Source organism: Nonomuraea sp. MG754425 (genome assembly GCF_021699195.1).
In the GTDB taxonomy this organism is placed as follows: Bacteria; Actinomycetota; Actinomycetes; order Streptosporangiales; family Streptosporangiaceae; genus Nonomuraea.
Map to the genome: position 1 here is coordinate 1 of NZ_SSXE01000092.1, position 55,397 is coordinate 55,397.

General features: G+C 70.5%; 51 protein-coding genes and 2 pseudogenes. 23 read left to right on the forward strand and 30 right to left on the reverse strand.

From position 1 onward, the window contains the following. A pseudogene (locus FAF44_RS28675) lies at nt 1-317 on the forward strand (hypothetical protein); the annotation flags it as partial. Between the two features lie 48 nt (nt 318-365). Here FAF44_RS28675 and FAF44_RS28680 read toward each other — a convergent pair. Genes FAF44_RS28680 through FAF44_RS28705 form a run of 6 tightly spaced genes read right to left on the reverse strand, consistent with a single transcriptional unit; the run spans nt 366 to nt 6,552 of the window. Beyond that, nucleotides 366-1,523 carry a lipid-transfer protein gene (locus FAF44_RS28680; RefSeq protein ID WP_237106404.1) on the reverse strand — a complete coding sequence of 386 codons (1,158 nt, stop codon included), beginning with the start codon at nt 1,521-1,523 and terminating at the stop codon, nt 366-368. Next, nucleotides 1,520-1,897 (reverse strand): MaoC family dehydratase, encoded by a 378-nt coding sequence (locus FAF44_RS28685; RefSeq protein WP_237106405.1) that lies wholly within the window; start codon nt 1,895-1,897, stop codon nt 1,520-1,522. The genes FAF44_RS28680 and FAF44_RS28685 overlap by 4 nt, the downstream gene beginning before the upstream one ends. Further along, complete coding sequence (locus FAF44_RS28690; RefSeq protein ID WP_237106406.1) at nt 1,894-2,820, reverse strand: bifunctional MaoC family dehydratase N-terminal/OB-fold nucleic acid binding domain-containing protein; 927 nt, start codon at nt 2,818-2,820, stop codon at nt 1,894-1,896. Before FAF44_RS28690 ends, FAF44_RS28685 begins: the two co-directional genes overlap by 4 nt. Then, nucleotides 2,817-3,971 (reverse strand): acyl-CoA dehydrogenase family protein, encoded by a 1,155-nt coding sequence (locus FAF44_RS28695; protein WP_237106407.1) that lies wholly within the window; start codon nt 3,969-3,971, stop codon nt 2,817-2,819. The genes FAF44_RS28690 and FAF44_RS28695 overlap by 4 nt, the downstream gene beginning before the upstream one ends. After that, nucleotides 3,971-4,951, reverse strand: coding sequence for an acyl-CoA dehydrogenase family protein (locus FAF44_RS28700; RefSeq protein WP_237106408.1), 981 nt, complete (start codon nt 4,949-4,951; stop codon nt 3,971-3,973). The genes FAF44_RS28695 and FAF44_RS28700 overlap by 1 nt, the downstream gene beginning before the upstream one ends. Continuing rightward, nucleotides 4,951-6,552, reverse strand: coding sequence for an AMP-binding protein (locus FAF44_RS28705; RefSeq protein WP_237106409.1), 1,602 nt, complete (start codon nt 6,550-6,552; stop codon nt 4,951-4,953). Before FAF44_RS28705 ends, FAF44_RS28700 begins: the two co-directional genes overlap by 1 nt. Nucleotides 6,553-6,793: 241 nt before the next feature. Here FAF44_RS28705 and FAF44_RS28710 point away from each other — a divergent pair, with 241 nt between their 5' ends. The 6 genes from FAF44_RS28710 (at nt 6,794) to FAF44_RS55970 (ending at nt 12,512) form a co-directional block, all read left to right on the forward strand. Further along, nucleotides 6,794-7,390, forward strand: coding sequence for a TetR family transcriptional regulator (locus tag FAF44_RS28710; protein WP_237106410.1), 597 nt, complete (start codon nt 6,794-6,796; stop codon nt 7,388-7,390). A gap of 123 nt (nt 7,391-7,513) precedes the next feature. Then, entirely contained in the window at nt 7,514-8,503 is a 990-nt protein-coding gene (locus FAF44_RS28715; RefSeq protein WP_237106411.1) for a sigma-70 family RNA polymerase sigma factor, read from the forward strand. Nucleotides 8,504-8,545: 42 nt separating this feature from the next. Beyond that, complete coding sequence (locus tag FAF44_RS28720) at nt 8,546-9,661, forward strand: steroid 3-ketoacyl-CoA thiolase (RefSeq protein ID WP_237106412.1); 1,116 nt, start codon at nt 8,546-8,548, stop codon at nt 9,659-9,661. Between the two features lie 49 nt (nt 9,662-9,710). Continuing rightward, on the forward strand, nt 9,711-10,751 hold the full coding sequence (locus FAF44_RS28725) for an MBL fold metallo-hydrolase (RefSeq protein ID WP_237106413.1): 1,041 nt from the start codon (nt 9,711-9,713) through the stop codon (nt 10,749-10,751). 25 nt (nt 10,752-10,776) lie between these two features. After that, nucleotides 10,777-11,457 (forward strand): FadR/GntR family transcriptional regulator, encoded by a 681-nt coding sequence (locus FAF44_RS28730; protein ID WP_237106414.1) that lies wholly within the window; start codon nt 10,777-10,779, stop codon nt 11,455-11,457. 107 nt (nt 11,458-11,564) lie between these two features. Then, a complete protein-coding gene (locus FAF44_RS55970) occupies nt 11,565-12,512 on the forward strand; it encodes a DNA polymerase ligase N-terminal domain-containing protein (RefSeq protein ID WP_237106415.1) in 948 nt (315 codons plus the stop codon). Nucleotides 12,513-12,736: 224 nt separating this feature from the next. On the opposite strand, the gene FAF44_RS28740 is transcribed toward FAF44_RS55970, so the two are convergent. The 7 genes from FAF44_RS28740 to FAF44_RS28770 all read right to left on the reverse strand — a co-directional run bounded on the left by FAF44_RS28740 (nt 12,737) and on the right by FAF44_RS28770 (nt 20,233). Continuing rightward, nucleotides 12,737-13,672, reverse strand: a complete 936-nt coding sequence (locus FAF44_RS28740; RefSeq protein ID WP_237106416.1) for an aldo/keto reductase — start codon at nt 13,670-13,672, stop codon at nt 12,737-12,739. Beyond that, nucleotides 13,672-14,661 (reverse strand): ABC transporter permease, encoded by a 990-nt coding sequence (locus FAF44_RS28745; protein ID WP_308193398.1) that lies wholly within the window; start codon nt 14,659-14,661, stop codon nt 13,672-13,674. Before FAF44_RS28745 ends, FAF44_RS28740 begins: the two co-directional genes overlap by 1 nt. Then, on the reverse strand, nt 14,658-16,139 hold the full coding sequence (locus tag FAF44_RS28750; protein WP_237106418.1) for a sugar ABC transporter ATP-binding protein: 1,482 nt from the start codon (nt 16,137-16,139) through the stop codon (nt 14,658-14,660). The genes FAF44_RS28745 and FAF44_RS28750 overlap by 4 nt, the downstream gene beginning before the upstream one ends. Further along, nucleotides 16,140-17,162, reverse strand: coding sequence for a sugar ABC transporter substrate-binding protein (locus FAF44_RS28755; RefSeq protein ID WP_237106419.1), 1,023 nt, complete (start codon nt 17,160-17,162; stop codon nt 16,140-16,142). It abuts the gene before it with no gap. A gap of 217 nt (nt 17,163-17,379) precedes the next feature. Then, on the reverse strand, nt 17,380-18,114 hold the full coding sequence (locus tag FAF44_RS28760) for an SDR family NAD(P)-dependent oxidoreductase (RefSeq protein ID WP_237106420.1): 735 nt from the start codon (nt 18,112-18,114) through the stop codon (nt 17,380-17,382). Further along, entirely contained in the window at nt 18,111-19,439 is a 1,329-nt protein-coding gene (locus FAF44_RS28765) for an L-fuconate dehydratase (protein ID WP_237106421.1), read from the reverse strand. Before FAF44_RS28765 ends, FAF44_RS28760 begins: the two co-directional genes overlap by 4 nt. Beyond that, complete coding sequence (locus FAF44_RS28770) at nt 19,436-20,233, reverse strand: fumarylacetoacetate hydrolase family protein (protein ID WP_272895146.1); 798 nt, start codon at nt 20,231-20,233, stop codon at nt 19,436-19,438. The genes FAF44_RS28765 and FAF44_RS28770 overlap by 4 nt, the downstream gene beginning before the upstream one ends. A 655-nt stretch (nt 20,234-20,888) precedes the next feature. On the opposite strand from FAF44_RS28770, the gene FAF44_RS55975 reads away from it, so the two are divergent. Next, on the forward strand, nt 20,889-22,073 hold the full coding sequence (locus tag FAF44_RS55975) for a cytochrome P450 (protein WP_237106423.1): 1,185 nt from the start codon (nt 20,889-20,891) through the stop codon (nt 22,071-22,073). Here the strand turns inward: FAF44_RS55975 and FAF44_RS28780 are convergent. Beyond that, nucleotides 22,045-22,854: a DUF559 domain-containing protein gene (locus FAF44_RS28780; protein ID WP_237106424.1), complete on the reverse strand. Its 810-nt coding sequence runs from the start codon at nt 22,852-22,854 to the stop codon at nt 22,045-22,047. The genes FAF44_RS55975 and FAF44_RS28780 overlap by 29 nt on opposite strands. Nucleotides 22,855-23,861: 1,007 nt before the next feature. Here FAF44_RS28780 and FAF44_RS28785 point away from each other — a divergent pair. Beyond that, complete coding sequence (locus FAF44_RS28785; RefSeq protein WP_237106425.1) at nt 23,862-25,106, forward strand: helix-turn-helix domain-containing protein; 1,245 nt, start codon at nt 23,862-23,864, stop codon at nt 25,104-25,106. A gap of 115 nt (nt 25,107-25,221) precedes the next feature. Then, nucleotides 25,222-25,404, forward strand: a pseudogene (locus FAF44_RS56455) (beta/gamma crystallin domain-containing protein); the annotation flags it as partial. 95 nt (nt 25,405-25,499) lie between these two features. Here the strand turns inward: FAF44_RS56455 and FAF44_RS28790 are convergent. From FAF44_RS28790 to FAF44_RS28800, 3 genes are all read right to left on the reverse strand, one after another. Further along, nucleotides 25,500-26,336: an SRPBCC family protein gene (locus FAF44_RS28790; protein ID WP_237106426.1), complete on the reverse strand. Its 837-nt coding sequence runs from the start codon at nt 26,334-26,336 to the stop codon at nt 25,500-25,502. Further along, the gene (locus tag FAF44_RS28795; RefSeq protein WP_237106427.1) at nt 26,329-26,907 is read right to left on the reverse strand and encodes a transcriptional regulator; all 579 of its coding nucleotides are present in this window, start codon (nt 26,905-26,907) and stop codon (nt 26,329-26,331) included. Before FAF44_RS28795 ends, FAF44_RS28790 begins: the two co-directional genes overlap by 8 nt. 79 nt (nt 26,908-26,986) lie before the next feature. Beyond that, nucleotides 26,987-28,015, reverse strand: a complete 1,029-nt coding sequence (locus FAF44_RS28800; RefSeq protein ID WP_237106428.1) for a GDP-mannose 4,6-dehydratase — start codon at nt 28,013-28,015, stop codon at nt 26,987-26,989. A 251-nt stretch (nt 28,016-28,266) separates the two neighbouring features. Here FAF44_RS28800 and FAF44_RS28805 point away from each other — a divergent pair, with 251 nt between their 5' ends. The 4 genes from FAF44_RS28805 (at nt 28,267) to FAF44_RS28820 (ending at nt 32,404) form a co-directional block, all read left to right on the forward strand. Next, on the forward strand, nt 28,267-29,514 hold the full coding sequence (locus FAF44_RS28805) for a glycosyltransferase family 4 protein (protein WP_237106429.1): 1,248 nt from the start codon (nt 28,267-28,269) through the stop codon (nt 29,512-29,514). Between the two features lie 5 nt (nt 29,515-29,519). Beyond that, a complete protein-coding gene (locus FAF44_RS28810) occupies nt 29,520-30,230 on the forward strand; it encodes a class I SAM-dependent methyltransferase (RefSeq protein WP_237106430.1) in 711 nt (236 codons plus the stop codon). After that, complete coding sequence (locus FAF44_RS28815) at nt 30,227-31,270, forward strand: prenyltransferase (RefSeq protein ID WP_237106431.1); 1,044 nt, start codon at nt 30,227-30,229, stop codon at nt 31,268-31,270. The genes FAF44_RS28810 and FAF44_RS28815 overlap by 4 nt, the downstream gene beginning before the upstream one ends. A 165-nt stretch (nt 31,271-31,435) precedes the next feature. Further along, nucleotides 31,436-32,404 carry a DUF1702 family protein gene (locus FAF44_RS28820; protein ID WP_237106432.1) on the forward strand — a complete coding sequence of 323 codons (969 nt, stop codon included), beginning with the start codon at nt 31,436-31,438 and terminating at the stop codon, nt 32,402-32,404. Between the two features lies 1 nt (nt 32,405). Here FAF44_RS28820 and FAF44_RS28825 read toward each other — a convergent pair whose 3' ends face one another. Next, nucleotides 32,406-33,035 carry a class I SAM-dependent methyltransferase gene (locus FAF44_RS28825; protein ID WP_237106454.1) on the reverse strand — a complete coding sequence of 210 codons (630 nt, stop codon included), beginning with the start codon at nt 33,033-33,035 and terminating at the stop codon, nt 32,406-32,408. 86 nt (nt 33,036-33,121) lie between these two features. On the opposite strand from FAF44_RS28825, the gene FAF44_RS28830 reads away from it, so the two are divergent. The 3 genes from FAF44_RS28830 to FAF44_RS28840 are packed head-to-tail and all read left to right on the forward strand — an operon-like array spanning nt 33,122 to nt 34,875. Beyond that, the gene (locus FAF44_RS28830) at nt 33,122-33,574 is read left to right on the forward strand and encodes a pyridoxamine 5'-phosphate oxidase family protein (protein WP_237106433.1); all 453 of its coding nucleotides are present in this window, start codon (nt 33,122-33,124) and stop codon (nt 33,572-33,574) included. Beyond that, a complete protein-coding gene (locus tag FAF44_RS28835; RefSeq protein WP_237106434.1) occupies nt 33,571-33,762 on the forward strand; it encodes a ferredoxin in 192 nt (63 codons plus the stop codon). Before FAF44_RS28830 ends, FAF44_RS28835 begins: the two co-directional genes overlap by 4 nt. A gap of 27 nt (nt 33,763-33,789) precedes the next feature. Next, complete coding sequence (locus FAF44_RS28840; RefSeq protein ID WP_237106435.1) at nt 33,790-34,875, forward strand: Zn-dependent alcohol dehydrogenase; 1,086 nt, start codon at nt 33,790-33,792, stop codon at nt 34,873-34,875. A gap of 45 nt (nt 34,876-34,920) precedes the next feature. On the opposite strand, the gene FAF44_RS28845 is transcribed toward FAF44_RS28840, so the two are convergent. The 8 genes from FAF44_RS28845 to FAF44_RS28880 form a co-directional block, all read right to left on the reverse strand. Continuing rightward, the gene (locus tag FAF44_RS28845; RefSeq protein ID WP_237106436.1) at nt 34,921-35,928 is read right to left on the reverse strand and encodes a sugar phosphate isomerase/epimerase; all 1,008 of its coding nucleotides are present in this window, start codon (nt 35,926-35,928) and stop codon (nt 34,921-34,923) included. Continuing rightward, nucleotides 35,925-36,887 (reverse strand): Gfo/Idh/MocA family protein, encoded by a 963-nt coding sequence (locus FAF44_RS28850; RefSeq protein WP_237106437.1) that lies wholly within the window; start codon nt 36,885-36,887, stop codon nt 35,925-35,927. Before FAF44_RS28850 ends, FAF44_RS28845 begins: the two co-directional genes overlap by 4 nt. Nucleotides 36,888-36,904: 17 nt before the next feature. After that, entirely contained in the window at nt 36,905-37,960 is a 1,056-nt protein-coding gene (locus FAF44_RS28855; RefSeq protein ID WP_237106438.1) for an ABC transporter substrate-binding protein, read from the reverse strand. Continuing rightward, nucleotides 37,957-38,946 carry an ABC transporter permease gene (locus FAF44_RS28860; RefSeq protein ID WP_237106439.1) on the reverse strand — a complete coding sequence of 330 codons (990 nt, stop codon included), beginning with the start codon at nt 38,944-38,946 and terminating at the stop codon, nt 37,957-37,959. The genes FAF44_RS28855 and FAF44_RS28860 overlap by 4 nt, the downstream gene beginning before the upstream one ends. After that, nucleotides 38,946-40,430, reverse strand: coding sequence for a sugar ABC transporter ATP-binding protein (locus FAF44_RS28865; RefSeq protein ID WP_237106440.1), 1,485 nt, complete (start codon nt 40,428-40,430; stop codon nt 38,946-38,948). Before FAF44_RS28865 ends, FAF44_RS28860 begins: the two co-directional genes overlap by 1 nt. Before the next feature lie 26 nt (nt 40,431-40,456). Beyond that, on the reverse strand, nt 40,457-41,614 hold the full coding sequence (locus FAF44_RS28870) for an ROK family transcriptional regulator (RefSeq protein WP_237106441.1): 1,158 nt from the start codon (nt 41,612-41,614) through the stop codon (nt 40,457-40,459). A 192-nt stretch (nt 41,615-41,806) separates the two neighbouring features. Continuing rightward, nucleotides 41,807-42,679, reverse strand: a complete 873-nt coding sequence (locus FAF44_RS28875; RefSeq protein ID WP_237106442.1) for an SDR family oxidoreductase — start codon at nt 42,677-42,679, stop codon at nt 41,807-41,809. Between the two features lie 104 nt (nt 42,680-42,783). Beyond that, a complete protein-coding gene (locus FAF44_RS28880) occupies nt 42,784-43,842 on the reverse strand; it encodes an MBL fold metallo-hydrolase (RefSeq protein WP_237106443.1) in 1,059 nt (352 codons plus the stop codon). Between the two features lie 45 nt (nt 43,843-43,887). Between FAF44_RS28880 and FAF44_RS28885 the strand changes: the two genes are divergently transcribed. Then, a complete protein-coding gene (locus tag FAF44_RS28885; protein ID WP_237106444.1) occupies nt 43,888-44,733 on the forward strand; it encodes a glutathione S-transferase family protein in 846 nt (281 codons plus the stop codon). On the opposite strand, the gene FAF44_RS28890 is transcribed toward FAF44_RS28885, so the two are convergent. Together FAF44_RS28890 and FAF44_RS28895 are read right to left on the reverse strand one after the other, a co-directional pair. Then, entirely contained in the window at nt 44,681-45,964 is a 1,284-nt protein-coding gene (locus tag FAF44_RS28890) for an MFS transporter (protein ID WP_237106445.1), read from the reverse strand. The two genes, FAF44_RS28885 and FAF44_RS28890, sit on opposite strands and share 53 nt — an antisense overlap. Continuing rightward, nucleotides 45,961-46,527, reverse strand: a complete 567-nt coding sequence (locus FAF44_RS28895; RefSeq protein WP_237106446.1) for a helix-turn-helix domain-containing protein — start codon at nt 46,525-46,527, stop codon at nt 45,961-45,963. Before FAF44_RS28895 ends, FAF44_RS28890 begins: the two co-directional genes overlap by 4 nt. A gap of 73 nt (nt 46,528-46,600) precedes the next feature. Between FAF44_RS28895 and FAF44_RS28900 the strand changes: the two genes are divergently transcribed. The 5 genes from FAF44_RS28900 (at nt 46,601) to FAF44_RS28920 (ending at nt 53,144) form a co-directional block, all read left to right on the forward strand. Beyond that, nucleotides 46,601-47,245 (forward strand): B3/4 domain-containing protein, encoded by a 645-nt coding sequence (locus FAF44_RS28900; protein WP_237106447.1) that lies wholly within the window; start codon nt 46,601-46,603, stop codon nt 47,243-47,245. Between the two features lie 204 nt (nt 47,246-47,449). After that, a complete protein-coding gene (locus FAF44_RS28905; protein WP_237106448.1) occupies nt 47,450-51,100 on the forward strand; it encodes a multifunctional oxoglutarate decarboxylase/oxoglutarate dehydrogenase thiamine pyrophosphate-binding subunit/dihydrolipoyllysine-residue succinyltransferase subunit in 3,651 nt (1,216 codons plus the stop codon). 122 nt (nt 51,101-51,222) lie between these two features. Further along, a complete protein-coding gene (locus FAF44_RS28910; protein WP_237106449.1) occupies nt 51,223-51,402 on the forward strand; it encodes a DUF6104 family protein in 180 nt (59 codons plus the stop codon). A 198-nt stretch (nt 51,403-51,600) separates the two neighbouring features. Continuing rightward, nucleotides 51,601-52,404, forward strand: coding sequence for a DUF4097 family beta strand repeat-containing protein (locus FAF44_RS28915; protein WP_237106450.1), 804 nt, complete (start codon nt 51,601-51,603; stop codon nt 52,402-52,404). Continuing rightward, complete coding sequence (locus FAF44_RS28920; RefSeq protein WP_237106451.1) at nt 52,401-53,144, forward strand: PadR family transcriptional regulator; 744 nt, start codon at nt 52,401-52,403, stop codon at nt 53,142-53,144. The genes FAF44_RS28915 and FAF44_RS28920 overlap by 4 nt, the downstream gene beginning before the upstream one ends. 334 nt (nt 53,145-53,478) lie before the next feature. Here FAF44_RS28920 and FAF44_RS28925 read toward each other — a convergent pair whose 3' ends face one another. After that, nucleotides 53,479-54,336, reverse strand: coding sequence for an oxygenase MpaB family protein (locus FAF44_RS28925; protein ID WP_237106452.1), 858 nt, complete (start codon nt 54,334-54,336; stop codon nt 53,479-53,481). A 76-nt stretch (nt 54,337-54,412) separates the two neighbouring features. After that, nucleotides 54,413-55,369: a zinc-binding dehydrogenase gene (locus tag FAF44_RS28930; protein ID WP_237106453.1), complete on the reverse strand. Its 957-nt coding sequence runs from the start codon at nt 55,367-55,369 to the stop codon at nt 54,413-54,415. Between the last annotated feature and the right edge of the window lie 28 nt (nt 55,370-55,397).

Consider the following 55,397-nt stretch of genomic DNA (forward strand, 5'->3'; position numbering starts at 1 on the left):
CCGACGTGGTGACCGCCCCGGAACCGGCCCCCCAGAAGGCGGAACGGAAGACGGAGCGGAAGGCGGAACCGCGTCCGGACGAGCCGCTCGACCTGGGCGGCGGCCCGGCGGCCCCGTCCGCCTCCTCGCTGCTGGCCCCGCGCCCCGTACGGGCCAGGCCCGCCCCCAAGCGCCGCCCGGACAACGCCCGCCCCCAGAAGGTGCGCCGCCGCAAGGAGCGGCACTACGACTGGGTCTGGGAGGTCGTCGGGTTCCTGCTCTGCGTGGCGATCGCGATGATCGTGTTCTTCTCCATGCCGATCTTCGCGGACCACTGACTCCCCGGCCGGTGAGCGGTGGCTCACCGGCCCTTCGTCGGCCCGGTCTCAGTCCGCCGACAGGATCAGGCCGCTGGTCGGCACGCCGGTCCCGGCCGTCACGAGGACGTTCGTGACGTTCGGAAGCTGGTTGACGGCGGTGCCCCTGACCTGGCGGACGGCCTCGGCGATGCCGTTCATGCCGTGGATGTACGCCTCCCCGAGCTGCCCGCCGTGCGGGTTGACCGGCAGGCGGCCGTCCAGCTCGATGCCGCCGTCCGCGAGGAACCCGGGCGCCTCGCCGCGCCCGCAGAAGCCCAGCTCCTCCAACTGGGTCAGGACGAACGGGGTGAAGTGGTCGTACAGGATGGCCGTCTGGATGTCGGCGGGTGACAGGCCCGAGAGCTCCCAGAGCCGCCGGCCGACGACCGACATCTCCGGCAGGCCGGTCAGGTCGTCGCGGTAGTAACTGGTCATCATCATCTGCCCGGCGCCCGCGCCCTGGGCGGCGGCGGTGATCAGGGCCGGCGACCGGCGCAGGTCGCGGGCGCGTTCGGCGGAGGTCACGACGATCGCCACCGCCCCGTCGCTCTCCTGGCAGCAGTCGAGCAGGTGCAGCGGCTCCGCGATCCACCGGGACGCCTGGTGCTCCTCCAGCGTGATCGGCCGTCCGTGGAACCAGGCGGCCGGGTTCGTGGCCGCGTGCCTGCGCATGGCCACCGCCACCCGGCCGAAGTCCTCGGAGGTGGCGCCGTACACGTGCATGTACCGGCGCGCGAACATGGCCACCCACGCCGCCGGGGTCATCAGCCCGAACGGCACGTGCCAGCTCATCTCCAGCCCCTGCGAGGTGGCCTGGCCGGTCAGGCCCGCGTTCGGCCGGCCGAAGCGGCGGCCCGAGCGCTCGTTGAACGCCCGGTAGCAGACGACCGTGCGGGCCGCGCCGGTGGCCACGGCCATGGCGGCGTGCGCGACGGTGCCGCAGGCCGCGCCGCCTCCGTACTCGACGCGGGAGAAGAAGGTCAGCTCGCCGATGCCGGTCTCCCTGGCGACGGCGATCTCCTGGTTGGTGTCCTGGGTGTAGGTGACCAGGCCGTCCACGTCGGCCGGGGACAGGCCCGCGTCGTCCAGCGCCGCCAGCACGGCCTCGGCGGCCAGGCGCAGCTCCGAGCGTCCGGACCGCTTGCTGAACTCGGTGGCGCCGATGCCGGCGATGGCCGCGCTCACGCGTCCTCCAACGTGACGGTGCCGGTGGCGTGCTCGCCCAGGCTCACCCTGCCGCGCACCTCGACGGTGACCTGGCCGCCCTCCCCCGCCACGACGGCCCCGCTGAAGGTCAGCCGGTCGCCGGCGTACGCGGGCACGCCGAGCCGGACGTCGATGCTCTTGACGACGGCCTGCGGGCCCGCCCAGTCGGTGACGTACCGCTCGACCAGGCCCATGGTGGTCAGGATGTTCAGGAAGATGTCCTTGGAACCCTGCGCGCGGGCGAGCGCCGTGTCGTGGTGCACCGGGGTGTAGTCCATGGTGGCCAGGGCCGTGGAGATGACCATGGTGGGGGTGAGGTCGATCGACAGCTCGGGCAGCGCGTCGCCGATCATGGCTGCTCCGGCGCCCACACGGGCAGCACGAGCCGGTCGTCCATCCGGCGGTACGTCACGCGTAACGGCATGCCGATCCTCACTTCCTCGACGGGGCAGTCCACGACGTTGCCCACCATCCGCACGCCTTCCGGCAGCTCCACCACGCCCACCACGAACGGCGTCCGCCTGCCCGGCACCGGCGGATGGTGGTGCACGACGTAGCTGAAGAGGCTGCCCGTGCCGCTCGCGAGCCGGTAGGCGCGCTCGGCCGAGCGGCAGCGGGGGCACAGCGGGCCGGGCGGGTGGCGCAGCTCGCCGCAGTCGGCGCAGGACTGGATGCGCAGCTCGCCCCGCCCGACGCCGTCCCAGAAGAACTCGGTGTCCTGGTTGACGGCGGGCTGCAGCGGGTACGGCGGGCGCTCGGCGACCTTCGCCGGCGGGCGGAACTTCAGCACCCGGAACATCATCTCCGCGACCGGCTCGTCGTCCTCGCTGTACCAGGTGATGTTCCAGGTGGCGAAGAAGCCGACGCCGAGAGCCGTGCGCTTGGGTCCCGCCAGGCCGGAGAACCTGGTGGCGGGGGTGAGCCGTTCCCCGACCCGGACGTAACGGTGGTAGGTCTGCTCGCAGTTCGTCGCCACGACGCCCGTGTAGCCGTTGCCGTCGAGCGCGATCATCATGTCGTCCACCGGCGAGCGGTCCTTGGGGCCGTGGCGCAGGCCGGGCATGGTCCACACCTGGGCCATCGCGGGCGGGGCCAGGCCCTGTTCGAGGTAGCGCGGGTGCTCGTCGCCCATGGCGGTCAGCCAGTGCCTGATCATGGGGACGTTCACGGGGTCGGCGGCCGGGGCGCCGCGCACCTCGCCCAGGGCGGCCTGCTTGCCCGCGAGCTCGTGCAGCTCCCCGTCCGTCAGCGCCCCGGTCCCGGTCCGTTCGCTCATCGGGGCGGCCTCGGCAGGCTCAGGCCGAGCATGGCGATCAGCTCGCGCTGCACCTCGTTCACCCCGCCGCCGAACGTCAGCACCACCGCGCCCTTCACGCCGTGGTCCATGCGTTCGAGCAGCTCGGCCGTCTCCGGGTCGGCCGGATCGCCGTACCTGGCCAGCACGTCCCCGACGATCCGGCCGATCTCCTGCATGCGCTCGGAGCCGTAGATCTTGGTGGCCGACGCGTCGGGGGCGCCGAGCCAGCCGAGGCCCATGTTCGCCGCCACCTGCCAGTTGAGCAGCTCGTTCGTGCGGAAGGCGGCCCAGATCCCGGCCAGCGCCCGCCGCACGTCGGGGTTGGCGTCCAGGCCGGTGCGGCGGGCCCAGGCGCGGAAGCGGTCGTAGGTCTGGCCGAGGTTGCCGGCCGGGCCGAGCGTGACACGCTCGTGGTTGAGCTGGTTGACGATCAGGTCCCAGCCCCGGTCCACCTCGCCGACCACCATGTCCGCCGGGACGCGCACGTCGGAGTAGTAGGTGGCGTTGGTGTGGTGGCGGCCGTCCATGGTGGTGATCGGCGTCCAGGAGAAGCCGGGGTCGTCGGTGGAGGCGATCATCATCGTGATGCCCTTGTGCTTCTTGACCCCGGGGTTCGTCCGGGCGGCGAGCCAGATGTACTGGGCGTAGTGGGCGCCGCTGGTGAAGACCTTCTGGCCGTTGACGACGTAGTGATCGCCGTCGAGCACCGCCGTCGTGCGCAGTGCGGCCAGGTCGGTGCCCGCCTCCGGTTCGCTGTAGCCGATCGCGAAGTGGCACTCGCCGGCCAGGATGCGCGGCAGGAAGTGCTCCTTCTGCCCCTCGGTCCCGTACTGCATGAGCGTGGGCCCGACGGTCTGCACGGTGATGATGGGGTACGGCACCCCGGCGCGGGCGATCTCGTTGGCGAAGATCTGCTGCTCCAGGGGGCCGTAGCCGCTGCCGCCGTACTCCTTGGGCCAGCCGAGGCCCAGCTTGCCGTCACGGCCGAGACGGCGGCAGTGCTCCATGTACGCCTCGCCGAACGGGTCCTCAGTGATCTTGGCGCGGTCCTCGGCGGTGAGGCAGCCCTGGAAGTACTCGCGCAGTTCGGCGCGCAGCCCGTGCTGCTCGGGGGTGAGGTCGATGAGCATCAGACGAGCGCTCCGATCAGGTCGAGCTGGGCGTCGGCGCCGCCGAGCAGGTGGGACAGGTGCCTGGCCTGGGCGAAGTAGCGGTGCAGCGGGTAGGTGACGTCGAGGCCGAGGCCGCCGTGCAGGTGCTGGCAGGTGTAGAGGGCCTTGAGCGCCTCGCCCACGTGGTACGCGGCCAGCGCCAGGTCCTCGTCGGCCGGCAGCCCCTCGCCCAGCCGCCAGGCCCCGGACCACATGGCCACGTCCAGCGCCCTGGCGGCGATGTAGACGTCGGCGATCTGCATCGTCACGGCCTGGAACTCGGCCAGTGCCCGGCCGAACTGCCGGCGCTGCCTGATGTAGGAGGTGGTCAGCTCCAGCGCCCCGGCCAGCACCCCGCTGGCCTGCGCGGTGACGGCCGCCATGAGGACGCGCCGCGCGTCCGGGACCGCCTCGGGGCCGGCCACCCGTTCCGCCGGGGTGCCGTCCAGCACGATCGTGGCGGCGGGCTCCCCGGTGGAGGTGTGCTCGGGCGCCGCGTCCGGGGAGGTGACCAGGAACAGGCCCGCGTCGGCGGTGACCAGCACCTCGGGCGCGGGGTGGGGCACCGAGACCTTCCGCCCGGTCAGGACCCACCCGTCCCCTCCGTCCGGACGCGTGGCGCTGGTCGTGGGCGGGTCGGCGAGGGCGCGGCCGGGCTCGCGGACGGCCAGGGTGAGACGGCCGGGGCGGCGGCCTCGCCGATCGGGGCCGGCCTGGCGGGCCAGGAGCAGCGTGGCGGCCAGCGTCGGCAGCGCGGGCACCATGGCCGCCCGCGCGCCCACCTCCCGCAGCACCACGGCCAGCTCCACCGGTCCGAGCCCGGCCCCGCCCGCCTCCTCCGGCAGGCACACGTCCATCAGGCCGGTCTGCCGCAGCCGCTCCTCGGCCTCTTCTCCGGCGAGGACCTCGGCGGCCAGTTTCTTCAGTTCCTGCTGGGTTTCGTCCAGGTTGAAATCCACTACGTCTCCAAGAGGTGTTGCCTGCCGTGCCGTACGAACTCCTCCTCGATCACCTTCACGTCCGCCTCCGTCAGCGGCCTGAGCCCGCCGGGAGCGCGCAGCCACACCGGGTCGGCGGTGCGCCAGGCGTCCCGGGCGAGGTGCCGCTTGACGACCTTGTGGGAGGCCGTCTGCGGCAACTCACGACATAAGCGGATGTAGCGGGGCAATGACTTGACGCCCAGGTCGCGACGCGAGGCCAGGAACGCGGCGAACGCCTCCGGGTCGAAGGCCCCCTCCAGCACGAGCGCCGCCATGACCTGGTCACCCGCCGCCGCGTCGGGCACCGGGTACACCGCCGCCTCCACCACCCCGCCGAACTCCCGCAACGCCGCCTCGATGGGCGCGACCGCCAGGTTCTCGCCGTCCACGCGCAGCCGTTCCGTGCCCCGGCCCGCGAAGAACACGTAGCCGTCGGCGTCCGTGTAGGCGAGGTCGCCGGACCAGAACGCGCCGTCCCTGACCCGTTCGGCGTCCGCGGCCGGGTCGTTGTAGTAGCCCTCGAACAGGCCGAGCCCGGCCGTGTTGACCAGTTCGCCGACGGCCTCGTCCGGGTTGAGCAGGCGGCCGTCCTCGATCCGGGCGGGCGGGCAGGGCCGGGCGGTGAAGGGGTCGAGGATGCGCACGCCCTCGGGCAGGCGGCCGAGGCAGCCCGGCGGGCCCGCGGGGTCGGGGGTGAGCGAGATGGCGGTCTCGGTGGAGCCGAAGGCGTCGACGACCAGGCAGCCGAACCGTTCCCCGAACCTCCTGGTGGCCACCGCGCTGCCCTCGTTCCCGAACGCGATCTTCAGCGGGTTGGCGGCGTCGTCCGGGCGTTCCGGGGTGGCCAGCACGTAGGAGAGCGCCTTGCCCACGTAGTGGAGGTAGGTGCAGCCGTACCGTCTGAGGTCGGGCAGCAGCCCCGTGGCCGAGAAGCGCCGCCGCAGCACCAGCGCCGCCCCGGACGCGACGGCGGGGGCGTAGGCGGCCATCAGCGCGCCGGAGTGGAACAGCGGCATCGAGCAGTAGACGACGTCCTCGGGGGTGAGCAGGGCCGCCAGGCTCGCGCCGGGCACGGCCAGCTTGCGCTGCGTGATCCGCACCGCCCGGGGGCGGCCGGACGTCCCGGACGTGAAGACCAGCATCACCAGGTCCCCCGGAGCGCCCGCCCCGGGGGCGGCGGTCTCGGGTGCGGCGGTCTCGGGCGTGAGGGGTTGTGCGGCCACCCCCAGGGCCGCGCCGATCGCCCGTCCGGCCGGCGCGTGGGGCTCGTCGGCCAGGACGAGGCGGACGTCGGTGGCCCGGGCGTCGCGGATCAGCTCGTCCACCGGCCGCGTCGGGTTCAGCGCCACGACCACGTGCCCGGCCAGCGCCGCGCCGCCGATCAGGAAGACGAGTTCGGGAACGTTCTCGCTCAGCACCCCGACGTGCGAGCCCGGCCCGTACGCGGACAACCGGGCGCCGGCGGCCCGGCAGGCGGCGACGTGCTCGCGCCACGTCCAGACCCTGCCCTCGAACACGAGCCCCGGCCGGTCGTCCCCGGCCCGTGCGAGCAGCAGGGAGGCGAGCGTGTCCGCGATCATCGCTCCTCCAGCAAGCGCTAGGTAAGCCAAATCGCAAACTAGAACAGATTCTAATAGCTGTCCAGTGGCCACCCACCGCGATAAGTCCAGATATATCCGTGTAACGCCAGAGACATGGGCGTATACGGCCGGTTTGTGACCGGCGAGTAACAAGCCGCGTTATCGAGAAATCAGATAACGTGTTCTTATGCGTACCACGCACGCCGCGACCGCAGCACCCCCCAGCGATACCGAGGGGACCATGGAAAGTCACCCCCCACCGGGCGGGCACAGCGTCCGTACACGCAGCCAGCACCAACGCCGCAAGCGCATCGTCCAGGCCGCCGCCGCGCTCGCCTCGCGCGGTGGTGTCGAGGCCATGCAGATGCGCACGGTGGCCGAGCGCGCGGGTGTGGCGCTCGGCACGCTCTACCGCTACTTCCCGTCCAAGATGGACCTCGTCGTCGCCGTGGTGGGCGAGGAGATCGATCTGCTGGAGAGCAGCATCGAGCGCCGCCCGCCCGGGGCCACCACCCCGGCCAGCCGCGCCGTCGACGTGCTGATGCGGGCCACGCGCGGGCTCATGCGCGAACCCGAACTGGCCGACGCGCTCATCCGGTCGCTGATCCTGGCCGAGGTGCAGACCCCCTTCGGCGACCGCATGACGGGGTTGCTGCTGCGGGTCGCCGCCGACGGGCTGACACTGGAGGACGCCCGCGAGGATCAGATCGACCTCGCCGGGTCGCTGTCCAGCGTGTGGGTGCAGGAACTGCTGGAGATGCTCCGCGGGCGGCGCACGTACGACCAGATCCAGCGCCGTATCGAGGCTGCCGCCGCCCGCCTGTTCGCCGACATCTGAGCGCGTCCCCCGCCGCGGGACAGGGGTTGTGGCGGGGTCGTGGCGGGAAAAGGAAAGCCCGAATCGGCCGGACAGCGGGGCAGACGTCACCGTTCTGTCGGTGGCGGCAGCTATACAGGGGGTATGACCGACAAGCCGATGAACGAGGATTTCCTCCGGCTGGCTGATCCCATGCGGCGTGAGCTGCTGGCGCACTGTTACCGCATGATGGGTTCGGTGCACGATGCCGAGGACCTCGTGCAGGAGACGTATCTACGCGCGTGGCGCGGCTACGACAACTTCGAGGGGCGCTCCTCCCTGCGCACCTGGCTCTACCGCATCGCCACCACCGCCTGCCTGACGGCGATCGACAGCCGCGGCCGGCGTCCGCTCCCCACCGGGCTGGGCGCGCCGAGCCTGGAGGCGTCCGCTCCCCTGGTCCAGGATGGCGAGGTGCCCTGGCTGGAGCCGGTGCCCGACAGCCTCGTGGGCGCGGGCGGCGACGACCCGGCCGCGATCGTGACCGCGCGCGAGAGTATCCGGCTCGCGCTGGTCGCCGCGCTGCAACATCTGCCGCCCCGCCAGCGCGCGGTGCTGATCCTGCGCGACGTGCTGAGGTGGAAGGCCGCCGAGGTGGCCGAGGCCGTCGGCGTCTCGACCGCGGCCGTCAACAGCATCCTGCAGCGGGCCAGGGCGCAGCTCAGCGAGGTGGCGCCGAGCCTCGACGACCCGGTGCAGCCGCTCACGCAGGAGCAGCAGGCGACTCTCGACCGCTATGTGGCGGCGTTCGAGAACTACGACGTCGACAGCCTGGTCGAGCTGTTCACCAAGGACGCGATCTGGGAGATGCCGCCTTTCGTCGGCTGGTACCAGGGGCCGGAGACGATCACGGACCTGGTCAGGCACCAGTGTCCGGCCGAGCGGGCGGGCGATCTCAAGCTGGTGCCGATCTCGGCCAACGGCCAGCCGGCCTTCGCCCTCTACCACCTCCAGGACGGCGTCCACCGGCAGTTCGCGATCATGATTCCGACGTTCTCCGGCGAGCGGATCAGCCACGTCGGGATGTTCTTCGAGGAGTCGCTGTTCGAGACGTTCGGGCTTCCGCCCAAGTGGGAGGGTTCCGAAACAAAGTAGAACGCGTTACAGTCGCGCCAGAGCGTCGTTCTGGAGGCGGCCATGAGCACACCGGTCATAGTCGAGGCTGTTCGCACGCCCATCGGCAAGCGCGCGGGATGGTTGTCCGAGCTCAAACCGCAACAGGTTCTGGCTCACGCCCTGAACGGGCTGGTCAAGCGGTCGGGGCTCGATCCGGCGGTCGTCGACCAGGTGTTCGCCGGTTGCGTGACCCAGGCCGGTGAGCAGGGCGGTCACATCGGCAGGCACGCGTGGCTGTATGCCGGGCTGCCGTACCAGACCGGGGTGACCACGGTCGACGCCCAGTGCGGCTCCTCCCAGCAGGCGGTGCACCTGGCGGCGGCGATGATCGGCGCGGGCGTGATCGAGGCCGGCGTCGGCTGCGGGGTCGAGGTCATGAGCCGGGCTCCGCTGGGCAGCAACGTGCTGCCCGCGCGGCCCAGGCCGGACGACTGGAACATCGACCTGCCCGACCAGTTCACCGCCGCCGAACGCATCGCGCGGCGGCGCGGGCTCACCCGCGAGCGGCTCGACTGGTTCGGGGCGCGTTCGCAGCGGCTGGCCGGCAAGGCGTGGGCCGACGGGCGGTTCGAGCGGGAGATCGTCCCCGTCGGCGACGTACGCAGGGACCAGGGTCTGCGCGAGACCACCGTCGAGGGCTTGGCCCGGCTGAAGCCGGTGATCGATGACGGGCTGCACACGGCCGGCACGTCCTCGCAGATCTCCGACGGCGCTTCGGCCGTGCTGGTGATGAGCGAGCAGGCGGCGCGCCGGCATGGGCTGCGGCCCAGGGCCAGGATCCTGGCGCAGGCGCTGGTCGGGGCGGAGCCGTACTATCACCTCGACGGGCCCGTCCAGGCCACGGCGCGCGTGCTGGACCGGGCCGGCATGACGATCGGCGACATCGACAGGTTCGAGGTGAACGAGGCGTTCGCCTCGGTGGTGCTGTCCTGGGCGAGCGTGCACCAGCCCGACCTCGACCGGGTGAACGTCAACGGCGGCGCGATCGCGCTCGGCCACCCCGTGGGCGCCACGGGCGCGCGGCTGATCACCACGGCGCTGCACGAGCTGGAACGCTCGGACTCGGCGACCGCGCTGGTCACGATGTGCGCGGGCGGGGCGCTGTCCACGGCCACCATCCTGGAACGGGCGAGTTGACCGGGGGCCCGGTGCACGGCGCCGCGGCCCTCGGGAACCGCTGAGAGGCATGTCGATCGGGGGAAAGATGAAGTCCAGGCGCAGGCCGTACGCGGAGCAGCGGCCGCAGGAACTCGGCGGCGGGGTGTGGAGCGTGCCGGTGCCGATCCCCGGCAACCCGCTCGGCTACACGCTCGTCTACGCCATCGACTCGCCCAGGGGCCCCGTGCTGGTCGACGCCGGCTGGAACCATCCCGAGGCGTGGGAGGCGCTCAGCGGCGGCCTGGCCGCTCTCGGGCTGGACGTGGGCGCGGTGAGCGGGGTGGTCGTCACCCATTTCCATCCCGACCACGCCGGGCTGGCCGGTCAGGTGCGGCAGGCTTCCGGCGCCTGGATCGCCATGCACGAGAGCGACGCGGCGCTGGTCCGGCTGATGAACGAGGTCGCCGCCGGCGAGCAGGCGGCGTTCCAGGCCGACATGCTCAGGCGGGCCGGGGCCGATCCCGGCGAGGCCAGGCAGGCCATGGGCGAGCGACCGGCTCCGCCCGCGCCGCCCGACCGCGAACTGCGCGACGGCGACCTCATCGACCTGCCGGGCCGCAAGCTGCGGGCCGTGCACACCCCCGGCCACACGCCGGGGCACATCTGCCTGCACCTGGAGGACGCCGACCGGCTGTTCACCGGCGACCACGTGCTCCCCGACATCACTCCGCACATCGGGATCTATCCCTACGACCGTGACGACGTCGATCCCCTGAACGACTTCCTGGAGTCCCTGGACCGCGTGAGCGACCTCGGCCCCCTCGACGCCCTGCCCGCCCATGAGTGGATATTTCCTGATGTGGCCACGCGAGCCGCCGAGATCCGCCACCATCACGAGGAGAAGCTCGAACGGCTGCGCGCCCTCCTGGTCCAGCGGCCGCAACCGCTGACCATCTGGGAGGTCGCCGCGATGATGACGTGGAACAGGCCGTGGGACGACCTGGCCCCCGTGCTCAGAGGCATGGCGGCCGGTGAGGCCGCCGCCCACCTGCGTGCCCTGGAGGCCAGAGGTCAGGTGCGCCGCGTCCCCGGGGTCGATGCGGTCCGCTTCCAAGCCCTAGACTCCTAGACATCCGATGTCTAGGGAGAAAAGTGTGGCGGTCACCGACGCGGCCATCGACAAGATCAAGCAGATGATCCTCTCCGGCGAGCTGGCGCCCGGCGATCGGCTGCCGAAGGAGGCCGACCTCGCCGAACGGCTCGGCCTGTCACGCAACTCGCTGCGCGAGGCCGTGCGCGCGCTGGCGCTGATCAACGTCCTCGACGTGCGGCAGGGCGACGGCACGTACGTCACCAGCCTGGAGCCCAGGCTGCTGCTCGACACCATGTCCTTCGTGCTCGACCTGCACCGCGACGACACGGTGATCCAGTTCTTCGAGGTGCGCCGCATCCTCGAACCGGCCGCCACGGCGCTGGCGGCCGAGCAGATGACCGAGACCGACATCGAGGAGCTGCGGGTGATACTCGAGTCGCTGCCCGCGCGGCCCACGGTGGAGGAACTGGTGGCCAACGACCTGCAGTTCCACCGGCGGATCGCGCAGGGGTCGGGCAACAGCGTGTTGTGCTCGTTCATCGAGAGCCTGTCGGGCCCGACCACCCGGGCGCGGATCTGGCGCGGGCTCACCCAGGAGGGGGCGATGGAGAAGACCCGCGAGCAGCACACCGCGATCTACGAGGCCATCGCCGCCCGGCAGGCCGACGTCGCCAGGTCGTGGGCGACCGTGCACGTGGCGGGCGTGGAGTCGTGGCTGCAGCGGGCACTGGAGCTCGACTGACCACCGGCGATACACATCGGAGGACTCCTCACTGGCCGGCCCCAGGAAGATGTGGGTCCCGTATCGGCTGGTGATCGGGGTGCGTGCCAGCGGGTAGGACCGGTCATGTGTCCGACAAACTCGCGAAATACCGGAGCAAACGCGACCCGAAACGTACCCCAGAACCCATCCCCGACGCCCCCTCCGCCGCCCCCGGCGGGAACGCGTTCGTCATCCAGGAGCACCACGCGCGGTCCCTGCACTGGGACCTGCGCCTGGAACGCGACGGCGTACTCGTCTCCTGGGCCGTGCCCAAGGGCCTGCCCGCCGACCCCGGCACCAACCACCTGGCCGTGCAGACCGAGGACCACCCGATGGAGTACCTCACCTTCCACGGCGAGATCCCGCAGGGCGAGTACGGCGGCGGCAGCATGACCGTCTGGGACACCGGCACGTACGAGACGGAGAAGTGGTCCGAGCGCGAGGTCAAGGTGGTCCTGCGCGGCGAGCGGGCCGCCGGCCGGTTCGTGTTGTTCCGCACGCGCGGCAAGAACTGGATGATCCACCGCATGGGCGCCCCGGTCCGCGACCCGTTCCCGCCCGTGGAGCCCATGCTGCCGCTCGCGCGCGTCCGGCTCCCGAAGGACGTCCCGGCCTACGCCTTCGAGTTCGCCTGGGGCGGGCGGCGGCTGCTGGTGCCCATCGACGGCGGGCGCACGGACGCCGCCCGCGAGCATCCGTGGCTGCGCGGGCTGGCGGAGTCGTTCGGCAGCCGCACGGCGGTCCTGGACGGGGAGGTGGCCACCCTCGGCGGGGCGGAGATCCTGCTCTTCTACGACCTCCTGTACGACGACGGACGGTCGCTGGTGCGGGAGCCGTACACGGCGCGCCGGGCGGCGCTGGAGGCGCTCGGCCTGGCCGGGGCCCACTGGCAGACCGCGCCGTCCTGGCCGGGGGAGGCGGAGGCGGTATGGCGGGCGGCGCGCGAGCAGGGGCTGCCGGGGGTGGTGGCCAAGCGGCTGGACTCGCCGTACCGGCCGGGGCCGTCGAAGTCCTGGCTGTTCATCCCGTCCTGACCTACCCCACGAGATCGGCGCACGCCGTCGACGGGACCGACCTGAAACGGACCGGCCGCGCAAGACCGGCGCACGTCGTTGACCAGGCCAACCCGACGCGAACCAGCCGCACGCTCACCGGCACACCATCAACAAGGCCAGCCCGAAGCGAACCGACCACACGCTCACCGGCACACACCGTTGACCGGGCCGGCCCGATGCGGACCGGTCGGGTGAGAGGGGCCTCAGCTCTTCCCGGCCAGTAGTCCCTCGCTCTCCAGTTCCGCCCACAGCTCCTCGGGCACCGGCCGCGAGCACAGTTCGGCGTTGCGGGTGACCTCCTCGGCCGTGCGGGCTCCCAGGACGATCGTGGAGATCGCCGGGTGCCGCAGCGGGAACGCCATCGCGGCGTGGGGCAGCGTGACGTCGTGGCGTTCGCAGACCCGCGCGATCCGCGCCGCCCGTGCCAGCAGGTCCTCCGGCGCGGGCAGGTAGTTGTAGGTGCCCGACGGCTCGTGCGTGGCCAGGATGCCGCTGTTGAACACCCCGGCGGCCAGCACCTGGACGCCCCGTTCCGCGCACTCGTCCAGCAAAGGCAGGCCCGACTGGTCGAGCAGCGTGTAGCGCCCGGCCAGCATGACGACGTCGATGCCGGTCTCCCGGACGAAGCGCAGCGGCGCCTGCCACTGGTTCATGCCGACGCCGATCGCCCGCACCCGGCCCTCGTCGCGCAGTTCGGCCAGCGCCGGGTACGCCTCGGCGATCGCCTGGTCCACGTGGTCGTCGGGGTCGTGGATGAGCGCGATGTCCACGGCCGGCAGCCCGAGGCGGGCCAGGGAGTCGTCGAGGGAGGCGCGCACGCCGTCGCGCGAGAAGTCCCACACCCGCTCCAGGTCGCCGGAGACCTCGAAGACGTCGTCGTCGCGGCCGTTCCCGGACGCCTTCGGCCGCAGCAGGCGGCCCACCTTCGTGGACAGGAGGTATCCCGACCGGTCCGCGAGGGCCGCGCCCATGCGCCGCTCCGACAGGCCCAGGCCATAGTGGGGCGCGGTGTCGTACAGGCGCACCCCGCTCTCCCAGGCGGCGTCCACGGTGGCGCGGGCCTGTTCCTCCGCGACCGTGTCGTAGAGGTTGCCGAGCGGTGCGCCGCCCAGGCCGTGGAGCGGCAGGTCGATTGCCATCAGTCTTGTGCCTTTCCGCCCGCGATCCTACTGATCATGAGGGCGATGAGGATGATCGAGCCGTAGATGACCGGCTGCCAGAAGCCGGACACCCCGATGAGGGTGAGGATGTTCTGGACCAGGCCGATCACCAGCACGCCGGTGAGCGCGCCGAGGATCGTGCCCTTGCCGCCGTCCATGCTGACGCCGCCGATGACGGCCGCGGCGAACACCATGAAGATCCAGCCGACGCCCTGGTTGTTGCCGATCGCGCCGAGGCGTCCGGTCTCCAGGATGCCGGCCAGTGCGGCGAGGGTCCCGCCCAGGATGAACACGCCGTACAACATCCGGTCCACCCGGATGCCGGCGGCGCGGGCCGCGTCGATGTTGCCGCCGATCGCGTAGAGGGCGCGGCCGATCCTGAGGTAGCCGAGCCCGAAGATGCCGGCCGCGAACAGCAGGCCGGAGATCCAGATGGCGGCCGGCAGGCCGAGCCACATGGCGCTGCCCAGGTAGAGGATCGAGGAGGGCAGCTCGAAGAGCGTCTTGCCCTCGGTCGGACCCTGCAGGAACCCGTGCACGATGATCAGCATGGCCAGCGTGACGATGAACGCCGAGAGCTGGAACCTGATGATCAGGAAGCCGTTGAACGCCCCGATCGCCGCCCCGACGAGCAGGGCCAGCGGGATCACCAGCGTCCCCGGCAGCCCGAGGCCGAAGCCGCCGGCCGCCGCCGGGATCACCAGCATCACCGCGATGGCCGGCGCGGTACCGACCGTGGACTCCAGCGAGAGGTCGAACTTGCCGGCGATCAGGATCATCGCCTCCGCCAGCACCAGCAGCGAGATGGCCGCCTGCTGCTGGAGCACGTTCGTCAGGTTGCCCGCCGTCAGGAAGGTCGGGTCGAGGAACGCGCCCACGACGAGGAGCAGCACGATCACCGGCACGAGCGTCAGGTCGCGGAACCTGGCCAGCCGCACCCGGGGGGCCGGCGCAGTCAAAGCAGTCACTCTTCAATGCCTTCCATCACGGCCACGAGCTCGTGGTCGGTCCAGCCACGCGGCACGTCCTTGACGACCCTGCCGTGGAACATCACCAGCACCCTGTCGCAGATCCGCAGGTCGTCGAGCTCGTCGGAGACCACCACGGCTCCCGCCCCGCGCCCGACCGCGTCCTCGACGGCTCCGAGCAGGGCCTGCTTGGCCTTGACGTCCACGCCCGCGGTCGGGTTGATCACCACCAGCACGGTCGGGTCGTCCACGAGCGCCCGTGCGAAGACGACCTTCTGCGCGTTTCCCCCGGACAGGTCGCCGACCGGCTGGTCGGGACCCTCCGTCTTGATGTCCAGCGCCTCGATCATCCGCTGGGCCCGGTCGCGACGCCTGGCCGGAGAGACCACGCCGTAGCGGCCGAGCTTGCGGGCGATCGGGAACGTGGCGTTCTCCCCCACCGACAGGAGGGGGACGAAGCCCTCGTGGTGGCGGTCCTCGGGCACGAACCCGAGGCCGGCCTTCATCGCGGCGGGCACGTCGCCCGGCCGGACCCGGTTGCCGTTCACCGCGACCGTGCCGGAGTCGGGGGCGCGCAGGCCGACGAGGGTCTCGGCCAGGCGCACCTTGCCGCTGCTCGCGGAGCCGGCCAGGCCGACGACCTCGCCCGATCTGACGGAGATGTCGATATCGGTGTAGCGGCCCGCCAGGCTGAGGCCCGCGCCCTCCAGCACCACCCGGTCGCCGGGGGTGCGCCGGCGCGCCTCGTACGCCGCCGTGGCCTCCCCCGTCATCGCCGCCACCAGCTCGTCGTGCGGGAGGTCGGCGACGGGCCTGGTCGTGACGTGCCGGGCGTCGCGGAAGACGGTGACGCTCTGGCAGATCTCGTAGACCTCGTCGAGGTGGTGGGAGATGTACATCATCGTGACGCCCTGCTCGCGCAGCGAGCGCATGCGCGTGAACAGCCGCTCGATGGCCGGGCCGTCCAGCCGGGCGGTCGGCTCGTCGAGGATGATGAACCGCGCGCCGAACGACAGCGCGCGGGCGATCTCCACGAGCTGGCGCTGCTCGACGCTCAGGTCGCCGGCCAGCGCCTGCGCGTCCACGTCCACCTCGTAGGTGTCCAGCAGCTCGCGTGCCCGGCTCCGCAGCGCCCGCCAGTTGATCGTGGCGCCTCCGGCGGACTGGCGGTTGAGGAAGAGGTTCTCGGCGACGGTGAGCGCCGGGATGATCGTGGACTTCTGGTAGACGCAGGCCACCCGCTGCCGCCAGGCGTCACGGTCGGCCAGGGCGGGCGCGCTCTCGCCGGAGAAACGCACCTCGCCCTCATCCGGCCGTTGCAGCCCCGTCAGGATCGACACGAGCGTGGACTTGCCCGCGCCGTTCCTGCCCACCAGCGCGTGGGTCTCGCCCTGCGCGATCGCGATCTCCGCGCCGTTCAGCGCGACGGTCGGGCCGAAGCGCTTGACCACGTTCCGGGCTTCAACGTGAATGCTCATCTACTTGACCTGGTTGCCCCAGAGAGCCTGGTCATCCACGTTCTCCTTGGTCACCAGCGGTGCGGGGAGCTGGTCCTCCAAGCCGTTCGGAAGCTGGATGATCGTGCTGTCGTGGTCGGTCGGGCCGGGCTTGAACGTCTTGCCCTCGCCGGCGGCCTTGGCGTAGAAGAGGGCGTACTTCGCGTACAGGTCGGCCGGCTGCGAGACGGTGGCGTCGATGTCGCCCTTGCGGATCGACTCGAACTCCTGCGGGATCCCGTCATTGGAGATCACGAAGATGTGCTTGGGGTCCTCCGGCGGGACGAGCAGGCCCTTCTGCTTGAGCACCTGCAGCGTCGGAGCCAGGTGCACGCCGCCCGCGTGCATGTAGATCCCCTTGATGTCCGGGTTCTGCTCCAGGCGGGTCTGCAGCATGGACGCCGCCTTGCTGCCCTCCCACTCGGTCGGCTCGCTGAACACGGTGATGCCGGGGAACTTCGTCTGCATGCACTCCAGGAACGCCTCCGACCTGTCGCGGCCGTTGATCGAGCTGAGCGCGCCCTGGAGCTGCACGACCTTGCCCTTGCCGCCGAGCTTCTCGCCGAGGAACTCGCACGCCTTGGTGCCGTACGCGCGGTTGTCCGCGCGCACGACCATGTAGACCTTGCCCTTGTCCGGACGGGTGTCCACGGTCACGACCGGGATCTTCTTGTTCTCCAGTTGCTGGAGCGTGTTGGCGATGGCGCCGGTGTCCTGCGGGGCCATGACGATGACCTTGGCGCCCTGGCCGGTCAGCGCCTGCACGTTGTTGACCAGCTTGGCCACGTCGTTCTGCGAGTTGGTGGCGGGCATGAGGTCCACCTTCAGCTCGCCGGCCATCTGCGGGACGTACTTGATGTAGGAGTTCCAGAAGTCGGAGTCGGCCCGCGGGTGGTCGATGCCGACCTTTCCGCCGCCGCTTCCTTCTCCCGTCGTGGTGCCTGAGCCACACGCGGTCACGACCGCCAAGAGGGCCGCTGCCGCGGCCGCCCGTCCGAACTTCATTTGGGGGGTACCTTCCTTTGTCGCTCGGCCCACTGGTCGGTGGGCCGGTGCCCGGACCGTGCCGCCTGGGAGTTCCACCTCCAGGCGGCGGGCCCGAGCCGTAGAGCTGCGTTGGGCCTGTCACCGGCGGGACCGGGTCACCTCTGGTTGACGTGACCCGAGCCCCGCGCCGACGGCTGGCCGGCGGGCCGGACTTTCAAGCCCTGCATGCCATCGGCTAGTTGGCGGGCCGGAGCCGCAGGCCCTGCATGCCGCCGTCCACCGCGATCGCGGTGCCGGTGGTCGAGGCGGACTCGGGGCTCGCCAGGTAGGCGATCGCCGCGGCCACCTCCTCCGCGCTCACCAGACGGCCCATCGGCTGTCTGGCGTTGAGCGCCGCCCGCTCCGCCGCGGGGTCATCGGCCGCCTCCAGCAGCCTGCCGACCCACGGCGTATCGGCGGTGCCCGGATTGACGCAGTTGACCCGGATGCCCTCACGGACGTGATCCGCCGCCATGGCCAGCGTCAACGACAACACCGCGCCCTTGGTGGCGCTGTAGAGCGCCCGCTGCGGCAGCCCGGCGGTCGCCGCGACCGAGCAGGTGTTCACGATCGCCGCCTGCTCGGACCTCCTCAGGTACGGCAGCGCCGCCCGCGCCACCCGGACCATGCCGAGCACGTTGACGTCGAACACCTTGTGCCACTCGGCGTCCGGATTGTCCTCGATGGTGCCCTGTGCCCCGATGCCCGCGTTGTTGACGAGCACGTCGATGCCGCCCAGCCGCTCGGCCGCCTCCGCCACCGCGGCCCGCACCTGCGCGTCATCGGTGACGTCGGCCTTGATCCCGATGAACGGCTCGCCGGGCGGGTTGAGATCCAGGCAGGCGACCGTCATGCCGCGCCCGGCCAGCGCGGTGGCCGCCGCCAGCCCGATCCCGGACCCGCCACCGGTCACGACCGCTTTCAAGCTCATGTCTCGTCCCTCCAGACCTCGCCGCCCGGGAAGGTGTGGGCGGCGATCGACTCCGCGTGCATCTCGGCGCTGAACCCCGGCCTGGACGGCGTCACGTACCGGCCGTCGCGGATCACCACCGGGTCCACGAAATGCTCGTGCAGATGGTCGACGTACTCGATCACCCGGCCGTCCATGGTCCCGGTGACCGCGACGTAGTCGAACATCGACAGGTGCTGCACCAGCTCGCACAGCCCGACCCCGCCCGCGTGCGGGCACACCGGCACGCCGAACTTGGCCGCCAGCAGCAGGATGGCCAGGTTCTCGTTGACGCCGCCGACGCGGGCCGAGTCGATCTGCACGAACGACAGGGCCTCGGCCTGCAGGAGCTGCTTGAACACGATGCGGTTCTGCACGTGCTCCCCCGTGGCCACCGGGACCGGGGCGATGCCCCTGGCGATGGCGGCGTGGCCGAGCACGTCGTCCGGGCTGGTCGGCTCCTCCACCCAGTGCGGCCGGAACTCGCGCAGCGCGTTGATCCACTCGATGCCCGAGCCGACGTCCCAGCGCTGGTTGGCGTCGATCGCGATCGGGAAGTCGGGCCCGCACACCTCGCGGGCCACCCGGAACCGCCGCCGGTCGTCCTCGAGATCGGCGCCGACCTTGAGCTTGATCTGCCCGAAGCCCTGCTCGATCGCCTCCTTGCAGAGCCGCCGCAGCTTCTCGTCGTCGTAGCCGAGCCAGCCGGGGGACGTGGTGTAGGCGGGATAGCCGTCCTGGATCAGCCGCTCGATCCGGCCGGCCTTGCCCGCCTCCTGGCCCTTCAGGATCTGGAGGGCCTCGTCCTTGGTCAGCGCGTCGCTCAGGTAGCGGAAGTCGATCAGCTCGACGATCTCCTCCGGCGACATCTCGGCCAGCAACCGCCACAGCGGCAGGCCCGCCCGCTTCGCCTTGAGGTCCCACAGGGCGTTGACCACGGCGGAGATCGCCATGTGCATGACGCCCTTCTCCGGGCCCAGCCAGCGCAACTGCGAGTCGTTGACCATGTCGCGGTAGAGGGCGCCGAGGTTCTCGACGTCCTTGCCGAGCACGTACGGCTGCAGCGCGCTGATGGCGGCGGTCTGGACGTCGTTGCCGCGCCCGATCGTGAACGCGAACCCGTGGCCCTCGTGCCCGTCGTCGGTCTTCAGCACGACGTACGCGGCGGAGTAGTCGGGGTCTGGGTTCATCGCGTCGGAACCGTCGAGCTCACGGGAGGTCGGGAAACGCACGTCGTGCGTCTCCATCCCCACGATCCGGTACGCGCCGGCCGCCTGCTCCGCGCCCTCGACCGCCGGCGCCGTCATGCCTGCCCCACCGTCTGGCGCTGGCGCCCCAGCCCTTCGATCTCCAGCTCCATTACGTCACCGGCGCGCAGGTACGGCTGGCCCGGCATCCCCATGGCGACGCCGGCCGGCGTGCCGGTGTTGATGACGTCGCCCGGCTCCAGCACCATGAACTGGCTCAGGTACCGCACGACCTCCGCCACGTCGAAGATCATGTTCTTGCTGTCGCCGTCCTGCCGCAGCTCGCCGTTCACCCAGAGCCGCATCGGCAGGTTCTGCGGGTCGCCCACCTCGTCGGCCGTCACCAGCCACGGGCCCAGCGGGTTGAACGTCTCGCACGACTTGCCCTTGTCCCACTGGCCGCCGCGCTCAAGCTGGAACTCACGCTCGGAGACGTCGTTGGAGATCGCGTACCCGGCGATCACACCGAGCGCCTCCTCCCGGCTGCCGAGGTAGCGGGCCTGCTGCCCGATGACCACGGCCAGCTCGACCTCCCAGTCGGTCTTCACGCTCGCCCTGGGCACGAGCACCTCGTCGTACGGGCCGACCATGGTGTTGCCGGCCTTCATGAACACGACGGGCTCGGCCGGCACGGCGGCACCGGACTCGGCGGCGTGATCGCTGAAGTTCAGGCCGATGCAGACGATCTTCCCGGGCCGCGCGATCGGCGCGCCGACCCTCAGCCCTTCGGTCTCGACCACGGGCAGGTCACCCCGCTCGAGCGCCTCGCGGACGCGCGCCACTCCCCCCGAGGAGAGGAAAGCCCCGTCGATCTCGGGCTCTCCGATGTCGCGCAGGTTACCGGCATCGTCCATGACCACCGGCCGCTCCTGACCGACGGGTCCTACTCTCAGCAGCTTCACACCGCGTCCTTCTTATCTATACATCGGATGTCTCGAATCACGATGCTCGTGCTGGGGGGTGGAGTGTGTCAAGGGTGACGAGACGGATACATCCGATCTGCCCCCTCGAAACCCGCCCTTAATGGATGCCTATGTCCTGTGAACCCACTTAACCCGCCCCACCCGCCACCGGCGACGGAGCCGACATCCTGTCCCCTCATACATCGGATCACAAACCCCCTTCCTTTCCCGACGGGACGAATCCAGCTCCGGGGCGTCGAGAGCGCGAGCGAGCCCGGAGTGCGGACCGACTGCGCGGGCGAGCCTCACGCGGCGGCGAGTCTTACGTGGCGGGCCGGCGAGTGCGACGCGCCCCGTGTGGCCGCCATGGACCGGCGGGCGTTTACATGGTCGGCGTGACGGTCGTGACCTGTGGCGCCGCTCCAACGGCAGACCGGCAGACATGCGCCGGCCACGCACGTCATGTGAGGCGATGGCCGCGTGAGCGGGTGGCGGAGCAAAGGCGGAGCAGGAACGATCCATGGCCGTCCTTGACGGTCGTACAGGGCCGTAATAGAACACGTTTCAGGTACGCATAAACCAAGCGCTTGATCAAGAGGTGACCTTCGTGCACATCGACCTTGTCGACAGGGACCTATACGCGACCGCCGGACCGCCCCACGGCCAGCTCGCCTGGCTGCGCGCGAACTCCCCCATCCACCGGCACGAAGGCGAGCACAACTTCTGGGCCGTGACCCGCTACGACGACGTCGTGCACGTGTCGCGGCACTCCGAGCTGTTCTCCTCCAACCGTAAGCTCGCCCTGTTCGACGACCTGCCCGAGGACCAGATCGCGCTGCAACGCCTCATGATGCTCAACCAGGACCCGCCCGAGCACACGAGGCGGCGGTCCCTGGTCAACCGGGGTTTCACCCCGCGCACCATCGGCGCCCTCGAACAGCACATCCGCGACATCTGCGACGACCTCCTCGACAAGCTGACCGGCGAGATCGACTTCGTCACCGAAGTCGCCGCGCCCCTGCCCCTCTATGTGATCTGCGAGCTTCTCGGTGCTCCCGCGTCCGACCGCGACAAGTTGTTCAACTGGTCCAACCGCATGATCGGCGCCCAGGACCCCGACTACTCCGCCAGCCCCGAGGAGGGCTCGGGTGCCGCCATGGAGGTCTACGCCTACGCCAACCAGCTCGCCGCGCAGCGCAAGGCCAACCCCAAGAACGACATCGTCACCAAGCTCCTCCAGCCGGACGAGCACGGCGAGACCCTCAGCGAGGACGAGTTCGACCTCTTCGTCCTCCTTCTGGTCGTGGCCGGCAACGAGACCACCCGCAACGCGGCCTCCGGCGGCATGCTCGCTCTCTTCGACCACCCCGACCAGTGGGCGCGCCTGGTCGACGACCCGGCCCTGGCGCGGACGGCCGCCGACGAGATCGTCCGGTGGGTCTCCCCCGTCAACCTCTTCCGTCGCACCTCGACCAGCGACCAGGTGCTCGGCGGGCAGGAGATCAAGGAGAACGACAAGGTCGTGGTCTTCTACTCCTCCGCCAACCGCGACACCTCGGTCTTCCCGGACGCCGAGACCTTCGACATCGCCCGCGACCCCAACCCCCACATCGGCTTCGGCGGCGGTGGAGCCCACTTCTGCCTCGGCAACCACCTCGCCAAGCTGGAGCTTCGCATCCTCTTCGAACAGCTTGCCCGCCGCCACCCCCGGCTTCGTCAAGCGGGTGAGGCCCGTCGCCTGCGCTCCAACTTCATCAACGGCATCAAGGAACTGCCCGTGGCCATCGGCTGACGGGCGCTGCCGCCGCCGAGATGGGTGGTAATCGGTAACGGGTGCCGCGACGGGCCGCGCGGATGCGGCTCAGGATGCGGGTCGTACGTTGAGTGCCAGGTCGCCAGCCACGTTCGATCAAGGTGTTGGCCACGTTGTGCAGGAGGTCGGCGACCTGGCCGGGGACGACGTCTCGGCGGACGGCGATCACCCGCCAGCCCTGCCGGCGGAGCTGTTCACGGCGGTCGGCGTCGTGTCGCTGGTCGGCGGGCGAGGTGTGGTGCTCCTGGCCGTCGTACTCGACCGCGACCTTGAACTCCTCCCAGCCCAGGTCGAGGTAGGCGAACCGGTCATCGCTCAGCTTCACCCTGATCTGGGTGGTGGGCCTGGGGAGACCGCCGTCGACCAGGATGACCCTGAGCCAGCTCTCCCTGGGAGACGCGGCGCCTCGGTCGGCGAGGCTCAGGGTCTCGCGGAGGCTCCACGTGTTGAGCGGGCGGTACCACAGGGCTTCCAGGTCAACGCCACGACGGGCGAACTGGTCGAGGACGGCGACGGCGTCCATGCGCGGCAGCCAGCGGGCGCAGTCGAGGGCCGTGCGTTCCATGGTGGTGAGCCGGACGCCCATGTGCTCGGTGACGTCCTCGTCGGCAAGCGGCACCACGTAGGTGACACAGCCGGGGATGGGCAGGTGGCCGGCGGCGGTCACCTCGACGGGCCAGTCGGCCTCCGGCGCGGACAGGGCGTTGACTCCCCAGATGTGCGCGGCCGTCTGGCGGCACACGGCGACCTGTGGGGCCACCCGGGTCATCCGGCGGGCGCGCTCGATCAGAGAGGCCGCATCGACGATGTCCTCCGCCGTGGACGACGCGCCGGGCCCTGAGGGGGTGGACGGTGGTGGGGTGTCGGATGAGCGTGGCAGCGGCCATGAGGGCGTGGGCGGCCGGGGGCGCGCCGAAAGCGCCGTGGCCGGTGTCGGCGAGAGTGGGAAGACGGTGATGGGTGACGGCAGCGGTCGTGGGACGGGCGGTGGAGCAGGCGGTCGGTTCATGGCCCAAAGGATGCTGCGGGCGACGAACGGACGAGCGGGCCGAACGAGATTCTGTGGATGACGACCGCTTATCCACAACCGAACGGCCCACCCACATCCTCACGCGGCCTTCCGCACACCCTGATCACCCGCGCGCCGTGTACACCCGCGACCCCGGCCCCAGAAGCGCCCACCTGCCGAACCAGCTCACCGCGACCTCTCCCGGCACAGCCGTACGATCCGCAGCGACGCCGTCTCCAGCGCGCCGGCCGGGCACGACGTGTACACCCACGCACCCCCGGTACGCGTGTCACTCATCGACCACCGAAACCGCCACCCCAGCGGCCCGCACTCACACCACACCGCGAGCCCCACCGCCCAGACCCCCACCAGCGCGATCCCCGCGCACTCGGTGACCTCCGAACGAATGCCGAACCGCCCCAACTCCGCCGCCAGCGCCCGAGCCAGCGCACCCGCAGGACTGACCACCGCGCCCACCCTCACGACCGCGACCCCACACCGCACACGACGTCCATACGCTCCGCGTCCTCCGCACCCAGGCTGCCGTTGTTTCGCCCTTCAGCACTGGCCGTATCCTGTGTCAAAGGTCAGGACCTCGATTCCTGATCCACGAAGCCGTCCGGCGCAACCGCGCCTGCGGCTCCCGACTTGATTGACTGCCATTCCCTTGCCTGCCTGCGGTCAAGGATGTGGGATAGACGTCGCCACACCGAGGGGGTTGCCTCATGCGGGCAACCGGGCAACGGATAGAGGCAACCGTGCGATTTGGCGAAATGCTTCGTAAGTGCCGTGAGCGTCAGAAGGTATCGCTCAACGCTCTTCACGAGCTGACGTTCTTTTTCAAGAGCTACCTCAGCCGCGTGGAGCGGGGCGAACGTAACCCTGAGCGGGTTCTCGCCGAACTCGTGGATGAGGCTCTCGGCGCGAACGGACATCTCATCAGGGCGTGGGATAGTGATTATGCGCCCAACCGGACTATCGTGAGTTCCTCTGGAGGTGGGGCAACGAAACGTCGTCAATTCATCACCAGTGCGGCACTCGTGGCCGGTGGCACGTTCGACGACCTTGCCGGGCAACCCGAACCCAGTACGGCCGCGGTCGCACTCCTTCGGGATGCCCTCATCCCGACTTCGCCGGCCTCTCAGGCGGCCCCGCTCGTGGCGTCGCTTCCCCGCTCGCTCACTCGTGCCCAGCGTGACTTCGCCGCTGCTCGCTACCTGCCGCTGGCCGGCGAACTCGCCGCCCTCCTCCCTGTCGCCTCAGCCGTCTCGACCCCGGCCGAGATGGCCATCGCCGCACACGTCTATCACCTCACGACGCGCACCTTGATCAAGCTCAGCGCCTCGCCTTACGCGTGGATCTCCGCCCATAAAGGTGTCGAAGTCGCACAAGCCAGCTCGGATTTCCAGGCGATCGGGGAATGTCGGCGCGATCTGATCAGTCTGTTCCACCGCGCCGCCGAGTATCGCAAGGCCCGCGACATTGCGATCTCCGTCGCAGAATCACTCCGGCCCGAGCTCACCGGAGCGACGCCACAGGCGTGGGGGGCCTATGGCGCACTGCTGTCCACCGGCGCAATCGCCGCCGCTCGCCTTGAGGACCGGCACTCGGCACTCGACATGTTGAACGAAGCCGACGAGGCAGCCCGCCACGCTCCCAATCTCGCTCTTGGCTACGGACACGTGCCCATCTACAAGATGGGCGTCTCCATCGTTCTGGGAGACGCGGGCACGGCTATCGAACACGCCAAGGCGGTCATTCCCCATCAAATCCCAACCTTGGAACGACGAGGCAGTTACTACACCGGCATCGCCGAGGCATTCACCCTTTGGGGAAAGACCGACCGCGCTATCCGGGCCTTGTTCATCGCCGAGAAAATAGCGCCTGCCGAGGTACGACGCTCCGGCACCCGCCAGGTCATCGCCGAGCTACTGCGCCGCGACCCTCACAGCAAGCTCTCCGGCTTGCGCGGACTCGCCCGCCGCGTCGGTGTCACCCTCTGAGGCTGCGAACGCGCAGACCGGAGAACCTCTCTGACGACAGGGCGTTCGAGGCGCCCGGCCCGCCCGCTCCGGACCGACGGTTCGTGTTGGGAGTGTCAAGGCTGGGCAAAGCGCGTCGGACTGCTACGCCAACCGCGGAAAGACCAACTTCGGCGGATGGTGGGTCGACCGGATCTCCACCGGCAACAACGACCTGATCTACTACGACGCCAACGGCGACTCGGTGAAGATCGAGCGCTGGAAGGACATCTCCTTCCCCAACCGCCCCCCGAAGGTCGTCGCCATCGAGATCCTCTGACCCGTTGAACTCCGGCGACCGCCGGAGCCCCCAGCCGGTCACGCCCCGCAGGCGTGACCGGCGACGGGAGCGCGGTGTCCCGAGGGGCCAAGGGATCACGCCATGATGACCGGCTTCCAGTCGGGCACCTCCAGGAAGCGCCGCAGTTCGGCGACCCCCGACAGGAACCCGCCCCACCCCGCGTACGGAGGCGTCGCCTCGTCGAAGCCGCTCTGCACCAGCGTCAGCCGGGTCCTGCCGCCGCTCCCCTCGAGCTCCCACGTCCCGACGCCGGCATCGCCCCAGTCCACGACGAACCTGCGGTCGGGGACGACCTCCAGCACCTTCGACGGGTTCGGGTTGGCGTCGAAGCCGCCCATCGCGAAGCGCCCGCCCTCGTACGGCTCGATCTCGATCGGGTAGCCGAACCAGCGCGTCACCGCCTCCGAGTCGGTGATCGAGTGGAACACCTTCGGCACCGGCGCGTCGATCTCGACCTCGACCCGCATGTCCGTCGAGGTGTAGTCCTGCATCGGCGTCAGCGCCCGCCCCTCCAGGTGCTCGGCCAGCCGGGTCAGCACCTGGCACCAGTACGTCTGCAGCACCCCCCGGATGCTCTTGCCGGTGACGGTGTCCTGGAAGTCGAAGTGGGTCTGCGACAGGGTCAGGATCGTCGCGTCGTCGCCGTCGGGCGCCACGGACAGCTCGGAGACGGTCTCCTCGCCGTCGAGCAGCCACGCGAAGCGCAGCGTGCGCTCGTCCGCGTGCAGCAGCCGCTGGTGCGGCGCGTCGCCCTCCGGCGTCGTACGCCCCCAGAACCCGAACCGCTCCGGCACCTCGGCATCGACCTGCTCGGCCAGCCAGACCCGCAGGTCGGCGGGGTCGCTCAGCGCGCGGCGCACCCGCTCGGCCGGGGCCGGGATCCGGGCACGGAGGATCATGGGCTCAGTCATCGTCTCGTTCTCCTCTGGGCTCTTGAACGGTGTGCGGGTAGCAGGCGAGCGCGAGCTTGAAGGCGTCGCCCTCCGCCCCGCCGTACCGGGTGAACAGGTCTTGCAGCATGGTCTGCAGCTCGTTCAGGAACTCCTGCCGGTTCTCCGGACGAACGCGGATCTCCCCGGACAGACCGATCGACGGCAGCTCGGGAGCGGTCCTGTCGAGCGCCGCGATGTCGGCCTGGACCTCCTCCATGAGGTCGAGCAGGTAGCCGAGGGTGAGCTGGTCGCGGGCCTTGCGCAGCCCGATGCGGCCGACCAGGCGCGGCGACAGCCAGTACGAGCGCGCGCCGGCCTGGTAGATGCCCTCGTGGATGCCGCGCACCTTGCGCTCGGACACCAGGTCGACCAGCCCCGCCTCGACCAGCCGTTTGACGTGGTAGTAGACCCGCTGCGGAGTCTGGCCGAGCCGGGCGGCGACCTCCGAGCAGGTACGCGGCTCGGCCAGTTGCCGCAGCACCTCGATGCGCTGCGGCTTGAGCAGGGCTTCGGCCTGCTCGATCTCTTCCAGGTACAGGACGTCTCTCATCGCGAAAGCAATCCTTTACGTAAAAAACTCTTTTGTCAATTGGGGAAGCGGCGTCGCCCGACGACCGGGGCCGCCTCGATCAGGGCCAGGAGCCGTCGTCGTGGGGGTCGCCGCCGTCGGTGAGCAGCCGCAGGTCGGACTCCACCATCATCGCCACCAGCTCGTCGAACGACACCCGGGGCTCCCACCCCAACTGCGTCCGCGCCTTCTTCGGGTCCGCGCACAGCAGGTCCACCTCGGCCGGCCGGTGCAGCGTCTGGTCGGTGACGACGTACCGCTCCCAGTCCAGCCCCGCCGCGCTGAAGGCCGCCTCCACCAGTTCCCTGACCGACTTCATCCGCCCGGTGCCGATGACGTAGTCCTCGGGCTTGCCGGAGCACAGCATCAGGCGCATGGCCTTGACGTAGTCCCCGGCGTAGCCCCAGTCGCGGCGCGCCTCCAGGTTGCCCAGCCGCAGCTCGGTGGCCAGCCCCAGCTTGATGCGGGCCACCCCGAGCGACACCTTCCTGGTGACGAACTCGGCCCCGCGCCGTGGCGACTCGTGGTTGAACAGGATCCCGGACACCGCGAACATCCCGTACGACTCCCGGTAGTTCTGCGTGAGGAAGTGCCCGTACGCCTTGGCCACCCCGTACGGCGAGCGCGGGTGGAAGGCGGTGCGCTCGTTCTGGGGGGTCTCGCTGACCTGCCCGAACATCTCGGAGGACGAAGCCTGATAAAAGCGGATCTGCTCGCCCATCCCTGACGAGCCGCCCCGCGACACGCCCGAGCACACCCGGATCGCCTCCAGCATCCGCAGCACGCCCATCCCGGTCACCTCGGCCGTGAGCTCCGCCTGCTCCCACGACATCGGCACGAACGAGATCGCCCCCAGGTTGTACACCTCGTCCGGACGCACCCGCTCCACGGCCGAGATCAGCGACCCCTGGTCCAGCAGGTCGCCCCGCACCACCTGGACGTCCGAGAGCAGCTTGCGCATCCGCGACACGCGCGGGTTCGCCTGCCCGCGGACCAGCCCCCAGACCTCATACCCCTCTTCGAGCAGGTGCTCCGCCAGATAGGAACCGTCCTGGCCGGTAATGCCGGTGATCAGAGCGCGCCTGGCCACGGGGTCCTCCAACTATCGCCTGCTCCGTCCCTTTGAGACGGGAATGTACAGCTAAGCGCCTCACAAGGACATCAAGCGACGTAGAACACGTTCCACCGAACCACGCTCGGTTACGGCAACGTTGCAGTTCGCACGCCATGCAGGGGTCATTGTGAACAATTCCAGCCGAACTACCGAATGGTAGCCTTCTCGCACTAAGGTCATCTTTCACGGTACATCCCCGACTCTGGGGCCTACCGGTGGCGAAAGGGGTGTCCGTGCGGGAGCGAAAGCTGCGGATCGCGCTGTTGTCCTACCGCAGCAAGCCCACCTGCGGCGGCCAGGGCGTCTATCTCCGCCACCTGAGCCGGGAACTGGTGGCCCTCGGACACCACGTGGAGGTCTTCTCCGGCCAGCCCTACCCCGAACTGGACGAGGGCGTCATCCTGCGCGAGGTGCCGAGCCTCGACCTCTACCGCGACGAGGACCCGTTCCGGACGCCGAAGCTGCACGAGTACCGCGACTGGATCGACTGGCTGGAAGTCGGCACCATGTGGACCGCCGGCTTCCCCGAGCCGCTGACGTTCACGCTGCGGGCCTACCGCGCGCTCAAGGAACGCGTCGGCGACTTCGACGTCGTCCAGGACAACCAGACCCTCGGCTACGGCCTGCTCGGCATCCAGAAGCTGTTCCCCGTGGTCGGCACCATCCACCACCCGATCAGCGTGGACCGCCGCATCGAGCTGGAGGCCGCGCAGGGCGCCAAGAAGCTGAGCATGCGCCGCTGGTACGGGTTCGTGAAGATGCAGTCGCGCGTCGCGCCGAGGCTGAGCCCGATCCTGACCGTCAGCGAGTCGTCGCTGGCCGACATCCACCGCGACTTCAACGTCCCCCAGGCCAACATGCGCCTGATCCCGCTCGGCGTGGACACCCGCTACTTCCACCCGCGCGACAAGCCCAGGCGCAAGGGCTCGATCGTGGCCGTGGCCAGCGCCGACTCCCCCATGAAGGGGGTCGCGACGCTGCTGCGCGCGGTGGCGAAGCTGGCCACCGAACGCGACGTGAACCTCACCGTCGTCAGCCGGCCCACCCCCGGCGGCCCGACCGAGCAACTCGTGCAGGAGCTGTCGCTGCGGGACCGGGTGCGGTTCGTGCACGGCATCTCCGACGACGAGCTGGGCGAGCTGATCGCCACCTCGGAGATCTCCGTCGTGCCGTCCCTGTACGAGGGCTTCTCGCTGCCCGCCGTCGAGCACATGGCCTGTGGCACGCCGCTGGTCGCCAGCCGTACGGGCGCGCTGCCCGAGGTCGTCGGCGACGCCGCCGTCCAGGTGCCGCCGGGCGACCCGGAGGAACTGGCCGCGGTGCTGCGCCGCCTGCACGACTCGCCCGAGGAGCGCGAGCGGGTGGGCCGGGCCGGCTACGACCGCGTCATGGAGCGTTACACCTGGCACGTCGTGGCCAGGCGGACCGTCGAGGCGTACCACGAGGCCATCGAGAACCACCAGAGGAGAGGCTGACCAGAGTGCTGACCGTGGACTTCGCCCGGCTCCCCGTGGGCCCCGGCGTACGCGTGCTCGACCTGGGCTGCGGCGGCGGCCGGCACGCGTTCGAGGTGCTGCGCCGGGGGGCGGACGTGATCGCGTTCGACATGGACCAGGCGGAGCTGGACGGCGTGGGGGCCATGTTCGCGGCGATGGACAAGGCGGGCGAGGTGCCGGCCGGCGCCACCGGCGAGACCGTCCAGGGCACGGCGCTGGACATGCCGTTCGAGGACGGCGGCTTCGACCGGGTCATCGCGGCGGAGGTGCTGGAGCACATCCCCGACGACATGGCGGCCATGCGCGAGATCTTCCGCGTGCTCAAGCCGGGCGGCACGGCCGCCGTGACCGTGCCGAGCTTCCTGCCCGAGCGCATCTGCTGGGCCCTCGACGAGGACTACCACACCGCCCCCGGCGGCCATGTGCGCATCTACACGCTCGCGGAGCTGTCGGCCAAGCTGAAGTCCGTCGGGTTCGAGATCGGCCCGCACCACCACGCTCACGGCCTGCACGCCCCCTACTGGTGGATCAAGTGCGCGGTCGGCGTCAACAACGACGAGCACCCGCTCGCGAAGGCGTACCACGAGCTGCTGGTCTGGGACATCATGAAGCGTCCCGCCGCCACCAGGATCGCGGAGGCCGTGCTCAACCCGGTCATCGGCAAGAGCGTGGTCCTGTACGTCAGGAAGCCATGATCTCCCGCGAGGAGGTCGTGCGCACGGCCGGGAGCATCGCGACGATCCAGCAGGACGACGGCGGCGTGCCCTGGCCCGAGGGGCACGTGGACGCCTGGAACCACGTCGAGTGCCTGATGGCGATGTCCGTGGCGGGGCTGCGCGAACCGGTGCGCCGCGGCTACGCCTGGCTGTCCCGCCACCAGCGGGCCGACGGCTCCTGGCCGATGAAGCTGGTGGACGGCGGGCCGGCCGAGGCGGGCGGCGAGACCAACCACGCCGCCTACGTCGCCGTCGGTGTCTGGCACCACCACCTCGTCACCGGCGAGCGGCGCTTCACCGAGGAGAGCTGGCCGATGGTCAAGGCCGCCCTCGACTACGTGGCGGGGCTGCAGACCGAGCGCGGCGAGATCGTCTGGGAGCGCGACGCGGCGGGCCGGGCGTCGTCGTACGCGCTGCTCACCGGCTGCTCCTCCATCCACCAAGGGCTGCGCTGCGGCGTGCTGCTGGCCGACCACCTGGGCGATCCGCAGCCGCACTGGGAGCTGGCCGCCGACCGGCTGGCCCACGTGCTGTCGGCGCACCCGGAGGCGTTCGCGGACAAGAGCCGCTTCTCCATGGACTGGTACTACCCGGTGCTGGGCGGCGCGGTGCGCGGGCGGCAGGGGCTGGAGCTGCTGGAGCGCGAGTGGCAGACGTTCGTGGTGCCGGGGCTGGGCATCCGCTGCGTCTCCGACCAGCCGTGGGTGACGGGGGCCGAGACGTGCGAGCTGGTGCTGGCGCTCGACGCGCTGGGTGAGCGGGAGCGGGCGCGCGTGCTCTTCTCCGACATGCAGCACCTGCGGCACGAGGACGGCTCGTACTGGACCGGCTGGCAGTTCGCCAACCGCAAGCACTTCCCGCACGAGCGCTCCGGCTACACCGCCGCCGCCACCGTCCTGGCCGCCGACGCGCTGCTCGGGCTCTCCCCCGGCAGCGGGCTGTTCCGCGACGTGGCCGGGACCTCCGTGCTCGACCCGGAGGCGTGCGGCTGCGCGGCCCTGCGCACCGACGGCCTCTGACGAGACCGTCCGGAACCCCGGCCGCCCGCACAACCGCTTTTGCGGGTTCTTTGCCGCGCGAATCCGGTGCGCCGCCGATGCGTCGCTCAATGGGCTTACTAGCTTCTGAGTGACGTACGAGGCGTCTTCGGGGGAAGCGTGGGCGACACGGGCACACCATCGTTCTTGGACCAGGTCAGGACCCAGCCGACACTAGCTCGCGCCAGGGGGTTGCGGCGGTTGCTGGCCAGGGATCCGCTGGAGTCCGATCTGGGCCGGCGCAGGTTCCGCCTCGGGGACGAAGTCTCGCGGTCGGTTCTCACGAGGTCCGAGCGATCGTACGTCTTCGGTTTCAACGCGGTGCTCTCACGAGAGATCGAGAAGGTCGAGGAGATCCCGGGCGAGCAGCGGCCCTACGCCTACGAGGGCGCCGCCGCCGCCAGCACCGTACTCGACCTGCTCACCCTGACCCGGGGCCGGCGCCTTCACGAGCTACTAGCCGGCCCCGCCCAGCATCACCGTCACGCCGCCTACCTGGGTGCCGGCCGCGGCTACGCGCTGCTGCGGCTGCGCCCGGTGTGGGGCGCGCGGCGGGCCCATCCGCTGCTGCGGTGGCTGGCCGTGGACGGGTTCGGCTTCCAGTGGAGCCTGTCCAGGGCCGACCGCATGGTGGGCGAACGCACGATGCCCGACTTGCTCACCCGGGCGCACTGCGCGGTGTTCGACCAGGGGCTGGGGCGGCTGCTGTGGTATCACGAATGCGCCGCGCCCGACGACGTCTCGGCCCGCGTCGGCGGCTACCCGGCCACCCGGCGGGCCGACCTGTGGAGCGGGGTCGGGTTCGCGGCGGCCTACACGGGCGGCGCCGAGCCCGGCGAGCTGTGGCACCTGGCCGAGCACGCGGCGGCCGACGGCTTCCGCGCGTACCTGGCGCAGGGCTGCGCCTTCGCGGTGGCCGCGCGGCTGCGTTCCGGGGAGTTGCCGGAGCACGTGGCGCGGAGCGTGCCGATCCTGGCGGGCGCCGAGCCCGAGGAGGCCGCCGCCTGGACCGACCGCGCGCTGATCGAGCTGGGGCACGAGGCGCACACGCACGAGCACTTCCAGAGCTGGCAGTCGCAGATCCGCCGCTCCTGGACCCACCGCCACCGCCGCTGAGCTAGATCCCCTCGCCGACCCGTTCCAGGACGCGCAGCGACCCGGTGACCGAGACCTCCTCGAACGCGCCCGACGCCAGCGCCCGCCGGTAGACCCGGTACGGGGCCTGCCCGCCGTCGGCCGGGTCGGGGAAGACGTCGTGGAGGACCAGCGCGCCGCCGGGCAGCACGTGTGGCGCCCAGCCCTCGTAGTCGCGGGTGACCGGTTCCTCGGAGTGGCCGCCGTCGATGAACAGCATGCCCAGCGGCGTGTTCCAGAGCCGGGCGACCTGTTCCGACCGGCCGACGATCGCGATCACCTCCTCCTCCAGCCCGGCGGCGGCGATCGTGGCGCGGAAGACCGGCAGCGAGTCCATCTTCCCGAAGCGCAGGTCCATCAGGGTCGGGTCGTGGTGGGCCCAGCCCGGCTGGATCTCCTCGGAGCCGCGGTGGTGATCCACCGTGACGACCACGGACCCGCTCTGCCGGGCCGCCGCGCCGAGGTAGACGGCGGACTTGCCGCAGTAGGTGCCGATCTCGCAGACGGGGCCGAGCGTGCCGTATCGGCAGGCCGCCTCGTACAGGGCCAGGCCCTCTTCGGGCGGCATGAACCCCTTGGCATGTTTCGCCGCGTAAAGCAGCTCTGACGGCATCGACATAGCCTTGCACCCTAGCCGAACCGAATAACATTCCGGCCGCCCCTTGCAGGGCCGTTCTGCAACCTGTTCTACTTGGCAGCGTGAATCAGCGCGCTCGCATCTCGATGTCGGACGACGAGGTCACCGCCTTCCTGGAGGGCTCGCGCAAGCTGCAGCTCGCGACCATCAACCCCGACGGCACGCCGCACCTGGTGACCATGTTCTACGGCCTGGCCGAGGGCCGGATCGCCTTCTGGACGTACGGCAAGGCGCAGAAGGCCCGTAACCTGAGCCGCGACCCCCGGGTGAGCTGCCTCGTCGAGGCCGGCGAGAACTACGACGAACTCCGCGGCGTCCTGCTGTACGGCAAGGCCGAGCAGGTGCTCGAACCCGACCGCGTCATGGAGATCGGGATGGCCGTCGCCCGCCGGATGACCCCGGGCGTGCCCGACGAGCTGCTCCGCCCGTACGTGGAGAAAACCGGGCGTAAGCGCCTTGCGTACGTCGTCGAGCGTACGAAAGTGGTCTCATGGGACCACGGGAGGCTCACATGAAGGTCAAGGTGGACGAGCTGGTCTGCGAAGCCAACGCCGTGTGCATGGGGCTCGCGCCGGAGGTCTTCGACGTGGACGACGACGACCAGCTCCACATCCTGCTGCCGCAACCACCCCCAGCGATGCGGGACCGCGTCCGCCACGCGGTCAGGTCCTGCCCGAAAGCCGCCCTTTCCCTCGAGGAATAGCCCGCAGCCAACGAGGAGGAACCCCCCATGCGCGCCGCGATCCTGCACGCCGTAGGCAACGACAAGCTCGACATCCGCGACGACGTCACCCTGGCCCCCGTCGGGCCGGCCGACGTGCGCGTCCGGATCCGGGCGACGGGCGTCTGCCACTCCGACCTGTCGGCGATGACGGGCGTGCTGCCCCAGCCCGTGCCGCTCATCCTCGGCCACGAGGGCGCGGGAGAGGTGGTCGAGGTGGGCGAGCACGTCACCTCGGTCAAACCGGGCGACCACGTCGTGATTAGCTGGCGGCCGGCCTGCCAGGAGTGCGAGCTGTGCGTGGGGGGCCAGCCGTACCTGTGCATGAAGTACGTCATCGAGTCCTTCAGCAAGGGCAACTTCCGGCTCGGCGACGGTTCGACGGTGTTCGGGATGGCCGGGTGCGGCACCTGGGCCGAGGAGATCATCGTGCCCTGGCAGGGCGCGATCAGGATCGACGACGACGTCCCGTGGGAGGCGGCGGCGCTGATCGGCTGCGGCATCACGACCGGCGTCGGCGCCGCGATCAACACCGCGAAGGTGCGTCCCGGCTCCACGGTCGCGGTGATCGGCTGCGGCGGCGTCGGCCTGTCCGTCATCCAGGGCGCCCGCGTCGCCGGCGCCAGGACGATCCTCGCCATCGACCCGCTGGAGTCCAAGCACGAGCTGGCCAGGAAGGTCGGGGCCACCCACACGGCCACCCCCGAGCAGGTCGGCGAGGTGCTGAACGAGCTCACCGGCGGCACCGGCTTCGACTACGGCTTCGAGGTGGTCGGCAAGTCCGCCACGATCCAGAGCGCCTGGCAGGTCACCCGGCAGGGCGGCGACGTCGTCATCGTCGGGGCGGGCGCGATGGACGACATGGTCTCCATCTCCGCCTTCAGCCTGCTCTTCGAGGGCAAGAACCTGCTGTCCAGCCTGTACGGCGAGGCCGACGTGCGGCACGACTTCCCGTACTTCGCCAAGCTCCACAAGACGGGCCTGCTCGACCTGGAGTCGCTGATCAGCTCCCGCATCCGCCTGGCCGACCTGAACGACGCCGTCGCGGCCCTGCGCGGCGGCGAGGTGCTGCGCCAGATCGTCCTGATGGACTGACGAACGGGCGAGCGGGGGGCCGGCGAGCCCCCCGCGACCCCGACGTTACGTAGTGGAGAAGGCGGCGTCGAAGGCCGTGGTCGGCGGGGTGATGGCGTTGAGGCGGCGGATGTAGCCCAGCGCCTCCTTGGCCCCGTCGAGCCGGTCCATCCCGGCGTCCTCCCACTCGATCGAGATCGGCCCCTCGTAGCCGATCGCGTTCAGCGCGCGGAAGCAGTCCTCCCACGGCACGTCGCCGCGGCCGGTCGAGACGAAGTCCCAGCCCCTGCGCATGTCCGCCCACGGCAGGTGCGACGACAGGCGGCCCCTGCGGCCGTCGCCGACCCGGACCCGGGTGTCCTTGCAGTCCACGTGGTAGATGCGGTCCTTGAAGTCGAGGATGAACCCGACCGGGTCGAGGTCCTGCCACACCATGTGGGAGGGGTCCCAGTTCAGGCCGAACGCGGGCCGGTGGCCGATGGCCTCCAGCGTGCGCACGGTGGTGTGGTAGTCGTAGGCGATCTCGCTGGGGTGGACCTCGTGCGCGAACCGCACCCCGACCTCGTCGAAGACGTCGAGAATGGGGTTCCAGCGGTCGGCGAAGTCCTGGTAGCCGGCATCGACCATCGAGGCCGGCACCGGCGGGAACATCGCGACCGTGTGCCAGATCGACGAGCCCGTGAAGCCCACCACGGTGTCCACGCCGAGCAGGGCGGCGGCGCAGGCGGTGTTCTTCATGTCCTCGGCCGCCGCCCGGCGCACCGACTCGGGGTCGCCGGAGCCCCAGATACGGGCCGGGAGGATGGCCTTGTGGCGCTCGTCGATGGGGTGGTCGCAGACGGCCTGGCCCACGAGGTGGTTGGAGATCGTCCACACCTTCAGGCCGTGCTTGTCGAGCTGCGCGCGCTTCTGCTCCACGTACGAGGGGTCCTCGACCGCCTGGGCCACGTCGAAGTGGTCGCCCGAGCAGGCGATCTCCAGCCCGTCGTAGCCCCACTCGGCGGCCAGCCGGCACACCTCCTCGAACGGCAGGTCCGCCCACTGCCCGGTGAACAGGGTGACTGGTCGCATCAATCCTCCACGTTCGTGTAGCGGCTGCCGTCAGCCGCGCTGCGCTCGACCGCCTCCAGCACCCGCTGCACCCGCAGCCCGTCGGCGAACGACGGCGTCGGGTCGGCCCCGGTGGCGACCGCTTCCAGGAAGTCCTTGATCTCGTGGGTGAAGGTGTGCTCGTAGCCGAGGCCGTGGCCGGGCGGCCACCAGGCGCCGACGTAGGGGTGGTCGGGCTCGGTGACCAGGATGCGCTCGAAGCCGCCGCCGCCGGCGCTGAACCACAGCTCGTTCATGGCCTCGAAGTCGAAGGCCAGGCTGCCGAGCGAGCCGTTGATCTCGATGCGCATCGCGTTCTTGCGCCCGTTGGCGAAGCGGGTCGCCTCGAACGAGGCCACCGCCCCGCCCGACATGCGGCCGATGAACAGGGCCGCGTCGTCCACCGTGACCGCGCCGCGCTCGGTGGATCCGGTGGCGCCGAGCCCGGCCGACCCTGTCGCGAGCGGCCGTTCCCTGATGAACGTCTCGGTCAGCGCCGACACGCCCGCGACGTTCTGGCCGGTGATGAACTGGGCGGCGTCCACGATGTGCGCGCCGATGTCGCCGAGCGCGCCCGAGCCCGCCTTGTCCTTCTGCAGCCGCCAGACCAGCGGGAACTCGGGGTCGACGATCCAGTCCTGGAGGTACTGCGCCCGCACGTGCCTGATCTCGCCGATCCGGCCCTGCTCGACGTACCGGCGGGCGACGACGATCTGCACGTCGTCGCGTTCGACCAGCACTCTCCAGTCCGTCTCGACGGCGGCCCAGCCGAGCTGCGCGGCCGCGGCCTCGGTGGGTTCCTTGGACCGGCCGGCGAGCACCGCCATGCGCGGCGTCAGCGGCAGGTCGAAGAACGCCCCGACGCTGCGCCATGCCTGGGAGTGGACGCGGCCCATGAAGGCGTAGCCGACCATGCCCACGCCGATGGTGGTTCTGTCTGACATGCAACCCCCGATCAGGATCAGGATTCGAAGCCGAGCGCCAGGTACTTCTCGACGTTGTCCTTCGTGATGGTCTCGGACGCGAGCGTGATGGACTGGGGAACCTGGTTCTCCAGCAGATCGCTCATGCCCTTCTCCTGTGCTATCAGACGCGCCAGTTTGATCGCCGAGGAGGCCATGGTCGGCGAGTACGTGACCGTGGCCTGCAGCACGGAGGTGCCCGACTGGATCTCGCGCATCGCGTTCAGCGAGCCGGCTCCGCCGACCATGACGAACTCGCTGCGACCGGCCTCCTTGATCGCGGCCAGCACGCCGACGCCCTGGTCGTCGTCGTGGTTCCAGAGCGCGTCGATCTTCTTGTGCGCCTGGAGCAGCGAGGTGGCCACCTCGTTGCCGGTCTCGACGGTGAACTGGGCGTCCTGCTTGGCCGTGACGCTGAACCCGTACGTCTTCAGCGCGTCGGCGAAGCCCTTGCTGCGGTCCTGGGTCAGCGGCAGCGTGGCGATGCCCTGGATCTCGACGATCACGGGGTTGGCCGTGCCCTTGTCCTTGAGCTGCTTGCCGATGAAGTGCCCGGCGGCCACGCCCATGCCGTAGTTGTCGCCGCCGATCCACGTGCGGAAGGCCAGCTTGTTGGGGAAGATCCGGTCGAGGTTGACGACCGGGATGCCCGCCTCCGATGCCTGCAGCGCGACCTGGTTGAGCTGCTGGCCGTCGTTGGGCAGGATCACCAGCGCGTTCACCTTGGCCGCGATCAGCGACTCGACCGCGGAGATCTGCTGGTTGATGTCGTTGGTCGGCTCGACCGGCTTGAAGTCGATGTCGGTGTACTGCTTCGCGGTGGCCTCGGCGTTCTTGGCGATCGCCGCGATCCAGCCGTGGTCGGCCGCGGGCGCCGAGAAGCCGATGGTCACCTTGGTGCCGGGCTGGTCGTTGCCGCTGGCCGCGGGGGCCGGCGCCGCGGCGGCGCTGGTGGGCGCCGCCGCGGGCTCGTTGCTGGTGCAACCGGAAGCCAACAGCGCGGCTCCGCCGAGCCCCCCGATGAGGAACCCCCTGCGCGCGACGTTGTCACTCATGGTGCTCTCTCCTTCAGATTCCGCCGCTGGAGAAGGACGGCGACGACGATGATCAGGCCCTTAGCGATCAGTTGGTCGCTGGTGTTGAGCCCGTTGAGGATGAACAGGTTGGTGATGAGGGTGAAGATCAGCAGGCCCAGGATGGAGCCCACGATCGTGCCCCGGCCCCCGGTGAGCAGCGTGCCGCCGATGATCACGGCGGCGATGGCGTCGAGTTCGTACAGGTCTCCGTGGGTGGAGGAGCCCGTGGTCGTCCGCGCCATGATCAGGATGGCCGCGATGCCGCAGCACAGGCCCGACAGCCCGTACAGGAGCATGGAGTGCCGCCGCACGTCGATGCCGGCCAGCCGGGCCGCCTCGGGGTTGCCGCCCACCGCGTACGTGCGCCGCCCGAACGTCGTGCGGTTGAGCAGGATCCACCCCAGCACCACGACCAGGGCGAAGATGTAGACCAGCAGCGGGATGCCGAGCAGCCGGGTGGTGGACAACTCCACGATCGAGAAGTTGCCCTCCGAGATGAGCTGCGTCTTGCGGTCGGACATGCGCTGCGCCAGGCCCCGGGCGGCCACCAGCATCGCCAGCGTGGCGATGAACGGCACCAGCCGCCCGTAGGCGATCAGCCATCCGTTGAGCAGCCCCGCGCCGGTGCCGACGAGGATCGCGCAGATCGCCACCACCACCGGCCCGTACGACTGCGTGGCCACCGTGGTGGCCCACACGCTGGCCAGCGCCATGACCGCGCCCACCGACAGGTCGATGCCGCCGCCGATGATCACGAACGTGGCCCCGACCGTGATCACGCCGATCGTGGCGGCCAGCGACAGGATGCTGACCAGGTTGGAGGCGGTGGCGAAGTTCTCCGGCCGGGTGATCAGTCCGACGACGACCAGCAGCGCCAGCGCGCCGAGCAGACCGAGGTGGCGCATCTCGCCGATCCCGCGGATCGACGGCAGCGCCGGCGCGGCCTTGGTGGTGGGCTCCCCCATCACGCCGCCCTCCCATTCATGATCATGTCCAGTACGGCGTGCTCGTCCAGTTCGCCCGCCTCCCCTTCGTGGATGACCGTGCCTTCGCGCAGCACCAGCACCCGGTCCGCCAGGCCCAGCACCTCGGGTACCTCGCTGGAGACCAGCAGCACGCCGATGCCCCGCTCGGCCAGGTCGTGGATGACCGCGTACAACTCGGCCCTGGCGCCGACGTCCACGCCCCGGGTCGGCTCGTCGAGCAGGAGCAGCTTGCGCCCGCCGAGCAGCCAGCGCGCCAGCACGGCCTTCTGCTGGTTGCCGCCCGACAGGGTCCTGATCGGGCGTTCCGGGTCGGGTGGCCGGATGTCCAGCAGTTCCGACAGGCGCTGGGCCTCGGCCCGCTCGCGCTTGCGGTCGATCCAGCCGAACCTGGCGAACCCCGGCAGGGTGCCCAGCGTGATGTTGGCCGTGACGCTCTGGTCGAGCAGCAGGGCCTGCGCCTTGCGCTCCTCGGGGGCCAGGCCCATGCCCCTCCTGACCGTGCCGACCACGCCCCGGCGCACCGGGCGGCCGTCGAGCAGCACCCGGCCCGTGGCCGGGCGGGCGCCGTAGACGGCCTCCAGGATCTCCGAGCGGCCCGAGCCGACGAGCCCGGCCAGGCCGACGATCTCACCCGCCCGTACGGAGAAGGAGACGTCGCCGAAGACCCCCGGCGAGCTCAGGCCCTCGACCCTGAGCACCTCCTCGCCCGGCTCGCGACCGCCTCTGGGCGGGAAGACGTACTCGACGTTGCGGCCGGTCATGAGCGAGACGATGCGCTGGGTCGGCGTCTCGCGCGCGGGCAGGCCGACGGCGACCGTGCGGCCGTCCTTCAGCACCGTGACGCGGTCGCCGATCTCGCGGATCTCCTCCAGGCGGTGTGAGATGTAGACCACGGCCACACCCTGGGCGGTGAGCTCGCGGATGATGCGGAAGAGATTGGCCACCTCGTCGTGGGCGAGCGCGGCCGACGGCTCGTCCATGATGATCAGGCGGGCCTCGTGGGAGAGCGCGCGGGCCATGGAGACGACCTGCTTGGCCGCCGGCGGCAGCCGGCCGACCTCCGCCGAGGGCCGGATCTCCGGGTGGCCCAGGCGCTCCAGCACCTCGCGTGCGGCGCGCCTGCCCGCGGCCCGGTTCACGAAGCCGAGGCGGGCGTGCTCGTGGCCGAGGAAGATGTTCTCGGCCACGCTGAGGCCGTCCACCAGGTCGAGTTCCTGGTAGATGGTGGCGAAGCCGAGCTTGATGGCGTCGATGGGACTGCCGGGGCGCACTTCCGCCCCGTTGAACGAGATCGTGCCCTCGTCCGGCTGGTGTGCGCCGGCCAGCACCTTGATCAGGGTGGACTTGCCGGCGCCGTTCTGGCCGAGCAGGCAGTGCACCTCGCCGGCCCGCACGTCCAGATCGACCCCGTCCAGCGCGCGCACGCCGGGGAACTGCTTGACGATGCCCTTCATGACCAGCATCGGGAGGTCCCTTTCAGCGTCTACGTTCAGGCGTTGACGATGCGGTTGATGTTGTCGGGTGACAGGTAGTGCTCGATGGCGAGGATCCCGGCGCCGAGGGCGGCGGCGTTGATCCCCGTACGGCTGGGCGTGATCGACAGGTGGTGCGTGGCCAGCGGGAGCGAGCGGCGGTAGACCGCTTCCCTGATGCCGGCCAGCAGGTGTTCGTGCACCCGCGACAGCGCGCCGCCGATCACGATGACTTCGGGGTTGAAGAAGTTGACCAGGCTGGCCAGCACCTCGCCGATGTGCCGTCCGGCCTCTCTGACCAGCCGCAGCGCCTGGGTGTTGCCGGACTGGACGAGCGCCACCACGTCGGCGCCGCTCTCGGCCGGCAGGCCCAGTTCGGTCAGCCGGCGCGCGATGGCGGCTCCGCCGGCCACGGCCTCCAGGCAGGCGCTGTTGCCGCACCGGCAGCCGGCGTCCTCGTGGCCGCTGACCCGGATGTGGCCGATGTCGCCGGCCGAGCCCTGCGCGCCCCTGTGCAGCCTGCCCTCGGCCACGATGCCGCAGCCGATGCCGGTGCCGACCTTGACGAACAGCAGGTGCCGGGTGTCGGCGAACGCGCCCCGGTGCTCGCCGAGCGCCATCACGTTGACGTCGTTGTCCACGAGGACCTCGACCCCGTCGAAGTACTCGGGGACGGGGTAGTCGTTCCAGCCGGGCATGATCGGCGGGTTGTTCGGCCGGCCCGTGGCGAACTCGACCGGCCCCGGCACCCCGATCCCGACGGCCCGCAGGATGCCGCGCGGCCGCCCCACCTGACCGAGCAACTGGTCGAGCCGCTGGTCCACGTGGGCGAGCACCTTGTCGGGGCCCTCGCCGATCAGCAGTGAGTCCTCGCACTCGGCCAGCACGTCGCCCGAGATGTCCATGAGCGCGACCCGGCAGTGGGTCGCGCCCAGGTCGACGCCGGCGAAGGCGTGGTCCTCGGTGTGCAGGCGGAGCTGGCGCGGCGGCCGGCCGCCGGTGGACTCGCCGCTCTCGGTCTCCTCGACCAGGCCGCGCTCGATCAGCGCGTCCACACGCTGGGAGATCGTGGACCTGGCCAGGCCGGTGAGCCTCGCCAAATCGGAACGGGTCGTCGCGGAGCCGGCGCTGATCAGTGTCAGCACGTCGCCGGCGGAGCCCGCCTGGGGGGTCATGCCGCCGACAATAAGATCACCGATGGGGCAAATCAAGAGGGTGGATCGACCAAACTCCCCCAACTTCCGCCGAAGATCGAACAAAGACCTGCTTAAAGCCAGAATCATCGACATTTCGGCAAGTGCCAGAAAACGCGGAAATGCCGGCCCCCACGGTCGGGACCGGCACGTCCTGCTCCTCCGGAGATCAGGTCAGAGCATGGCCTTCATCGAGTCGCCGGCCGTCAGCACGTACGGCTGCTCGGTCATCACCGAGCCCCAGTTGGCCGCGATCGCCTCGGGCGTGAGGTCGTCGGAGCGCCACCCCGGCCCCTCGGCCACGAACACCCGCGCCACCTTGCCGCCCCCGACCGTGAACACCTCGCCGCTGACCTCGCACGACTCGTGCACCAGGTAGGCCACCAGCGCGCTGACCCGCTCGGGGGTGAACCTGGCCTCGAACTCGGCCGGCAGCAGCGCCTCGGTCATCCGCGTCCAGGCGACGGGCGCGATCGCGTTGGCCCTGATGCCGTTGCGCGCGCCCTCGATGCCGATCGTCTTGGTCAGGCCGACCAGGCCCATCTTGGCGGTGGCGTAGTTGGCCTGGCCGAAGTTGCCGAACAGCCCGGCCGGGCTGGAGGTGTTGACCACGCGCCCGTAGCCGGCCCCCTTCATCAGCGGGTAGGCGGCCTGGCTGACGAGGTAGGAGCCGCGTACGTGCACGGCCAGCACGGCGTCGAACTCCTCGACCGTCATCTTCCCGAACGACTTGTCCCGCAGGATGCCCGCGTTGTTGACGACGATGTCGAGCTTGCCGAAGGCGTCCACGGCGGCCTGGACGACGGCCCTGGCGCCCTCGGGGGTGGCGATGTCGTCGGCGTTGGCGACGGCCTGGCCGCCGTTCTTGACGATGAGGTCGACCACCTCGGCCGCCGGGCCCGCCGAGGCGCCCGTGCCGTCGAGCGCGCCCCCGAGGTCGTTGACGACGACCTTGGCGCCCCGCTCGGCCAGCAGGAGCGCGTGCGACCTGCCCAGGCCGTGCCCGGCCCCCGTGATGATCGCGACCCTGTCATCGAACCGAAGCATCCGAACCTCCCAGGCGAGGAGAACAACATTCTAGTCACGAGTACGATAACCGCCCCGCCACCCGTTCCCTACCCCGCCCGGGACGCCGGTCCCGGGACGGCAGGTCAGGGCAGCCGCCACAGATCGGGCTCGCCCGCCTCCTTGACCACCCGCCCCTTCGCCGCCAGCCAGGCCAGGTGCGCCAGCGTCTCGTTGTTGGCCGAGCGCCGCATGAACGGCGGGATCGTCTCCCACGGCCGCGACCACGTCAGCCGGGTCGCCACGTCCCAGCAGGCGGCCCCGCCGGCCGCGCCCACCACCTGCTCGATCTCGGCCAGCCGCTCGTCGTGGTGGGCCAGCACCGCGTCCACCCGCTCGGCCAGTTCCAGGAACCGGTACTCGTGCGCGGGCAGCACCTCGTCCACGTCCAGCTTGCGTACGGCGGCCAGCGCGTCGAGGTAGTCGGCCAGCGGGTTCGGGCCCGACTGGGGGTGCACGGCCACGATGGGCGTGATCTTCGCCAGTACGTGGTCGCCGGAGAACAGCACCCTGCGCTCCGGCGAGACGAAGCACAGGTGGCCGGGCGAGTGACCGGGCGTCCAGACGGCCCGCAGGTCCCAGCCGGGCAGCCCGAGGTCGTCGCCGTCCTCGACCAGGCGGTCCGGCCTGGCCATCGAGACCACGTGCCGGATCATCATGGAGGCGCCGGCCAGTTCGTCCAGCGTCAGGTCGGGGACGCCGCAGCGGCGCAGCAGTTCCCGCTCCCGCTGGACCAGGGAGTCGATGACCTCGTCGTCGTAACGCTCGCGCACCAGGCGCGCGTCGGCCGGGTGCAGCGCGATCCAGGCGCCCGAGTTCTCCCTGACGCGGCCCGCCAGGCCGTAGTGGTCGGGGTGGATGTGGGTGACCAGCACGCCCTTGACGTCGGTGATCGCGTACCCGGCCACGCCGAGGCCCGCCACGAGCGCCTCGTACGCCTCGTCGGTGTTCCAGCCGGCGTCGACGATCGCCACGCCGTCGGGCAGTTCGAGGACGTAGACCAGCACGTACCGGAGGGGGTTGATCGGGATCGGCACCGGGATGGACCACAGCCCAGGACGCACCCGCTCGACTTCGGGGAACGTCCCGCCGACCCATGCCTCCCGCTGTGCCGCGTTCGAGGGGGTCACCACAAATTTCGCCACACGCCCGAATATAGTTCTGTGTCCGAATCATGTTCTACTTGGGGCATGAAGCCGAGCCGCGAGATCTCCGCCGAGGGCCGCTTCGTCCGGCAGCCGAACCGCTTCACGGACCGGCTCGGCCCTCCGGAACCCGGCCGCTACCGCCTCTACGCCTCCTACGCCTGCCCGTGGGCGCAGCGCGTCCTGATCGTCAGGAAGCTCCTGGGCCTGGAGGAGCTGCTCGACGTCACGATCGTCGATCCCATCCGCGACGAGAAGGGCTGGCGGATCCCCGGAGGCGACCCGGAGTACCTGTCGGAGCTGTACCACGCCACCGACCCCGGCTACACGGGCCGCTACACCGTCCCCTGCGTCTGGGACACCAGGGACGGGCGCATCGTCACCAACGACTTCCCCCGGATCACCCTCGACCTGGAGACGTCGTGGGGCACCTCGCCCGACCTCTACCCGGAGCGGCTGCGCCCCGACATCGACATCATGAACGACCGCCTCTTCCACGGGCTCAACAACGCGGTCTACGAGGCCGGCTTCTCCCGCGACCAGCAGGTCTACGAGGAGGCGGTGGCACGGGTGTTCAGCACCCTCGACTTCCTGGAGGTGCGGCTGGCCGAGTCGCAGTACCTCTTCGACACCCTCACCGACAGCGACGTGCGCCTCTACACGACCCTGGCCAGGTTCGACGCGGTGTACTACGCGCACTTCAAGTGCTCGGTGCGGCGGCTGGTCGACTATCCGGCGCTGTGGGCCTACGCCCGCCGCCTGTACGCCGTCCCGGCCTTCCGCGAGACCACCGACTTCGACCAGATCAAGCGGCACTACTACCTCACCCAGCCCGCCATCAACCCGAGCCGGATCGTGCCGGTCGGACCCGAGCTGGACTGGAGCCGGTAGGCACGGGCATCCGCACGAACAGCGCCACCGAGGCCAGCATCACCAGCGCGGCCAGGCCCCAGGCGGCGGCCAGCCCCGCCTGGGCGGCCAGGACGCCGAGCGTGAGGTTGGCCACGGTGCCGCCCGACTGCAGGGCGATCGAGCTCGTCGAGGTGACGGTGGTGCGCTCGGCCGCGGTGACCGCCTTGTGGGTCAGCTCCAGGCACAGCACGCCCGTCACCGAGCCGCCGGCGAACAGCAGGACGTAGGCCAGCGCCGCGCTCACCAGGCCGGACGGGCCGTCCAGCCCGGCGGTCGCGGCCAGCGCGCCGACGGACAGCGCCGTCAGGACCGTCCCCGCGATCGCGCCCCTGGCCGAGCCGCCCGCCAGGCGAGCGGCGCGGGGCGCGAACGCACTGCCCGCCGCGCTGCCCGCGAACCCGAGCGCCGTCACCATGGCGTAGGCCATGCCGCCCTTCTCGGCCGTGCCGGCGAGCGCGGCCAGCCGGCCCGGGGTGAGCAGCTCGATGCTCATCAGGACCACGCCCGACGCGGCGGCGGCGAGCATGAGGCGGCGCAGCACCGCGCCGCCCAGCACCAGCCGGACGCCGCCCACGACGGAGGCGGGCACCTCGCGCAGCACACTCGCCGCCGAACGACGCTCGCGGGCCGGCTCCGGTAGCGCGAAGACCGCCACGACCAGCAGGACCACGGCCGCCGCTGCGCCCGCCAGCGGTGGCGCGGCCAGCGGGAGCAGCAGCGACGGCGGCACCACGAGCGGCAGCGCGCCGCCCGCCAGCACACCGGCGCACAGGGCCGCCGACTCCATCGCCCCGCCCTTGGCCAGGCCGGGCCGCAGGTCGGCGTCGTGGCCCTCGATGCCGTGCAGCGTGTCGACGTACCAGGAGGTGGCGGGGCCGCTGGACAGCGCTCTCGCGACGCCCTTCAGCACCCCGCTCAGCAGGAACATCCAGAACGTGGTGGACACGCTGATCAGGGTCAGCCCCGCCACCGTGAACGCGGCCGAGGCGGCCAGCACCACGCGCCGCCCCAGGACGTCGGCCAGCCCGCCGGTGGGCAGCTCCAGGCTCACGGTCACGATCGAGAACACCGTCACCGCCAGGCCGATCTGGGCGAGGCCGAGGCCCCGCTCGGTCATCAGCAGGACCATCGTCGCCATCATCAGCCCCGGCGGCAGCCAGGTCAGGAAGTTGACGAGCAGGTAACGCCGTAACGCCGAGCGCGCGGTCACGACCGCTCCATCCGCCGGCGCGGGAAGCCCGCCACCCAGACATGGACGAGCCGGGCGTCGCCGGAACCCTGGTGACGGGCGGCCAGCTCGGCCAGCAGTTCCTCGGTCCGCGCGGCGAACTCGGCGAGCGCGGCGGGCGGCAGCTCCACGATGTGGTCGCTCACCCCCGCGGCCTCCACCCACTCCGGCGACCACTCGGACTCGTCGAACTCCTCGACGCTCCGGCCGAACACGTCGGCCTGGTGCAGCCGCATGACCTTGACCGCCTCGCGGCCCTCCGGGGTGACGTACATCTCCCGGCTGTTCCACGAGGTGTAGCGGTGGCGCGCCCGCCAGCGGCGCTCGCGGCCGTCGCGCTGCTCGGGGTCCTCCTCGATGAAGCCGTGCTTGAACAGCTCGCGCAGGTGGTAGCTGGTCGAGCCGGAGCTCTCGCCGACGGTGCGGCCGAGCTCGCTGGCGGTGGCGGGGCCGTCGGAGCGCAGCAGGCCGAGCAGCCGGGCACGCAGCGGGTGGGTGACCGCCCTCAGGACCCGCGGATCGCTGATCTTGTAGTGCTCTTCCATGAAGCCACCATAGACCGCAAAGAGAATTTTGCAAAGAGAATTTTGCGGTCTTCCGGCTCCCTAGAATGTGGGGATGCTCGACGACATCCAGGTGGACGACTCCGTCTTCGCACTGCGCCCCGACTTCGCGGTGCTCATCGTGACCGCGCACGGCCTGCGCAACGGGCCCACCGACGACCGCTCCCGGGCGTGGCTGGAGACGGCCTCGACGGCGGAGACGCAGGCGGACAAGATCGACGCCTGGAAGGACGCCTACCGGGCGTTCGGGGCCAAGCCGCAGCGCACCCGGCCGTCGGTCGACGCGCTCACCCGCCGCATGCCGCTGCCGGAGATCAACCGGGTCGTCGACGCGTACAACTCGATCAGCGTGAAGCACGCGCTCCCCATCGGCGGCGAGGACCTCGACCGTTACGCCGGCCCGGCGCGGCTGGTGCGGGCCGCCGGCGACGAGGCGTCGGAGGAGGCCCTGGGGCAGCCGGAGCCCGGCGAGGTCATCTGGCGCGACGACATCGGTGTCACCTGCAGGAGATGGAACTGGCGCCAGGTGGCGCGCACCCGCCTCACCGAGGAGACCACCAACGCGATCTTCCTCCTGGAGCGCCTGGAGCCGATGTCCCTGGAAGAACTCAAGCAGGCGGGCGAGGAGCTGGCAGACCTTCTGTCCGAGTTGTCCCCGGAGGTGCAGATCGCCAGCCGCCTGGTGGCCGACGGGAAATAAACCTCTGCCCGCGACGTTGATACCAAAGAGTAATAATCGCTACACCACCCGGATTGACGAGGCGAGCGTGACCTCATTGCACGCGCCTGAGAGGATCGTTCGAGGCGGCACGGGCTCTTCGGCGCGCGCTGCCGGTCCGGGCGAGTAGCCTTGGACAGGTTCTCTAACATCAACGCCGATCTGCGGAAGAGGGCGATTTCCGCCGTGTCGTCTGAGTCGTCGCGGACAAACCCGCTGGCAAGCTTTGGTCAGAACGAGTGGCTTGTCGACGAGCTGTACCAGAAGTATCTCCAAGATCCAGAGTCTGTCGACAAGGCCTGGTGGAACTTCTTCGCTGACTACAACCCTGACTACGGACCGGGTCGAACCCCGGTCAGGGAGGCGGCGAACGGCTCTGTGACCGCACCCGTTGCTCCTCCTCAGGCTCCCAAGGCGCCGCCCAAGGCGCCACCCGCTGCCGAGAAGCCGAAGCAGCCGGCCGCTCCGGTGCCCAAGGGCGCCGAAGAGGTCAAGTTGCGCGGCGCGGCGGCCCGCACGGCCGCCAACATGGACCTGTCCCTGACGGTCCCGACGGCGACCAGCGTCCGGGCCATCCCGGCCAAGCTGCTCATCGACAACCGCATCGTGATCAACAATCACCTCCAGCGGGGCCGCGGCGGCAAGGTCTCCTTCACGCACCTGATCGGGTTCGCGATCGTCAAGGCGCTGAAGGCCATGCCGGAGATGAACTTCTCCTACGCCGAGATCGACGGCAAGCCGACCCTGGTCAAGCCCGAACACGTCGGCTTCGGCCTCGCGATCGACGTGCAGAAGAGCAACGGCGAGCGCCAGCTCCTCGTGCCCTCCATCAAGGGCGCGGGAGAGATGGACTTCCGGCAGTTCTGGATGGCCTACGAGGAGGTCGTCCGCAAGGCGCGCGCCGGCAAGCTCGGCGTCGACGACTTCTCCGGCACCACGATCTCCCTGACCAATCCCGGCACCATCGGCACCGTGCACTCCGTGCCGCGCCTGATGCCCGGTCAGGGCACGATCATCGGCGTCGGGGCGATGGAATACCCGGCCGAGTACCAGGGGGCCTCCCCCGACACGCTCTCGCGCCTGGCCGTCTCCAAGGTCATGACGCTGACCAGCACCTACGACCACCGGATCATCCAGGGCGCCCAGTCGGGCGACTTCCTGCGCCAGATCCACCGGCTGCTGCTCGGCGAGCACGGCTTCTACGACGAGATCTTCGAGGCGCTGCGGATCCCGTACGAGCCGGTCCGCTGGGTCCAGGACATCTCGGCCACCCACGACGACGACGTGGCCAAGTCCGCGCGCGTGATCGAGCTGATCCACGCCTACCGCGTGCGCGGCCACCTGATGGCCGAGACCGACCCGCTGGAGTACAAGCAGCGCAAGCACCCCGACCTCGACATCCAGTCCCACGGCCTGACGCTGTGGGACCTCGAGCGCGAGTTCGCGACCGGCGGCTTCGGCGGCAAGCCGCTGATGAAGCTGCGCGACATCCTGGGCGTGCTGCGCGACTCCTACTGCCGCACGGTCGGCATCGAGTACATGCACATCCAGAACCCCGAGGAGCGGGCCTGGATCCAGGCGCGGGTGGAGAAGCCGCACAAGTCGCCCGAGCGCGACGAGCAGCTCAACATCCTGTCCCGGCTCAACACCGCCGAGGCGTTCGAGACCTTCCTGCAGACGAAGTTCGTCGGCCAGAAGCGCTTCTCGCTGGAGGGCGGCGAGTCCCTGATCCCGCTGCTCGACTCGGTGATCAGCGACGCCGCCGACGAGGACCTCGACGAGGTCGTCATCGGCATGGCCCACCGCGGCCGGCTCAACGTGCTGGCCAACATCGTGGGCAAGTCCTACGCCCAGATCTTCGGCGAGTTCGAGGGCAACATCGACCCGCGCACCGCGCACGGCTCGGGCGACGTGAAGTACCACCTCGGCGCGACCGGCATGTTCACCGCGCCCAGCGGCCGGACGATCAACGCCTCCGTCGTCGCCAACCCCTCCCACCTGGAGGCCGTCGACCCGGTCCTCGAAGGCGTCGTCCGCGCCAAGCAGGACCTCCTGGAGCGCGGCGAGGAGGGCTTCACCGTCCTGCCCGTCCTCATCCACGGTGACGCGGCCTTCGCCGGCCAGGGCGTCGTGGCCGAGACGCTCAACCTGTCGCAGCTTCGCGGCTACCGCACCGGCGGCACCGTGCACGTGGTGGTCAACAACCAGGTGGGCTTCACCACCTCGCCCGCCTCGTCCCGCTCCTCGGTCTACGCGACCGACGTGGCGCGGATGATCCAGGCACCGATCTTCCACGTCAACGGCGACGACCCCGAGGCCGTGGTGCGCGTGGGCGAACTGGCCTACGAGTACCGCCAGGCGTTCCGCAAGGACGTCGTCATCGACCTCATCTGCTACCGCCGCCGCGGCCACAACGAGGGCGACAACCCCGCCTTCACCCAGCCGCTGATGTACGACCTGATCGACGCCAAGCGCTCGACCCGCAAGCTCTACACCGAGGCGCTGATCGGCCGGGGCGACATCACGGTCGAGGAGGCCGAGCAGGCGCTGCGCGACTACCAGGCCAAGCTGGAGCAGGCGTTCACCGAGACCCGCGAGGCGGCCAAGAAGCCCGCCGAGGCGGCGGCCATGCGGGTGCCGCCCACCGAGGTCGTCAAGTGGAGCCACGACGAGACGCCCACCGGCATCACCCACGAGACGCTCAAGCGCATCGTCGACACCCAGCTCAACCTGCCCGACGGCTTCACGCCGCACCCGCGCCTCGCGCCGGTGCTGCAGCGCCGCGGCCAGATGGTCGAGCAGGACTCCATCGACTGGGCGATGGGCGAGACGCTGGCCTTCGGCTCGCTGCTGATGGACGGCCACCCGGTGCGCCTGGTCGGCCAGGACTCCCGGCGCGGCACGTTCACCCAGCGCCACGCCGTCCTGGTGGACCGGATGACCGGCGCCGACCACACGCCGCTGAAGACCTTCAACGAGGGCACCACGAAGTTCTACGTCTACGACTCGCTGCTCAGCGAGTTCGCGGCGCTCGGCTTCGAGTACGGCTACAGCGTGGTCCGGCCCGACGCCCTGGTCTGCTGGGAGGCGCAGTTCGGCGACTTCGTCAACGGCGCCCAGACGATCATCGACGAGTTCATCTCGTCGGGTGAGCAGAAGTGGGGCCAGAAGTCCTCCGTCGTGCTGCTGCTGCCGCACGGCTACGAGGGCCAGGGCCCCGACCACTCCTCCGCCCGGATCGAGCGGTTCCTGCAGGTCTGCGCGCTCGACAACATGACGGTCGCGCAGCCCAGCACCCCGGCCAACTACTTCCACCTGCTGCGCTGGCAGGTGGAGTCGGAGCGGCACCGGCCGCTGGTGGTCTTCACGCCCAAGTCGCTGCTGCGCCACAAGGCCGCCACGTCGAAGTCGTCCGACTTCACCTCGGGCTCCTTCCAGCCGGTCCTGGGCGACACCGGCGCCGACCCGGCCAAGGTCACCAAGGTCGTGCTCACCTCGGGCAGGGTCTACTACGACCTGGCCGCGCATCGCGACAAGGCCGGCCGTGACGACGTCGCGATCGTCCGGCTCGAGCGGCTCTACCCGTTCCCGTCCGAGGAGCTCGCCGCCGAGCTGGCCCGGTTCGGCGAGCAGGCCGAGCTGCTCTGGGCCCAGGACGAGCCGGCCAACATGGGTCCGTGGCCGTACCTCACGCTGAAGCTGGCCGAGGACCCGCAGACCCTGAACGGCCGGCCGGTGCGGCGCGTGTCGCGCACGCCGAACAGCTCGCCCGCGACCGGGTCGCACAACTCGCACGACACGGAGCTCGAGGGGATCCTGCACCAGATCTTCGGCTGAGCCACCGTCACCCGAGCCCCCGGTCCGCTGCCCGCGGCCGGGGGCTCACCGCTGCTCAGGCAGGCTAAAGTCAGGCCGGGCCCGCGTGCCGCCGGCCACGGGTTCTTTCTGGAGGGAAAGCGATGTACTTCACCGATCGGGGGATCGAGGAGCTGGTCCAGCGGCGCGGCGAGGAGGAGGTCAGCCTGTTGTGGCTGGGTGAGCGGCTGCGCGAGTTCGTGGATCTCAACCCCGAGTTCGAGACGCCGGTCGAGCGGCTGGCCACCTGGCTGGCCCGGCTCGACGACGACGAGGACGACTGACCGGCCCCTCTGAGTCCCGGCGACGGGTCGCTCGCCGGGGCCGGGCCGCGCCCGCCACGCCGGGCCCTGGCGATTCACCCGCCCACTCGCCACCACGAGGCCGTATTCTCGAATAACGCGATACATCTTGAGTTTCGCGCAGACGCGACATATCGTGACTCACGTAGGGACGTGTCGCCGTGAGAAGGGCGGGGGAGCATGCAGCAGTGGACGATCGACCAGCCACACCAACTGACGTTCGGCGAAGTGGACTCACTTGACGTGCGTATCGTCGCCGGCCGGCTCGACGTACTGGCCAGCGACGGCCCGCCCACCCTGGAGGTCGCCGACATCGAGTCCGCCTCACCGCTCCAGGTGACCTACGACGAGGAGACCCGATCCCTCACCGTCGCCTACCGCGACCTCACCTGGGACGGCATGCTCGGCTGGCTGCGCCGCGACCGGCGCCGGACGGTGCTGTCCATCACCGTGCCCAAGACCTGCCGGGTCAAGGCGGGCGTGGTGTCCGCACCGGCCGTGCTGGCCGGGTTCGAGCGGCTGACCCACGTCAAGAGCGTCTCCGGCGAGGTCGTACTCGACGGCGTCAGCGGCACCGTCTCCGCCAACACGGTCTCGGGAGCCGTCGAGAGCCGGGCCATGGACGGCGACCTGTCGTTCATCAGCGTCTCGGGTGACCTGACCGTGGCCGACGGCACGCCGCACCGGCTGAAGGCCAACACGGTCTCCGGCCGCATCACGGCGGATCTCTCGCTGCGGCCGACCGGCCACGTCACGTTCAACAGCGTGTCCGGTGACATCCTGGTCAGGCTGCCGGAGAACGTGGCGACCGACGTCACCGTCAGGTCCACCTCCGGCAGGCTGGTCAGCGCGTTCGACGAACTGTCCAGCGGGAGCGGCCCCGGCACGAGAACGTTGTCCGGCCGGCTGGGCGGCGGCATGGCCTCGCTGTCGGTCATCACCGTCTCCGGCGAGGTCACGTTGCTCAAGGGAGACAAGGAATGAGCCCCGTCTTCGGTCACGGCCGGCTCCGGCTGTACCTGCTCAAGCTCCTGGACGAGAGCCCACGCCACGGCTACGAGGTCATCCGGCTGCTCCAGGACCGTTTCCTCGGCGTCTACTCGCCCTCTCCCGGCACGATCTACCCGCGTCTGGCCCGGCTGGAGGAGGAGGGCCTGGTCACGCACGAGGTGGTCGAGGGCAAGAAGGTGTTCTCGATCACCGACAAGGGCCGCGAGGAGCTGAACGCCCGGCTCGACGAACTCGACGACCTGGAGCAGGAGATCTCCGCCTCCGTCCGCGACATCGCGCGGGAGGTCAAGGAGGACGTGCGCGACACGGTCAAGTCCCTGCGCGACGAGCTGACCCGGATGGCCAAGGACGTGCGCACCGGCACGACCGAGGACAACCGGCGGATGCGCGACCAGCAGAAGGAGGACCTCAAGCGGCTGCGCGACCAGCAGAAGCGGCAGTGGATGGAACACGCCAACCACCTCCAGGACGAGGGCGAACGGCTCACCAAGGAGTGGCGCCGGATCTGGTCGGAGGTCTGGACCACCCTCGGCGGCGACCCCTCCCGCCGGGCCGCCGAACTCGACGCCGAACTGGGCGAGTACCTCGCCGACTTCGTCGCCCGCACCCGCGAGGAGGCCCGTAACGCCCGCCTCACACCCGACAAGCTGGCCGAACTCCGCATCACCCTCGACGAGGCCGGCCACCGCATCCGCGACATCCTCGAACGCTGACCCACCTCCACAACCACCCCACACGGGGGCGACCCGAACCGGACGCCGCCCGAACAAGGGCGGCACACAGTGGCGGGCAGCGGTCCGCACCGGGACGGCGGTCCACACGGCGGAGGCCGGAGCGGGCAGTAACCCCCCCCAGAGGCAGCCCGCCGAACCGGGCGGCCCAGCCGGGGGCGGTCGGAGCGGGCAGCAACCCACTCCGGGGCGGCCCGCACGGTGGGGGCGGCGGCCCGAACCGGAGGCGATCGGGGCCGGAGGCGGTTGGTGGTTCGCGCAAGGTAGCGGTCCTGAGGCGTCATCCACCATGGCGGCCGGCGCCCATGCCGGCGCCTCAGCCGACCGGCAGGCGCTCCGCCCGGCGCTGCGAACTGCGCGCGGCCCTGCGGGCCCGGTAGGCGATGGGCATGTACCGCAACCGCTCGGGCAACCTCGACGTCACCATCGCCACCGCGTGCCCGACCTGCCGCAACCGCCGTTCGTCCCGTGCCGTCCAGCGCAACCCCAGTTTCTCCCGGACGGCGGGCGGCAAGGTCCCGACGGTGACGAAGCGGTTGAACTCGCCCGCCCCGACCCCCACCGGCGTCCACAACCGCCGGAGCGGAGCGGGCAGTCCGGGCGGCGCCGGGGTGCCGCGCAGCGCCGAGAGCACGTCGAGCGCGGTCGGATGCGGCTCCAGCCGGTGGGCCACCATGTCGTCGAAGTACCGCCAGAACGCGTCGAGGTCCTCGGGCACCTCCCGCTCGGGCACCCGGAGGATCGCGCCGAGCTGCCGCGACTCGGCATACAGCCGCCGCTCCTGCGCCCGCGTGAACGGGGTGCCGAAATACCTGTTGAGCGTGATGAACCGCTCGAACAACGTCAGATGCACCCAGGCCCACGCCTCACCGTTCAGCGCGTGGTAGGACCTGCCCTGTTCGTCCACCCCGCTGATCGGCTTGTGGAGTTCCCTGAGCCGCTGCCCCTCGGCGGGACCGCCGGGCCCTCCGTACACCCATTTCTGCACGGACGCGAGCGTGCGCTCCAACCGCCCCCACGGATCGGCCTTGTACGTGGAATGCTCCGCGACGGCCGCCCCGACGGCCGGGTGCATCGTCTGGAGCACCAGCGCGCTGCCGGCCACGAGCAGGTTGCGATATTCGCCGGCAGTGTCCCAGTGGATCGAACCCGGGCCGAACGGCTCAATGTTCACTATGACCACCTCCTGGGCGATACAGCCCCATTTCTCTTGTATCACCCAGGAGAGTCAGAAGTAACCCATCACTTATTCAGCCAGTAAAGACGATCTTCCCGAAGATGTCTCCGGCGGCCATGGCCGCGAACCCGTCGCGCGCCTCGGCCAGCGGCAACACCCGGTCGATCACCGGCCGCAGCCCGGTCTGCTCCAGGAACACCGCCAGCCGCCCCAACTGCTCCCGCGTCCCCATCGTCGAGCCGATCACGGACAACTGCAGGAAGAAGACCCGGTTCAGATCGGCCGGCGGAACCGCACCGCTGGTGGCCCCCGAGACGACGACGCGACCACCGGGCTTGAGCGACTTGAGCGAGTGGTCCCAGGTGGCCTGACCCACGGTCTCCATGACCGCGTCCACCCGCTCGGGCAGCCGCGCACCCGACTCGAAGACCTGGTCGGCCCCGAGTTCGAGGGCCCGCTCCCGCTTGCCCTCGGAGCGGCTGGTGGCCCAGATCCGGTACCCGGCGGCCCGGCCGAGCGCGATCAGCGCGGTGGCCACGCCACCGCCGGCGCCCTGCACGAGCACGGTCGAGCCCGGTTCGAGCCCGGCCTTGTCGAACAACATGCGGTACGCGGTCAGCCAGGCCGTCGGCAGGCAGGCCGCGTGCTCGAAGCTCAGGGCGGCGGGCTTGGGCACCAGGTTGCGCCGCGGCACCGCCACCCGCTCGGCGAACGTCCCGTCGTGCGTCTCGGACAACAAGGTGCGCCTGGGATCGAGCGTCTCGTCCGCGCCGGAGCCGATCACGGAGTGCACGATGACCTCGTTGCCGTCCTCGTCCACGCCGGCGGCGTCGCAGCCGAGCACGATCGGCAGCCGGTCCTGCCTGATGCCGACGCCCTTGAGCGTCCACAGGTCGTGATGGTTGAGGGCTGCCGCCCGTACGGAGACGGTCGTCCAACCGTCCGGCACCTTCGGCTCGGGGTGCTCGCCCAGCGTCAGTCCGGCGAGCGGGTTGTCGGGATCGGTCTGTGTGGCGGTTACGGCGAACATGGCCGCACCTTACTTCAGTCCTCCCCCT

Excerpts from the sequence above, each read along its gene's own strand:
- FAF44_RS28705 (WP_237106409.1), bottom strand. The coding sequence starts at position 6,552 with ATGATCGCGGACACGCTCGCCTCCCTGCTGCTCGCACGGGCCGGGGAC.
- FAF44_RS28740 (WP_237106416.1), bottom strand. The coding sequence starts at position 13,672 with ATGGCAATCGACCTGCCGCTCCACGGCCTGGGCGGCGCACCGCTCGGC.
- FAF44_RS28930 (WP_237106453.1), bottom strand. The coding sequence starts at position 55,369 with ATGTTCGCCGTAACCGCCACACAGACCGATCCCGACAACCCGCTCGCC.
- FAF44_RS28720 (WP_237106412.1), top strand. The coding sequence starts at position 8,546 with ATGAGCACACCGGTCATAGTCGAGGCTGTTCGCACGCCCATCGGCAAG.
- FAF44_RS28840 (WP_237106435.1), top strand. The coding sequence starts at position 33,790 with ATGCGCGCCGCGATCCTGCACGCCGTAGGCAACGACAAGCTCGACATC.
- FAF44_RS28770 (WP_272895146.1), bottom strand. The coding sequence starts at position 20,233 with ATGGACGATGCCGGTAACCTGCGCGACATCGGAGAGCCCGAGATCGAC.
- FAF44_RS28915 (WP_237106450.1), top strand. The coding sequence starts at position 51,601 with ATGCAGCAGTGGACGATCGACCAGCCACACCAACTGACGTTCGGCGAA.
- FAF44_RS28755 (WP_237106419.1), bottom strand. The coding sequence starts at position 17,162 with ATGAAGTTCGGACGGGCGGCCGCGGCAGCGGCCCTCTTGGCGGTCGTG.
- FAF44_RS28765 (WP_237106421.1), bottom strand. The coding sequence starts at position 19,439 with ATGACGGCGCCGGCGGTCGAGGGCGCGGAGCAGGCGGCCGGCGCGTAC.
- FAF44_RS28795 (WP_237106427.1), bottom strand. The coding sequence starts at position 26,907 with ATGAGAGACGTCCTGTACCTGGAAGAGATCGAGCAGGCCGAAGCCCTG.
- FAF44_RS28860 (WP_237106439.1), bottom strand. The coding sequence starts at position 38,946 with ATGGGGGAGCCCACCACCAAGGCCGCGCCGGCGCTGCCGTCGATCCGC.
- FAF44_RS28920 (WP_237106451.1), top strand. The coding sequence starts at position 52,401 with ATGAGCCCCGTCTTCGGTCACGGCCGGCTCCGGCTGTACCTGCTCAAG.
- FAF44_RS28715 (WP_237106411.1), top strand. The coding sequence starts at position 7,514 with ATGACCGACAAGCCGATGAACGAGGATTTCCTCCGGCTGGCTGATCCC.
- FAF44_RS28895 (WP_237106446.1), bottom strand. The coding sequence starts at position 46,527 with ATGGAAGAGCACTACAAGATCAGCGATCCGCGGGTCCTGAGGGCGGTC.
- FAF44_RS28855 (WP_237106438.1), bottom strand. The coding sequence starts at position 37,960 with ATGAGTGACAACGTCGCGCGCAGGGGGTTCCTCATCGGGGGGCTCGGC.
- FAF44_RS28865 (WP_237106440.1), bottom strand. The coding sequence starts at position 40,430 with ATGCTGGTCATGAAGGGCATCGTCAAGCAGTTCCCCGGCGTGCGCGCG.
- FAF44_RS28710 (WP_237106410.1), top strand. The coding sequence starts at position 6,794 with ATGGAAAGTCACCCCCCACCGGGCGGGCACAGCGTCCGTACACGCAGC.
- FAF44_RS28685 (WP_237106405.1), bottom strand. The coding sequence starts at position 1,897 with ATGATCGGCGACGCGCTGCCCGAGCTGTCGATCGACCTCACCCCCACC.
- FAF44_RS28815 (WP_237106431.1), top strand. The coding sequence starts at position 30,227 with ATGATCTCCCGCGAGGAGGTCGTGCGCACGGCCGGGAGCATCGCGACG.
- FAF44_RS28835 (WP_237106434.1), top strand. The coding sequence starts at position 33,571 with ATGAAGGTCAAGGTGGACGAGCTGGTCTGCGAAGCCAACGCCGTGTGC.
- FAF44_RS28790 (WP_237106426.1), bottom strand. The coding sequence starts at position 26,336 with ATGACTGAGCCCATGATCCTCCGTGCCCGGATCCCGGCCCCGGCCGAG.
- FAF44_RS28725 (WP_237106413.1), top strand. The coding sequence starts at position 9,711 with ATGTCGATCGGGGGAAAGATGAAGTCCAGGCGCAGGCCGTACGCGGAG.
- FAF44_RS28885 (WP_237106444.1), top strand. The coding sequence starts at position 43,888 with ATGAAGCCGAGCCGCGAGATCTCCGCCGAGGGCCGCTTCGTCCGGCAG.
- FAF44_RS28690 (WP_237106406.1), bottom strand. The coding sequence starts at position 2,820 with ATGAGCGAACGGACCGGGACCGGGGCGCTGACGGACGGGGAGCTGCAC.
- FAF44_RS28910 (WP_237106449.1), top strand. The coding sequence starts at position 51,223 with ATGTACTTCACCGATCGGGGGATCGAGGAGCTGGTCCAGCGGCGCGGC.
- FAF44_RS28695 (WP_237106407.1), bottom strand. The coding sequence starts at position 3,971 with ATGCTCATCGACCTCACCCCCGAGCAGCACGGGCTGCGCGCCGAACTG.
- FAF44_RS28900 (WP_237106447.1), top strand. The coding sequence starts at position 46,601 with ATGCTCGACGACATCCAGGTGGACGACTCCGTCTTCGCACTGCGCCCC.
- FAF44_RS28760 (WP_237106420.1), bottom strand. The coding sequence starts at position 18,114 with ATGAGCTTGAAAGCGGTCGTGACCGGTGGCGGGTCCGGGATCGGGCTG.
- FAF44_RS28870 (WP_237106441.1), bottom strand. The coding sequence starts at position 41,614 with ATGACCCCCCAGGCGGGCTCCGCCGGCGACGTGCTGACACTGATCAGC.
- FAF44_RS28875 (WP_237106442.1), bottom strand. The coding sequence starts at position 42,679 with ATGCTTCGGTTCGATGACAGGGTCGCGATCATCACGGGGGCCGGGCAC.
- FAF44_RS28750 (WP_237106418.1), bottom strand. The coding sequence starts at position 16,139 with ATGAGCATTCACGTTGAAGCCCGGAACGTGGTCAAGCGCTTCGGCCCG.
- FAF44_RS28850 (WP_237106437.1), bottom strand. The coding sequence starts at position 36,887 with ATGTCAGACAGAACCACCATCGGCGTGGGCATGGTCGGCTACGCCTTC.
- FAF44_RS28825 (WP_237106454.1), bottom strand. The coding sequence starts at position 33,035 with ATGCCGTCAGAGCTGCTTTACGCGGCGAAACATGCCAAGGGGTTCATG.